The sequence below is a fragment of the Isoptericola cucumis genome, assembly GCF_014635665.1.
GTDB lineage: Bacteria > Actinomycetota > Actinomycetes > Actinomycetales > Cellulomonadaceae > Isoptericola > Isoptericola cucumis.
This window is the reverse complement of sequence record NZ_BMDG01000005.1, coordinates 56,062-112,063: the sequence shown is the minus strand read 5'-3', so window position 1 is coordinate 112,063 and position 56,002 is coordinate 56,062. Positions and strand designations below refer to the sequence as shown.

Sequence of the window (56,002 nt, the reverse complement as noted above, 5' to 3'; positions counted from 1 at the left end):
CGGACCCTGGTGGTGCCGGGGGCCGTCACCACGAAGGAGTCAGCCATGAGCATCACCGACCGCGAACCGGTCCCGGCCGAGCTGCTGGACACGGTCCGCACCAAGCACAGCGCCCTGTGGGCGCTGGGCGACTATCCGGCGGTCGCCGACGAGGTCATCCCGAGCCTCGGCGCCGTCCTCGTGGAGGCCTGCGACGTCGGTCGCGGCGACCACGTGCTCGACGTCGCCGCGGGGTCCGGCAACGCCGCGATCCCGGCGGCGCTCGCCGGGGCCGACGTCGTCGCGTCCGACCTCTCGCCGGTGCTGCTGGCGGCGGGACGGGAACGTGCCGCCGAGCGCGGCGCCGTCCTGCGCTGGGAGGTCGCCGACGCGCACGCGCTGCCCTTCGACGACGGCGCGTTCGACGTCGTCATGTCGTGCGTCGGCGTCATGTTCGCCCCGTTCCACGAGCTCGCCGCCGGCGAGCTGACCCGGGTGGCCCGGCCGGGCGGCACGATCGGCACGATCGCGTGGACGCCGGACGGGTTCATCGGCCAGATGTTCGCGACGATGAAGCCGTTCGCGCCCCCGCCGCCGCCCGGCGCCCAGCCGCCGCCGTGGTGGGGCGACGAGCTGCACGTGCGTTCCCTGCTCGGCGACCGGGTCACCGACCTGCGGGCCGAGGTGCGCGGGCTGGTCGTGGACCGGTTCGCCTCGGGCGTCGAGTTCCGGGACTTCTTCAAGGCGACGTACGGGCCGACGATCGCGACGTACCGGTTCCTCGGCGAAGACTCCGCCCGCGTCGCGGAGCTCGACGCCGCCCTCGCGGACCTGGCCGACGCGCACCTGGCCGACGGCACCATGACCTGGGACTACCTCGTGGTGCGCGCGACCCGCGCGTGAGCGGGCGGCGGCGGACGTACTAGGCTCGACGGCGGATCACGGGCCCGGTTCTGGCCCGTCGGCGTGGCCCGGGCTGTGGGCCGCGGTTCCACCGGTGCGAGATGGCGCGCCCTTCGTCCGTCCGAGCCGCCACCCCGGGAGATCCCGCGTGCCACGCCGCACCCGTTCCGCCACGTCCGCCGCCACCCTGCTCGCCCTGTCCCTCGTCGCGCTCGCCGGCTGCTCGCCGGAGGCTCCCGCCGCCGGGGCGGGCGAGGCGGGGTCGGGCGGCTCGGCGGCCCCCGTCACCCTCGACAACTGCGGGTTCGACGTCAGCGTGCCCGAGCCGCCCGAGCGGGTCGTGACGATCAAGTCGAGCACCACCGAGATGCTGCTCGCGCTCGGCCTCGGCGACCGCATCGTCGGGTCGGCGTTCCTCGACGGCCCCGTGCCGGAGTCGCTGGCCGACGCCGCCGCCGGCGTGCCCGCGGTCGCCGAGCCCATGGCCGACCAGGTGCCCGGCGCGGAGGCGGTCCTGGGGCTGGAGCCCGACCTCGTCTACGCCGGGTGGGAGTCGAACCTCACCGCCGAGGGCGCGGGCGACCGAGACACGCTCGCGCAGCTCGGAGTCGCGACGTACGTCTCGCCGTCGGCCTGCAAGGAGCCGGGCTACCAGCCGGACCCGCTGACCTTCGACGACGTGTTCGCGGAGATCGGCGAGGCCGGCGAGATCTTCGGCGCGACGACGGAGGCGGCGGCCCTCGTCGACGAGCAGCGCGCGACGCTCGCCTCGGTCGCCCCCGACGACCGCGGGCTGAGCGCACTCTGGTACTCCTCCGGCGACGACATCCCGTACGTCGGGGCCGGCATCGGGGCGCCGCAGATGATCATGGACGCCGTCGGGCTCGAGAACGTGGCGGGCGACGTGCAGGACACCTGGACGTCGTTCGCGTGGGAGGAGGCGATCGCCGCCGACCCCGACGTCATCGTCCTGGTCGACGCCGCCTGGAACACCGCCGAGGACAAGATCGCCCGCCTCGAGGGCAACGAGGCGACGGCGCGGATGACGGCCGTGCGCGAGCGCCGCTACCTCACCGTGCCGTTCCCGGCCACGGAGGCCGGCGTGCGCAACGTCGGCGCCGTCGTCGACCTCACGCAGCAGCTCGGGCAGCTGGAGGGGGTCGGCCGGTGACGACGCGCACCGCGGCCCCCGCAGGACCCGTCGCCGGGCCTGCCGCGACGGTCCGGCCGGCGGCCCGCCGGGGCGGCGTCTGGTGGCTGCCGGCGGCGGTCGTGGCGCTGGTGGCGACCGTCCTGGTGGCGGTGACGATCGGCCCCGCCGACCTGTCGGTCGGCGACGTGGCCGCGTCGGTCGCCGGGCACCTCGGGCTGGGCGGGGTGCTGGGCCTCGAGCCCCTCGGGACGCTGCAGGACGGCATGGTCTGGCAGCTGCGGCTGCCGCGCGTGCTCACGGCGGCAGCCGTCGGCGCCGGGCTCGCCGTGTGCGGCGTCGTCATGCAGTCCCTCACCCGCAACCCGCTCGCCGACCCGTACCTGCTGGGGCTGTCGTCGGGGGCCTCCCTGGGCGCGGTCCTCGTCCTCGTGGCGGGGCTGACCGTGCTGCTGCCGGTGGCCGCGTTCGTCGGCGCCGTCGCGGCCCTGGTGGCGGCGCTGACGCTCGCGGGGGCGATCGGCACCATCACCCCCACCCGCACGGTGCTCGCCGGGCTCGCCGTCAGCCAGCTCGCCGCGGCGGCGACCAGCTTCGTCATCTTCTGGTCGGCCACGGGCGACTCCTACCGCGAGATCCTGTCGTGGCTCATGGGGTCGGTGGCCGGGGCGACCTGGACGTCCGTCGCGGTCACGGGGATCGCGGTGCTGGTGCTGGGCACGCTGCTGGCGTCGTCCGGGTCCGTGCTGGACGCGTTCACGTTCGGCGACACGGCGGCGGCCGCCCTCGGCGTGCCCGTCGCGCGCGTGCGGTGGCTGCTGCTGGTCGGCGTCGCGCTGCTCACCGGCGCGCTGGTGTCGCAGTCGGGCTCGATCGGCTTCGTCGGCCTGATCCTGCCGCACGCGGTGCGCATGCTCACCGGCGCGCGCCACCGGCTGCTGCTGCCGCTGTCCGCGCTGTGCGGGGCGTCGTTCCTGGTGTGGGCGGACACGCTGGCCCGCACCGTGTTCGCGCCGCGCGAGGTGCCGGTCGGCATCGTCACCGCCGCCATCGGCGCCCCCGTGTTCGCGCTGCTGCTGTGGAAGGGCAGGAGGATCGCATGACCACCACCGCCACCGGCGCCAGGACGGCTACGACCGGCACGACGCCGGGCCCCCGCGGCCTGGACGCCGAACGCGTGAGCTGGTCGGTCGGGGGCCGGCTCATCCTCGACGGCGTGGACGCCACCGCTCCCGCCGGGGCGGTGAGCGGCCTGCTCGGGCCGAACGGGTCGGGCAAGTCGACGCTGCTGCGGGTGCTCGCGGGCGTGCAGCCGCCGTCGGACGCCGGCGCGCGCGTGGCGTTCGACGACGCCGACCTGCTCGGCCTCGGGCGCCGGAAGCGGGCCCGCGTGCTCGCGCTCGTCGAGCAGGAGGCCTCGACCGACCTCCCGCTCACGGTGCTGGACGCCGTCCTGCTGGGGCGCATCCCCCACCGCTCGCTGCTCGCGGGCGACTCGGACGCCGACCGGGCCGTGGCGCACCGCGCGCTGGCCACCGTCGGCATGACGGCGTTCGCGGAGCGCGAGGTCACGACCCTGTCCGGCGGCGAGCGCCAGCGCGTGCACATGGCCCGCGCCCTGGCGCAGGAGCCGGCGCTGATCCTCTTGGACGAGCCCACCAACCACCTGGACGTCGCGGCGCAGCTCGACGCGCTGCGCACCCTGCGGGCCCTCGCCGAGGACGGCGTCACCGTGCTCGCCGCGCTGCACGACCTCAACCTCGCCGCGCAGACGTGCGACCACGTCGTCTTGCTCTCCGAAGGACGGGTCGTCGCGGCAGGGGACGTGCGGGACGTCCTCGTGCCCGACGTCCTCGACCCCGTCTACGGCGTGCGGACCGAGGTGCTCACGCACCCCCGCACCGGGCGGCCCGTCCTGTCGTTCGAGCTGCCCGGCTGACACGCCGGAGCCGACACGCCGGAACTGACACGCGGAACCGACGCCCGCGGCCCGCGCGGCCCGTCGCGCCTACCGCCGGCCGAGCTCGATCGCCGGGCAGCGGTCCATGACCATGTCCAGCCCGGCGGCGCGCACCCGCGCGGCGGCGTCCTCGTCGACCACGCCGAGCTGGAACCACACCGCCTTCGCGCCGATCGCGACCGCCTGGTCGGCGACGTCGCCGGCGAGGTCCGAGCGCACGAACACGTCGACGACGTCGACGGGGAACGGGATGTCCGCGAGCGTCGCGTACCCCTGCTCGCCGTGCACCGTCTCCGCGTCCGGGTGGACCGGCACGATCCGCTTGCCGTGCTGCCGCAGCACTCGCGCGACGCCGTGCGCAGCCCGCGCCGTGTTGGTGGACAGCCCGACGACGGCCCAGGTGGTCGTGTCGTCCAGCAGGCGGTCGACGGTGGCGACGTCGCCGGCGGTCGTCTCGGTGGTCTCCTCGGTGGTCATGCCCCCTGCAACCACCGCCCTGCCGGGCCTGTTCCGGCGCGGGTCACGGATCCTCACGGGACGAGGACCAGCACGGCGAGCAGGCACGACGCCGCGCAGCAGACGGTGCGCACGTGGTTCCACCGCACCCACGGACGGTCGTAGGCGGCCCAGCCCGCCGCGTCGGGGCTCGCCGCCAGCCGGTCGTTGAGCGGCACGTTGGCGGCCGCGGTCACGACGAGCATGCCGACGAGGGACACCGCGGCGCTCGCGACGAGGAGCCATGCGCCGTCCTGCCCCCCGACGAGGCCCGCGACGGCCGCCGCGGCGGGCACGAGGACCGCCGCACCGAACAGCGTCATGAACGGCGGGCGGACGGCGTCCTCGTTGATCGCGACCATCGCCGCCGCCGCGTCGGCGGGCGCGAGCCTGCGCAGCCCCGGGAGGACGAACGTCGAGAACGCGGCGAAGACGCCGCCCGCGAGGCCCGTGGCGAGCACGGTCGCGACGACGAGGACGGTGAGCAGCGTGGTCATGCCGTCAGTCAACCAGCGGGCGGGTGCGAGGCGTCGCAGGATGGACCGCATGGCGACGCCCCCCGCGGTCACGAAGGCCGTCAAGCGGTTCAACCCCTACGCCCTGAAGATCTCCTCGCGCGTGCCGCCGTGGGCGACGGTGCACCACGTGGGGCGCAGGAGCGGGCGCGAGTACCGCACGCCTGTGGTCGGGTTCGCCGCCCGCGCCCCGATCGACCCCGCGACGGTGTCCCGGCCCGGCGCCCCGGTGGCGATCGCCGAGCACCGCGACGTGCTGGTGCTGCACCCGCTGCCGTGGGGGCCCGACGTCGACTGGTGCCGCAACGTCCGCGCCGCCGGCACGTACACCCTCACCCGCAAGGGCGTCGACTACCGCGTGGACGAGCTGCGGCTCGTCGGCGTCGACGAGGCGCGCGGGATGCTGGGCGGGTTCGTCGGCGCCACCTCGGGCCTCCTCGGGATCGAGCACTTCCTGGCCGGGCGGCTGCGCCGGGCTCCCCGTCCGGACTGACGCGCCGCCGCCGGCGGTCAGCCGGCGGGCTGCGAGCCGCGCGCCACCTGCAGGGCCCAGGCGACGAGGGGCACCTGGAGCGGGAGCCGGCCCCAGGCGACCGCGGGGTTCCTCGCCCACGAGCGGGCGCCGGGGTGGGAGTCGAGCGCCATCTTCACGTTTCCTGGGAACACCGCGACGAACAGCACGGCGGTCGCGACGCCGCCGACCTGCCGCGTCGCGGGCACGGCGACCGCGGTGGCACACGCCAGCTCGGCGACGCCGCTGCCGTAGACCCAGGCGCGCGGCGAGCCCAGCGCGGCCGGGATCAGCCCCTCGAAGACCCGCGGGCGGACGAGGTGCAGGGTTCCTGCGGCAGCGAGGGAGGCCGCGAGTCCGGCGGCGAGGATCTGCGAGCGGCGCGACATCGCTCGACCCTAGCGGGCTTCCGGGGTGCGCGGCTCGGGGCCGCCGAGGAGCCCGGCCAGGACCCGTGGCAGGAGCCGCCCGAGCAGGTCGTCGTCGCCCGGCCCGGGGGGCGACGACCTGACGACCTCCGCGAGGTGCGGGTGCCCTCCCCCGGCGACGACCTCGCGCAGGTACTCGGCCTGCGCCGCCTCCCGCTCGCGGGTCGGGGCGGCGCTCCCGAGCTCGGTGCGGACGACCATCGCGACCATCCCGGTGACCGTCGCGGCGGCCTCGAGCTTGGCCCGGCCGGGGGCGTCGACGTGCTGCATCGCCGCGAGCGCGTACTCCAGGTAGGCCGCGACCCGCGGCGTCATCGGGGGGCGTGCCTGCAGGAGGTCGAGCAGCCAGGGGTGGCGCCGGCAGACGGTGCGCAGCTCGCGGGCGACGGCGAGGAGGTCGGCCCGGGCGTCGCCGGTCAGCGCCGGGAATCGCAGCTCGTCGAGCGCCGCGTCGAGCATGAGCTCGAGCAGCTCGTCGCGACGCTCGACGTAGCGGTACAGCGCGGTGGCACCGGAGCCGATCGCGGCCGCCACCTTGCGCATGGTGACGGCGTCGAGCCCGCCGTCGTCGGCCAGCCCGATCGCGGCCGCGGTGATCCCGGCGCGGTCGTGCACCGGGGCCGGACCGCGGCCCGCCCGCTCCTTGCGCAGCCAGATGCTGCCTGGCCGGCCCGGCCGCTCCTCATCCGTGTACACCGTTCGCAGTCTAGTATCGCGCCTACCGCGAACACCGTTCACAGAGAAATGAGGGTCCGATGACCACGACCCGCTACGCCACCCACGACGACGTCACCCTCGCCTACGAGACGTTCGGCGACCTCGAGACCGGCGAGCCGCTCCTGCTGATCATGGGCCTCGACTTCCAGATGGTGTGGTGGCCCGACGAGCTCTGCGCGCAGCTCGTCGACGCCGGCTTCGCCGTCGTCCGGTTCGACAACCGCGACACCGGGCTCTCCACCCACCTCGAGTCGCCCACGACGCAGAACCCCTGGCGCGCGCTGCTCGGCGGGACCGCGCCGGCGTACACGGGCACGGACGTGCTCGACGACGTCGAGGCGGTGCTGGACGCCGTCGGCTGGGCGTCCGCTCACGTCATGGGGATCTCGCTGGGCGCCGGCGTCGCGCAGGCGACGGCCCTGCTGCGCCCGTCGCGGGTCCGGACCCTGACGAGCTGCAACGGCCTGCCGTGCACGGTGAGCCCGCTGCGCAGGCTGGCGTACCTGCGCTTCGGCGTGTTCCGGGAGCTCGCCCGCCTCGGCGACCCCACGACCCGGGAGGAGGCGATCGACGTCCTGGTGGCGATCTGGCGGGCCTTGTCGTCGCCCGCGCACCCGTTCCCCGAGCAGTGGGCCCGCCAGGCCGCGACGCTCAGCCACGACCGCTCGCCCCGCGACCCGCGCACCACGCAGCGCCAGCTCGCCGCCTGGTCCCGCGTCCGGCTGCCCGCCCTGTCCACCGTGCGCGCCCCGACCCTGGTGATCGCGGGCGAGGACGACCCGCTGATGAAGGTCACGGGCGGGCGCGACACCGCCCGGCAGATCCCGGGTGCGCAGCTCCGCATCCTGTCCGGGATGGGCCACACGCTGCCGGAGCACCGGTGGCCCGAGGTCGTGGCGAGCCTGCGGGAGCTGGCCGGCCACGCGCGCTCGACGACCTCCTGACCGACGCGGGTAGGCATCGCCCGCCCCCGCTTCCGCCGCAGGACTCAGCCCGACGCGATCTCCAGGACCATCCGCGAGTGGGTCCACAGCAGCGCCCCGCCTGCCCCACGGACGATCACCCGGCGCGCCCCCGGGATCCGGGACGCGAGCGTCTCGCCGTGGTCCGGCGAGTGCGTCCGGTCGCCCTCGCCGTAGAACACGTGCACCGGCTCGGCGATCGCCTCCAGGCCGAGCCCCCACGGCGACATGGCCATCATGGTGTCCTGCACGTAGCCGACCCCCGACCCGGCGAACCCCTCCTCCAGGGCGGTCCGGTAGACGGCGAGGAACTCCGGCTCCGTGTACACCTCCCGGTCTTCCTCGGAGGAACCGCCGACGACCATCTGTTCCATCGCCTCGGCAGTGAAGCCCGCGAGGACGTCGCGCGCCCTGTCGGGGTCGTCACGCACGAGGTCGGGAAGGTCGAGCGCCTCGGGCGGGAGCTGGCCGCGGACCGCAGGGTGCGCGACCTCGTCCATCGGGGAGACGAGCACGCACGACCGGGCCCAGCCCTGGACCGCCGCCGCCAGCCCGAACAGGGCGCCCTGGGAGTTCGCCACCACCGGCACGTCGTCCACGGGCTCACCGAGCACCCCGTGCAGGAAGTCGCGATAGTCGCGCGCGGTCGAGGACGGAGAGCGCTCCTGCTCGACGTCCGACCCGCCCATCCCCGGGCGGTCCATCGTGACGAGCCGCACGCGCATCGCGTCCAGCAGGCCACCGCCGAAGCTCATGGACCTCCCTGTACCCGCTCCTGCGACGAAGAGCACCGGACGTCCGTCGAGCGGCCCGAAGCTCTTCCCGGCCAGACGACGGCCGTCAGGGAGCACCACGACATGGTCGGCGACGAGGCTCGGAGGGCGCATGCGCCGATGCTAGGACGATCATCGGTGGGGCGGGGTCGTCGACGGACTCCCGCCTGGCGCGCCGTGCCGACCAGCAGCCGCGGTCCGCAGCGTCCGGCACCCGACTCGGGCAGGATGGGGACATGGCTACCGACCTGTGGATCACCGGCGACGCGGACACGGACCAGCTGCTGACCGACGACCCGTTCGCGCTGCTGATCGGGATGCTCCTGGACCAGCAGTACCCGATGGAGCACGCGTTCGCGGGGCCGCGCAAGATCCGCGACCGGCTCGGCACGCTCGACCCGCACGCGATCGCGGACGCCGACCCGGACGAGTTCGTCACGCTGGCCACCACTCCCCCGGCCATCCACCGCTACGGGCGGTCCATGGCGGGCCGGGTGCAGGCCGTGGCGCGCGTGGTCGTCGACGACTACGACGGTGACGTCGCGAAGATCTGGACGCTCCCCGGTGCCGAGGGGCCGCCCACGGGCGCCGAGGTGCTGGAGCGGCTGCGCGCACTGCCGGGCTTCGGCGAGCAGAAGGCGAAGATCTTCCTCGCGCTGCTGGGCAAGCAGCGCGGCGTGCAGCCGCCCGGGTGGCGGGAGGCCGCCGGCCACTACGGCGACGACGACGCGCGGCGCTCGATCGCCGACGTCACCAGCGCCGAGTCCCTCGGCGAGGTGCGGGCGTTCAAGAAGGCACAGAAGGCGGCGGCCAAGGCGGCGAAGGCCCAGGGTTGACGTCGGTCGCCGGGGCACCGGCCGCGCGGCGTCCCGCCGCCGGGAGGCGGCCCGGCTTGCGGGCACGACCCATCGCGGCAGCATGACCTGCATGGACGGCGCACCCCGACGGGCGCGGCAGGCCGCGGCCGCGCTCGCTCTCGTCGCGGCGGCTGCGGCCTGCGCCGGGCCGGGCGAGGGCGACGCGGCCGACGTCGTGACCCGGTTCTACGCGGCGGTCGCCGCAGGCGACGGGGACGCCGCGTGCGCCCTGCTGCTGCCCGGCGCGGCGCAGGACCTGGCCCACGAGTCCGGCGTCCCGTGCGGCGAGGCACTCGTCGATCCCCAGGAGGCGGGCGGCGTGCTCGCCGAGCGGGCCGGGGCAGCCGTGGATGCCGTGCACCTGGCGGGCGGGCAGGCGCAGGTCGTGACGGCGACGGACACGGTCTTCCTGGCCCGCTCCGGCGGGACCTGGGTCGTGACGGCCGTGGGCTGCGACCCGCGGGGTGAACGGCCCTACGACTGCGAGGTCGAGTCGTGAGACTCCCCCGGGCGATCTTCGTGGCGACGCTCGTGCTGGTCGTTCTCGGGCTGGCGACCGCGTTCGTGCTCGCCGGGATGCACCGGTGAGCGGCCCCGCCCGTGAGCCGGGCGTGCGCAGCGCGCTGCGGACCAGCTCGCTGTCGCTCGTCTTCGGCGCGCTCTTCCTGGCGTCGCTCACCGCGCAGGCGTTCGTCGGCGCCGCCCAGCACGACGCGGACCAGGTGGCGGCCGGCCTGGAGCCGCTCGGTGTGTGGGGCTACGTGACGTCGTCCACCTTCTGGGTCGACGTCACCGAGAACTGGCAGTCCGAGTTCCTGCAGTTCCTGCTGTTCATCACCCTCACGGTGTGGTTCGTGCAGCGCGGCTCCCCCGAGTCGAAGCGGCTCGACGCCGTCGGGCGCGAGACGGACGAGGAGCAGCGGGTCGGCGCGCACGCCCAACCGGACTCCCCCGCCTGGGCACGTGCCGGCGACTGGCGCCTGCGGGTCTACTCGCACTCGCTCGCCCTCGTGATGGGCGCCGTCTTCGTGGGCTCCTGGCTCGCGCAGTCGGTCAGCGGCGTCGTCGCGTACAACGAGGAGCAGCTGCGCGAGCGTCACGACCCGGTCCCGTGGACCGAGTACCTCGCCCAGCCCGACTTCTGGGACCGCACGCTGCAGAACTGGCAGTCGGAGCTGCTCGCCGTGCTCGCGATGGTCGTGTTCTCGATCTACCTGCGAGAGCGCGGGTCGCCGGAGTCGAAGCCGGTCGGCGTCGCGCACACCGCGACCTCGGTCGAGGGATAGGACGACACCGTGCAGACGATCGAGAAGGTCCGCCACCGGTACGCCGTCGTCGACGGCACGGAGGTCTTCTTCCGCGAGGCCGGGCGGCCGGGCCGCCCGACGGTGCTCCTGCTGCACGGGTTCCCCAGCTCCTCGCACACGTTCCGCGAGGTGATGCCCACGCTGGCCGAGGTCGCGCACGTCGTCGCGCCGGACCTTCCGGGCTTCGGCCTGTCCGCCGCCCCGACCGTCGACGAGTACGAGTACACGTTCGAGAACCTCTCGAGGACCGTCGAGGGTCTGCTCGAGCAGCTCCAGGTCCGGGACTTCTTCGTCTACCTGCACGACTTCGGCGCCCCGGTGGGCTACCACCTGGCCACCCGCGCCCCGGACCGCGTCCTGGGGCTCGTGGTCCAGAACGGCAACGCGCACGAGGACGGTCTCGGCCCGCAGTGGGACGACGCACGGGCCTACTGGGCCGACCCCTCCGAGGCCCGGCGCGCCAGGCTCGGTGACTGGCTGAACTTTGCCGGCACCCGCGACCAGTACCTCGCCGGGCTGCCGGAGCGCCTGCGCGAGCTGCACCCGCCCGAGTCGTGGCACCTCGACTGGCAGCGGATGACCAGGCCCGGCAACCTCGACGCCCAGTTCGCGCTGTTCACCGACTACGCCCGGCACGTCGCCCGCTTCGGCGAGCTCGCCGAGTACCACCGGGTCCATCAGCCGCCGGCGCTCGTGCTGTGGGGAAGCCACGACGCCTTCTTCGACGTCGAGGAGGTCCTCGCGTTCCACCGCGCCCTCGAGCGCGTGGACTCGCACCTCTACGACGCGGGGCACTTCCTGCTGGAGACGCACCCGGCCGAGTGCGCCGCGCTCATGCGGGCCTTCGTGCTGGACCACGCCTGAGCGACCCTGCCGCGCCGTCGCAGCGATCCGGCGACAGGGCCGACGACGCGCCTCCTCATCCTTGACACCGCACTCGGGGCACGACCATACTCGGCTCCTGTAATCGATTTCTGGCGCTTGGCTTTGCAACGGAGCGGAGACGGCCCACGATGATCTCGGCGACCCCACCCCCGGCCGCGACCGACGGCGGTGACCAGGACGACGATGCCGCGCCGGTGCTCCGGATGCGCGCCATCGGCAAGTCGTTCCCCGGCGTACGGGCCCTCGACGGCGTCTCCCTCGACGCCTACGCCGGCCGGGTGGTGGCGCTGCTCGGGGAGAACGGGGCGGGCAAGTCGACGCTCATCAACGTGCTCTCCGGGGTGTTCGGCGACTACGACGGCCAGGTCGTGGTCGACGGCGAGCCCGTCGCCCTGCACGCCCCCGCGGACGCGCAGCGCCTCGGCATCGCCACGATCCACCAGGAGCTGAACCTGGTGCCCGACATGTCGGTGGCCGACAACATCTGGCTGGGCCGCGAGCGCGCGACGGGCGGCTGGCTGGACCGTCGCGACCAGGTCCGGCTCGCGGGAGACCTGCTGGCGCGCGTCGGCCTCGACCTGGACCCCCGCAAGCCGGTGCGGCAGTTCCGGGTGGCCGAGCAGCAGCTCATCGAGGTGGCCAAAGCGCTGAGCATCGACACGCGCGTCCTCATCATGGACGAGCCCACCTCGGCCCTGGCCGACGCGGAGGTCCGCCGGCTGTTCGACGTCATCCGCGCCCTCACCGCCGAGGGCGTCGCCGTCATCTACATCTCCCACCGGCTCGAGGAGCTCGAGGAGATCGCCGACCAGGTCACGGTGCTGCGCGACGGCCGCTGGATCGGCACCCGGCCCATGGACGACGTGGACCGCGACGAGCTGATCCGCATGATGGTGGGCCGCGACCTGCACGTGCCGCCGCGCGCGGGGCGCGCCACGACAGAGGCAGCGGACGACGGCACCGTCGCCGCCGGGCCGCGCCTCGTCGTGCAGGACCTGCGCGTGCCGGCCGACCCGCTCGCGGGGCGCGTCGCGCTGCGCGGCGTGGGGTTTGCGGTGCGGCCCGGCGAGGTCGTCGGGCTCGCGGGCCTGATGGGCGCCGGGCGCACCGAGACCCTGGAGGCGATCTTCGGCGTGTACCCCCGCCACGAGGTGTCCGGCACCGTGCAGCTCGACGGGCGGCCGTTGCGCGCGCGCTCGCCGCGCCAGGCCATCGAGCGGGGCGTGGCGCTGGTGGCCGAGGACCGCAAGACGCAGAGCCTCGTCCTGTCCGCAACGGTGCGTTTCAACGCCTCGCTCGCCGCCCTGCGCGCCTTCGCCCGCGCCGGCTGGCTGCGCCGCACGGCGGAGCGGCGCCACGTGCAGGACCAGGTGCGCCGGCTCGGGGTGAAGACGCCCGGGCTGTCCACCGTCGTCGGCCACCTGTCCGGCGGCAACCAGCAGAAGGTGGTCCTCGCCAAGTGGCTCCTCACCGGGCCCCGCGTGATCCTTCTCGACGAGCCGACCCGCGGCATCGACGTGGGCGCCAAGTCCGAGATCTACGAGCTCGTCGCCGCCCTCGCAGCCGAGGACGTGGCCGTCGTCGTGGCCTCCTCCGAGCTGCCCGAGCTGCTGCGCATGAGCGACCGGATCGTCGTCCTGTGCGAGGGGCGGGTCACGGCGGAGCTGGACGCCGCGGCCACCACCCAGGAGGAGATCCTCACCGCCGCGATGGCCCGACGCGCCCTCGTCGCCCCGTGAGCCCCGTGAGCGCCGTGAGCGCCGCCGACCCCGTCGCAGCCCCCGCCTCGCGGGCCCCCAGCGGAAAGGACCGCGCATGACCACCTCCACGGCGACCGCCGCGCCGACCCTGGGCGACCGACTGCGCCGGCTGCTGCCGATGCTGGGCGGGGTGCAGGGCTACATCGGCCTCGTCCTCATCGTCCTCATCGGCATCTGGAGCCAGGGTGACCGGTTCGCCGACCTCGACAACCTCACCAACGCCATCGGCTACTTCGCGCCGCGAGGCATCCTCGCGGTCGGCATGACGCTCGTGATCATCAGCGGCGGGATCGACCTGTCGGTCGGGGCGGTGATGGCCGTCGGCTCCACCGCGTCCGCCATGCTGCTGACCGAGATGAACTGGCCCGTGGCGGCCATCATCCCGGCGTCCATGCTCATCGGCGCGGCGTTCGGCTTCGTCAACGGCGCCGGGACGGCCTGGCTGCGCGTGCAGTCGTTCGTCATGACGCTGGCGATGATGACGGTGGCGCGCGGCATCGTGCGCGAGACGTCGGACAACGTCTCGATCGGCACGGTGGTGCTCGGCCCGGACGGCGAGGTCGCGCCCGGCTCGGCCCAGTTCCAGCTGCTCGGCACCCCCGGAACCACGCTGTTCGGCATCCCGCTGGTCGGCTACTTCCCGGTGCTGGCACTGCTCGTGGTGGTCGTGGTCTTCCAGCTGCTCCTGACCCGCACCACGTTCGGCCGGCACGTGTACGCCGTCGGCGGCAACCGCACGGCCGCCCGCCTGTCCGGGGTGCGCGTCGCGACCGTGACCGTGGTCGTGTTCACCCTCTCGGGCATGCTCGCCGGGCTCGCCGGACCCATCAACGCCGCCTACAACGCGTCCGCCGACCCGCAGGCCGGCCTCGGGTACGAGCTCGACGCCATCGCCGCCGTCGTCATCGGCGGTGCCAGCCTCGCCGGCGGGCGCGGCTCCGTCGTCGGCACCGCCGTCGGCGCGCTCATCCTCACGATGCTCGACAACGTCCTCGGCCTGAACAACTTCAGCGCCAACTGGCAGATGATCATCAAGGGCGCGATCGTCGTCGCCGCCGTGGTCATCCAGCGGCCCGACCTGCTCGCGGGCGCCGTCGCGCGCCTGCGCCGCCGCGACGAGCCCCCGCCGACCGACCCCGGCCCCTCCGGGCCCGCGTCGCCCCCGACCCCGGCCGCGCCCCGTGGCGCCGCCGGTGACGTCACCCGCGAAGTCACCACGAAGGAGCTCTGATGAAGCACAGCAGACTCGCCGGCATCACGACGGCGTGCGTCGCAGGGCTGTTCACGCTCGGCGCGTGCAGCACCAACACCGACGCGGCACAGCCCTCCGAGGAGCCGGACCAGGAGTCGTCGGCCCCGGCCGACGACGGGCGCCTGGTGGAAGAGAAGGACTCGTACGTCATCGGTTACTCGCAGTCCAACAACGCCGAGCCCTACCGGGCCCAGCTCAACACCCAGCTCGAGTACTACGTCTCCCAGCACGACAACCTCGAGCTGCTCCCGATCGCCGACGCCCAGCAGGACTCGTCCCGCCAGGTGAGCCAGGTGCAGCAGTTCGTCCAGCAGGGCGTCGACGTCCTCGTCGTCTCGCCGAACGAGTCCGACCCGCTCACCCCGCCCGTCGAGCAGGCGTGCGCCGCCGGCATCCCCGTGATCGTGCTCGACCGCACGGTCAAGACCGACTGCATCGCGGCCTTCATCGGCGGCGACAACGTCGCGATCGGCAAGGCGGCCGGGGAGCTGGCGGTGGAGCTGCTGCCCGACGGCGGCAACGTCGTCGAGCTGCGCGGCATCCTGTCGAACCAGCCGCAGATCGACCGCGACGAGGGCTTCCGCGAGGCGATCGCCGCCAACCCGGACATCAAGATCGTCAAGGACCAGGACGCCAAGTGGCTCAAGGAGGAGGGCACGAAGGTCATGCAGCAGTGGCTGCAGTCCGGCGACGACATCGACCTGGTCTACGCGCACAACGACCCGATGGCGCTCGGCGCCTACCTCGCCGCAGCCGGGGCCGGGAAGACCGAGGACATCGACTTCATCGGCATCGACGGGCTCGCCATCCCCGACGGCGGCATCCGCGCCGTCCAGGAGGGGCAGCTCGCCGGCACGTTCGTCTACCCGACCGGGGCGAAGGAGGCCGTCGACACGATCACCAAGATCGTCGACGGCGAGGAGTTCGAGGCCGAGCAGATCCTGCCGACCACCGCGGTCACGTCCGACAACGCCGAGGAGATCTACACCGAGTACGACTTCAGCGCCAAGGACTGAGCGCACGACGCGCGCCGCCCGGTCGCCGATCACCCGCCGTCCACTTAGCGTGGGCAGCAACCGGTGAGAGGTGGTCCTGTGTCTCCGCACGAGAACGTCCCCGTCGATCCGCAGCTCGCAGAGCTGTACAAGGACCTGCACCGGCATCCCGAGCTCGGGTTCGCCGAGCATCGCACGGCGGGGATCGTCGCGGAGCGGCTCCGGGCGGCGGGGTTCGACGTCACCACGGGCGTCGGGCGGACCGGCGTCGTCGGCGTCCTGCGCAACGACGAGGGCCCGACCGCGCTGCTGCGCGCCGACATGGACGCCCTGCCCGTCGAGGAGGACACCGGCCTGGACTACGCGAGTACCGCGACGGCGACCGACGACAGCGGCACGACCGTCCCGGTCGACCACGCGTGCGGCCACGACATGCACACGACGTGCCTCCTCGGCGCCGCCGACGTCCTGGCGCGCGACCAGGCGAGCTGGGCGGGCACCCTGCTCGTGGTGTTCCAGCCCGCGGAGGAGCTCGGCGAGGGCGCGCAGGCGATGGTCGACGACGGCCTCTACGACCGCTTCCCGGTGCCCGACGTCGTCCTCGGCCAGCACGTGGCGCCGCTGCCGGCCGGCAAGATCGCCGGCCACGCCGGCGCGTCGTACGCGGGCTCGGACTCGCTGCGGGTCCGGCTCGTGGGCCGGGGCGCGCACGGCTCCATGCCGCAGGCGTCGATCGACCCGATCGTCATGGCGGCCGGGACGGTGCTGCGCCTGCAGACCGTGATCTCCCGGGAGATCCCGAGCACGGCGACGGCCGTCCTCACGGTCGGCGCGGTCCACGCCGGCGACGCCGCGAACGTCATCCCCGGCGAGGCCGAGCTGCGACTCAACATCCGCAGCTACGACGAGGCGGTGCGCCGGCGGATCCTCGAGAGCGTCGACCGCATCGTGCGCGGCGAGGCCGCGACGGCGGGCGCTCCCGACGAGCCCACGATCACCGAGATCGAGAGGTTCCCCGTCGTCGTCAACGACCAGGCCGCGCTCGCCCGGACGCTCGACACGTTCGCCGCCTGGCTGGGCCCCGAGAACGTCCTCGACCCCGGCGCCGGTGCGGGCAGCGAGGACGTGGGGATCCTCGCCACGGCCGCAGGCGCGCCCCTGTCGTACTGGCTGCTCGGTGGGACCGACCCCGCCCTGTTCACGACCGGCGACATGAACGACCCCGCGCTGCTCACCGTGCCGTCCAACCATTCGCCCCACTACGCCCCGGTCCTCGACCCGACCCTCGCGAACGGTGTCACCGCGCTCGTCGCCGCGACCCGCACCTGGCTGCCCGCGGCCTAGGGGCCGAGACGAGGGGCCGAGACGAGGGGCCGAGATCGCCTATCGGAGGCGGGCGCCCAGCTCGTCGTCGCCCCCGAACGGGCTGGCGCCGAGGCGCCACGTGCCCAGGTCGTACGTCCCCGGGGCGAGGGCGCGGCCGCCCGGCTGCCAGTGCGGCTGCCACACGACGGCACCCTGCCCGGCGTAGAACCGGTTGTCGGTGCCCCACGACGACCCGGGGGCGAACCGCGCGGCGACGGTGGCGCCTCCGCCCGAGCTCTGCGTCCAGGCGGGGAAGCCCGCGACGTCCCCGCCCGGACGGTCCGGGTCGGCGTCGTCGCCCGTGCGCTCCCCCGTGCCGTCGAACGTCATCGACGCCTCCCACACGGGCGCCGCGGGCGGCTCGGCGAGGTCCGCGGTCACGGACGTGGTCAGCGCGTTCGTGCCGAGCTCGAACGTCCAGTCGGCCGTCGCGGCCTCGTTCCCGAACGGGACGCCCTCCAGCCGCAGCGACGAGCCGTCGACCTCCACCTGCTGGGCCGGTCCCGTCACGTCGGTCGCGCCGAACTGGCCCACCCCCAGGTACGGCGACGTGCCGCGGAAGTCGTCGTCGAGCACCTGCCGCCACCCGCCGGTGCCGTCGGCGACCTCCATCGAGCGGATCTGCGCCCGCGGCGAGGTCTGCACGTCGAGCCGGTACCCGGGCGCGGTGATCTTCTTGCCCGCCGTCACCTCGGTCCCCGAGAAGTCGAGCGGGCGCAACCAGACGCCGCCCGCGCCCCAGCCGGCGCCGCTGACGTACCAGGTGCCGTCGTCGTCGCGCACCACCTCGGCCGCGTGCTCGGCGATGCGTCCCGCCAGGTCGGCGTGCTCGAAGTGCAGCGGGTCCTTGCTCTTGTAGACGCGGGTGTCGTCGTACCCGGCGTCGCAGCAGGTGAACAGGTAGTACCACCCGCCGTTCTCGACGACGAACGGCGACTCGGTCGGCCCGCCGAAGGTGCCCGTGCGCGGGTGGGTGAACGCCACCTGCTTGTCGCCCCAGTGGACCAGGTCCGTGCTGGTGCGGTACGCCACCTGGTGGTTGCCTCCCGCGGGCGTGGAGTTGGCCGTGTAGTACATGACCCACTCGTCGTCGACGCGCATGATCATCGGGTCGCGGGCGTCGTAGCCGTCGGTGAACAGCGGCTCGGGCCGCTTGGTCCACGTCTCGAGGTCGGTGCTGGTGGCCAGCCGCAGCTGGTACTCCTCGTGGTTGTCGTCGAGACCGGCCGAGTAGTACATGTAGTAGGTGCCGTCGTGCTCCAGCACGTACGGCGCCCACACGTGCTTCTCCCCCAGCTCGGGGTCGGCGTGGATCACCGGCTCCTGCTTCTCGTACGGCGCCTGCGTGAGCGACGGGCTCGTCGCGTGCGCGAAGAAGCTCTCGTCGAGGGGCGCTGCCGGCTCGGCGTGCGTGATGCCGAACAGGTGCCAGGTCCCGTCCGGCCCCTGCACGAAGGTGTGGTCGTTGACGTACCACGGCTCGTCCTCGCCGACCGACGGGTCGTAGATGTTCGTGCGTTCTCCGGCCTGCACCACGTCCTCCTCGTGCGCGTAGGCGCCGACCTCGACGTCGGCCCCGCCCTGCAGGGTCAGGTCCAGGGTGTCGAGGCCGGCCAGGTGGCCGGTGGCGGCCTCGTTCTTCCCGGTGACGGTCAGGGTGAGCGTGTGCTCGCCGGCCGTCAGGTCGACGCTGCCGAGCTCGTGCGTCCCGATCGCGACGCCCTCGGACCGGTAGCCGTCGATCTCCGCGCCCAGCGGCTCGCCGTCGAGCGAGACCTGCACGACGCCGTAGTCGGGGGCGGACGTGAGGACGCCGGCGACGTCGTAGGTGCCGTCCTGCGGCACGTCGAGGCGCAGGGTCACGGCGTCGCCCGGCTGCCCGGCCCGGAACCACAGCTGCCGGTTGCCGGACCACTGCACCCCGCAGCAGCTGCCCTGCGCCTCGACGGGCGCGTCGGCCTCGACGGGCGGCAGCAGGTCCTCGGCCTCGACCCGCAGGGTGGTGCCGCTCGTGGCCTGCACCCGGTCGGACAGCCTCCCTGCGTTCCCCGAGCCGTCGACGGCGCGCACCCGGTAGTGCCAGGTCTCGCCGAGCCCCAGCCCGGTGTGCTCGAAGGCGGGCAGCGGGCTGGTGCCCACGCGGGTGCGCTCGCCCGCCCGGAACCGCGGGTCCGTCGACGCGTACACCTCGTAGTGGTCGACGGCGACGTCGTCGACGGTGGCCTCCCACCCCAGGCGGACCTGGTTGCCGTCCCCGCCCGCGGCCCGCAGGCCGGTGACCCCGGCCGGGTCGCGCCGGTCGGGCGCCGGCGCGGACCGCGAGAGCGCCTCGTAGGAGGCCGCCGTCCACGCGGGCGCACCCTCGTGCGGGGCCAGCGTGACCGTCAGCCGCGTCTTGCCCGCCGTGAGGTCCGGCGGGAGCCCGAACACGTCCTCACCCCAGCGCTGCGTGGCGTTGCCCGCCGGCTGGGTCCAGGTGCCCGCGGCCTCGCCGTCGACCGTGACGTCCACGGCCTGGCCCGCCTCGGCCTGGTCGGCCAGCCGCCGCAGCGTGACGCCGCTGTTCCGCGGGTCGACCGCCACGCGGAACGAGACCTGCTCGGTCGCCGACGCGAGGTCCTCGGTGACGGGCACGTCGTCGTGGTCGCCCTCGAACCGGGCGGTGATCTCGGCCGCCGCTCCGGAGCCGGAGTACCCGTGCCGCGCCTCGCTGCGCTCGTCCCCGACGTCGATCGTGTCGGTGACGCGGGTCGCGGGCACGTCGGAGCCGTACCAGTACGCCGTCGAGGAGTACTCGGCCGGCTCGTTCGCCACCGGCCCGGGCTCGATGCCGAAGGTGAGGCCGGAGCCGAACGGGACGGCGTCGGCGATCATCAGCCGGTACGGCGAGTCGCACTGGTAATCGCAGCCGTTGTGACCGGCGGGCATCGCCGACAGCCCGTTCATCGGGTTGGAGAACGTCTGCCGGTTGAAGTACCAGCCACCCTCGTAGAAGTCCTCCGAGCCGGTGCCGTACAGCGCGGGGCTGCGGCCGCCGTCGACGTACACGCGCTCGTCGCCCTCGAGGTAGTTGCGGGTGTTGCCCGTGGTGATGTGGCCGCGCATCGTGTGGCTCACGCCGACGAACCGGCCGTGCCCGGCCGTGTCGAGGAACGCCCAGTCCTCGCCCGCCACGGTCTCGTCGCGATGGTGCGTGGCGTTGAAGTAGCCGACGGTGCCGCGTGCCAGGTCGCGGGCGACCTGCCGGTCGCGGTGCGACGTGACGCGCGCCGTGCCGGACTCGACGGTCCGGTCCGACCTGTTCACCAGCTCCACCGTGGCGCGCTGCGCGAACGGCATCGGCCACCAGCTCGAGTACCAGCCGTCGTCGCCGGCGTCCATGGCGTGGAACAGGGCCTGCACCGGGGCCTCGGTCAGCCCCGAGCCGAACAGCTCGCCCAGCGGCGCGGACACCGTCCTGCGCCCGTCGAAGCTCACCCGCACGAACACGTCGCGCAGCAGCTCGTTGGAGGCGAGCACCGCCGGGTCGTCCGCGGGCGGCGGATCGGACTGGTTCGCCCGGCCCGTCCAGTTCTGGGCCGTGATCGCGTAGTCGTGCGCCTGCTCGCTGGCGAGCGCCTCCTGGGAGGTCCCGACGTCGAGCTCGTCCGTGCGCACCGCCTCGCCGCCGACGACGGAGTCCGCCCAGTAGCGGAACTCGTTCCAGTCGATGGTCGCCGAGACGAACGTGTTGGCCACGGTGATGCTCGACTTGCCCGCGGTCAGCTCCGCCGGCAGCTCGATGCTCTGGTAGCTCCACGTGCCCGCCGTGTCGTCGGTGGCCTCCCAGCGGCCGGCGGGCTCGCCGTCGACCGTGACGTCCGCGACCTGCTGCGCGCTCGTGGCGTCGAACCGGCGCTTCAGCGTGACCCCCTCGTTCTCGGGATCGACCTGCAGCGTGAACGTGCTGGTGCGCTTGTGGGCGCGGCCGTCGTCGCTGATGGCGGGCTGTGGCTCGACCCCGACGACCTGCGGCACCTGCAGCGCCAGCTCGGAGATCTCCCCCGGCCCCCGCACGTCGGCGACCCGGGTGGACTCCCCCGGGGCCAGCCGGAAGTCCTCGGTCGTGGTCCGCGACCCCTCGGCCGCCGGCTTCGGGTCGCTGCTGCCCCACTGCCGGGCGGCGTCGATCACGTCCTGCGCGGGGTCGGACGGGTCGAAGGTCTGCACGCCCTCGGCGTCCGCGAAGCTGCGGTAGGTGACGTGGTGGAACAGCGGGTTCTCGCTGGTGGTGACCCGCATCGACTCGCGGTACGGCATGGGCACCTTGAGGTAGACCCCGCCGGAGCTCTGGTCGGCGTTGGCGACGAACGGGTACACGAACGGGGCTCCGAGCTTGCCGTCGACCACGTCCTGGACCGGCGCGTCGAGCACCACCTCGCCGTCGAGCTCGACCGTGATGGAGCCGGTCGCCGACACGTCGCCGCCGTCGCGGGTGAACCAGATCGAGCCGATCTCGCCCGCTCCGGTGCGCTCGGCGATCACGCAGCCCGCGTCGGTGGTGCGCAGGCAGCTGTGCGTGCCGACGAAGCCGTCGTCGTTGCCGCCCGTGCGGTCGTAGCTCGAGAACTGGCCGGTCGAGACGCCGGTCGTGAGCTCGTCGATGCGGTCCAGCCGGCGGTACGTGTCCCAGCCGACGGCGCCCTTGCCGTTCGTGGGGTCGGTCTCCACGCCGCCCGGCGCCGCGGCGGCCCGCGCGCTCTCGACGTCCGCGGCCGCGACGTCCGCGGCGGGGGCCGCCGGCGCAGCGGCGGCGCCGGCGGGCAGCGTCGTGCCCACGAGGGCGGCGGCCGCGGCGACCGCGACGGCGACCCGGCTCCTCGGACGCGCTGGGGACCCTGCTCGTGATCGTGCTCCTGCACCTGCGCGCGAATGCGTCACTGCACTCACCTTCTCCGGCCGCGTCGTCGCGGCCCGTCGTCGGTCAGGGGGCTCCGCCGCCCGGACGGAGTAATCGATTACAGCGATCGTTCGTTGCTATGCAACCACGAACGTCGGGAGCCCACAAGAGGTGGGTCGCCGGGCGGCGCCCGCGCCATCGCCCCGCGCCGGCGGACGTCCGGGCAGGTCAGGGACGCGCGAGGGCCCCCGCGGCGCGCAGCCGGTCGAGGGCGGGCCCCAGCGGGACGGCGTGCCGCGTCCCCCGGTGCCCGGCCGTCGTCGTGGCCGTCAGCACCGAGGCCAGCAGCGCCTCCTCGACGGCGTCCGCCGTCGCGCCGAACACCGGGTCCAGCGCGGCGTCCGGGACCAGGGCGAGGGACGGGTCGGCCGTGCTGAACACGAGCGCGTAGTCCCCGCTGCCGCCGGCGAAGTCCGAGCCGACGCGGCCCATCGCGAACACCGCGCGCCGGGCCACGCGCTCCAGTCGCCGCGCGTCCAGCGGGGCGTCCGTGGCGACGACGATCATGCACGAGTTGCCGTCGTCCACGACCGTCGGTCCCGGCCGGTCCAGCAGCTCGTCCGCAGGCAGCGGGACGCCCCGCACGGTGAGGGTGCCGGAGAAGTTCGACTGCACGAGGACGCCCACCGTCCGGGCAGCGCCGGCGACCTCCACCACGCGCGACGACGTCCCGATCCCGCCCTTGTAGCCGAGCGCCGAGGTCCCGGCCCCCGCCCCCACGCACCCCTGCGGAACAGGACCGCCCGTCGCCCCGGCGAGCGCCGCCAGCACGTGCGCCTCGGTGACCGGCCGGGCCCGGATGTCCGACAGGAACCCGTCGTTCGTCTCCCCCACGACCGGGTTGAGCGTGCGCACCTCCTCGTAGCCCGGCAGCCCGAGCACGTGCGTGACCAGCGCGTCGGCCGCACGGAACGCCGAGAGGGTCGCGGTGAGCACGACCGGCGTCTCGATCGCGCCGAGCTCGGCGAGCTGGGTCGCCCCGACCAGCTTGCCGAAGCCGTTGCCGACGAACATCCCGCACGGCAGCGAGCGCCGTTGCGCCGGCCCCGCGCCGAGCTGGTCGGGCACGACGGCCGTCACGCCGGTGTGCAGCCGCTCGCCCTCGTGCAGGGTGCTGTGCCCGACGCGCACGCCGGGCACGTCGGTGATCGCGTTCGCCGGGCCCGTGGGGTGGTCGCCGACGACGACGCCCAGCTCACGGGGCGTCATCCGGGCACTCACGCGCGCGCCTGCGCGGGCACGGTGCGGACGGGGTGCACGTCGCTCCACGACCGGGTGCCGTCGACGAGGTCGGCCACGTGCTCGCGGAACCTCGGGCAGGTGGCGATGTCGTGCGAGCGGCACGACAGGGCGTGCTCGGTCATGTGCCGGGAGCGGTCGATCTCCTCCTGGCGGCGGTCGAGCTCGGCCAGGTGCGCCTCGAGCACCCGGTGCCGCTCCGGGGCGCCCGCCCCGTCGGGCCCGGCGTCCAGGAGCACCTGGATCTGCTCCAGGCTCATGCCCGCCACCTTGGAGCTGAGGATCGTCGCCACCCGCACGACGTCGTCGGGACCGTACCGACGACGCCCGGCGCCGTCGCGCGCGGGCGCCAGGAGGCCGACCTCCTCCCAGTAGCGCAGCACGTGCGTCTCGAGGCCGAACCGCTCGGCCAGCTCCCCGACGCCGAAGGTCGTCGGCCCACCGCTTGACTTCATGTTGACATGAAGTCACATGCTGGTTCGCGACGCAACCCCCCGTGAGGAGAATCCCATGCACGACGTGATCATCATCGGCGGCGGCCCGGCCGGGCTGCAGGCCGCGCTCACCCTCGGCCGCACCCACCGCGACGTCGTCCTGCTCGACTCCGGCGTGTACCGCAACGACCCCACCGACGCGATGCACAACGTGCTCGGCTTCGACGGCACCCCGCCCGCCGGGTTCCGCGACGCCGCGCACCGCACGCTCGCCGCGTACGGGACGGTCGAGCTGCGCCGCACGGCGGCGCACGAGGTCGCGCCCATCGACCCCGCCGCGCCGGCGGGCGGGTTCGTCGTGCGCACCGACGCCGGCGACGTCACCGCCCGCCGGCTGCTGCTCGCCACGGGTCTCCGGGACGAGCTGCCTGCCACCCCCGGCGTCGCCGAGCTCTTCGGCACCGTGGCCGCGCACTGCCCGTACTGCCACGGCCACGAGTTCACCGGCACGCCCGTGGGGATCCTCGGCTCGGGGCCGCACGTCGCGCGCGTCGCCGGGCTCATGGAGCGCATCGCGAGCCGGCTCGTGGTGCTGGCGGACGGCGGCGACCTGGACCCGCAGGTCCGCGCGTCGCTCGACGCGCGGGGCGCGGAGGTGCGCGCCGCCAAGGTGGAGCGCCTGGAGCCCGTGACCCTGCCGGGCTCCCACCCCGGGGCCCGGGCCGTCCTCGCCGACGGCACGGCCGTCGAGCTCGGCGGGGTCATGGTCGCGCCGACGCTGCGCCAGTCGGCCCCGTTCGCGGCCCAGCTCGGTCTGGACCTGCGCGAGTCGGGCTGCGTGGCCGTCGACGCGATGGGTCGCACCAGCGTCCCTGGTGTCTTCGCCGCGGGCGACCTGGCCCACACCGCGGACTTCCCCATGCCGCTGAGCTCCGTGACCGCGGCCATGGCGGCGGGCCAGATGGCGGCCGTGGCGGCCGACGGCGACCTGCTGGGGGCCTGAGCAGATGCAGGACGAGCAGCGGCCCGCCGTGCGGCCGGAGAACACGACCCCCGCCTCCTGGGACGAGCGGTACCGCGGCGGGCGGCGCTTCAGCCAGCACCCCAACGGGGTGCTCCTCGCCGAGGTCGCCGACCTGCCCGCCGGCAGGGCGCTCGACGTCGGTGCCGGCGAGGGCGCCGACGCGCGCTGGCTCGCACGCCGCGGCTGGGAGGTCACGGCGGTCGACTTCTCGGGCGTCGCGCTGGCGCGAGCGGCGGCGGACGCCGAGGAGCTCGAGGGCGCCGACGTCGCCGGTCGGGTGCGCTGGGTGCGGCAGGACCTCACCGTCTCGCCGCCGCCGGCCGGCGTGTTCGACCTGGTGTCCGCCCAGTACTTCCCGCTGCACCGCTCGTCCGGCCCCGGGCCGTCGCCCGCGCTGCGCGGGCTGCTGGACGCGGTCGCGCCCGGCGGCACCCTGCTCGTCGTGGGGCACGAGCTCACCGAGCTCGTCAGCCGGCTGCACGACGTCGACCCGGAGGACTACGACCAGCCGGCCGACGTCGCACGCATGCTCGACGACGGCTGGGAGGTCCTGGTGGACGAGACCCTGCCGCGCACCGCGCCCGCCCCGCCCGGCTCGCACCACACCCACGACACGGTGCTGCGGGCGCGTCGGCGCTGACCGGCGCCGGCCCTGCGCGCCGGCGCCCAAGGCCCCGGCGCGCAGGGCCGGGCTCGCGGGCGGGGCTCGCAGGGCCGGGCTCGCCGGGCCGGGCTCGCCGGGCGGCTAGGCTCGCGCCCATGACTTCCCCGCTCCTGCCGCTCGGCCCTGCCCCGCGCCCCGCCACGGGCGACGACCTCGCCGCCCGGATCCGTGTCTTGGGCGCCCGCGCGGCCGGTCCCGGCGTCGTCGGGCTGGAGCGCGCACGCGTGACGACGGAGCTGGACGGCGCGGACGTCGCGTCCGCCGTGCTGGACCTCACCGGGGTGGCGTTCGGCGTCTCGCAGCACCGGCCGGACGTGACCTGGTCGCCGGCCGCCGTGACCTCGCGCGTGCCGGGGACGGTGCGCCGCCTCCGCGTCGACGCGCACCCGCTGACGGCCGTCGACCTGCCCGTGGACGTCACGGCGGAGGCCGAGGGGCTGCGGTTCGTGTGGGTCGAGGGGTCGGACGGGCAGGTCGGCTTCGAGCCGCTCGACCCCGACGACGCGCACCCCGTGGCCGGGCACGCGCGCGTCGCCGTGCCGCGCGCCGGCCTGGTCGCGACCGTGCACGGGTTGCTCGCCGTCTCGCTGCAGTCGCAGGGGATCCAGCTCAGCGACCTCGACGTGCAGCTCGACTCGCGCGGCCCCCGCGCGGCCGGGCTACGCATCGACGCGAAGATCCGCAAGGGCTTCCTGTCCGCGGCCGTCACCGCGACCGCGTCCGCCTCCGTCGACGACGCCATGGTGCTCGCCGTCGGCGACGTGCAGATCTCCAGCGGCAACCCCCTGGTGGCCGCGATGCTCGGCGCCGTGCGCGGCCGCGTCGAGGCCGCGGGGAACCGCAAGATCGACCTCGCCGCCGCGCTCCCGCAGGGCGTGCGCCTGTCCGACGTGCGCCTCGACGTCGGCGAGGAGCTCGTGATCACCGCACGGCTCGGCTGAGACGAAGGTGCAGCGGAGGGTGAGGGCCGAGGAACGAGGCACTCGCCCGCAGCGGAACCGCAGGCTCAGCCGACAGACAGCTGAGGGCTGAGACTCAGCGGACCGTGGGCTGGTCGACGGCCCAGAGCCACGTGCCGTCCGCCTGCCGCCGCGCGATCTCCGCCGTCGCCCCGCCGTCGGTGAGCCGGGTGGACGTCAGCGCCAGGTCTCCGTGCGCCAGGGCGGGCGCCTGCACGCCCGGCTCCAGCCGCGGGCGGGCGGCCAGCAGCTCGGAGTACACCCGGCGGATCTGCTCGTGCCCGACGACGACGGTGCCGGGCGGGAACTCCAGCACGGCGTCCGGCTCGTACAGCGCGACCAGTCCGTCGAGATCGCCGGCGTTGACACGTTCGAGGAAGAACCTGCCCAGGTCGTTGGGCTCGCGCGCGGGCTGTCGTGGGTCGGCGCTCGTCATCGTGCACCTCGTCTCTTCGAGAGGAATGCTCGGCACCCCTCGACCGTCGCGGTCCCGGCAGGTCGCCGCGGCCCGCACGACGGGCGCTCGACGCGAGCGTGGCAGGTGCCACTGACATGCCCGCCCCTGCCGGGCCGCTGACGCCGGCGACACGCGGTGGCAGGCTGGGTGCCATGGCCGACCGCCTGCGCGCCGCGACGTCCCCGTACCTGCTCCAGCATGCCGACAACCCGGTGGACTGGTGGCCCTGGGGCACCGAGGCCTTCGCCGAGGCGCGGCGGCGTGACGTGCCCGTGCTGCTCTCGGTCGGGTACGCGGCGTGCCACTGGTGCCACGTCATGGCGCACGAGTCGTTCGAGGACGACGGGGTCGCGGCGGTGATCAACGCCGGCTTCGTGCCGGTGAAGGTGGACCGGGAGGAACGCCCGGACGTCGACGCCGTCTACATGGCCGCCACCACGGCGATGACCGGGCAGGGCGGGTGGCCGATGACGGCGTTCCTCACGCCCGACGGGACGCCGTTCCACTGCGGCACGTACTTCCCGCGCGCGCAGCTGCTCGCGGTGCTCGACGCGGTGCGCGACGCCTGGGTCGAGCGGCGCGAGGCCGTCGTGCGGCAGGGTGCCGCGCTGACCGACGCGGTGGCCCGTGCGGCCGGCGCCCTGCCGGGTGCCGCGCTCGACGACGCGACGCTGGACGACGCCGTGGCGGCGCTGCGGCGCGACTTCGCGCAGACCCAGGGCGGGTTCGGCGGGGCGCCGAAGTTCCCGCCGTCGATGACGCTGGAGCACCTGCTGCGCCGGCACGCGCGCACCGGCGACCCGTCGGCGCTCGCCATGGTGGAGCGCACCTGCGAGGCGATGGCGCGCGGCGGCGTCTACGACCAGCTCGCGGGCGGGTTCGCGCGCTACTCCGTGGACGCCGCGTGGGTGGTGCCGCACTTCGAGAAGATGCTCTACGACAACGCCCAGCTCCTGCGTGTCTACGCGCACCTGTGGCGCGCGACCCGCTCCCTGCTGGCGGAGCGCGTCGCCCGGGAGACCGCGTCGTTCCTGCTGCGCGACCTGCGGACGCCGGCGGGCGCCTTCGCCTCCGCGCTCGACGCGGACACCGACGTCGACGGGCGCGGCGTCGAGGGGCTCACCTACGTCTGGACGCCGCAGCAGCTGCGCGACGTGCTCGGGGACGACGACGGCGACCGGGCCGCCGCGGCGCTGGTGGTCACCGCCGAGGGCACGTTCGAGGGCGGGGCGTCCACGCTGCAGCGCCCGGACGACCTGGACCCCGACTGGTGGGAGCCGGTCCGCGCCCGGCTGCTGGCGGCGCGGGCCCTGCGCCCGCAGCCCGCGCGCGACGACAAGGTCGTCACCGCCTGGAACGGCCTCGCCGTCGCCGCCCTGGCCGACGCGGGCGCCCTGCTCGACGAACCGTCCTGGATCGACGCGGCCCGCGGGTGCGCGGACCTGCTGCTCGGGCGGCACGTCGTCGACGGGCGGCTGCGGCGCGCGTCGCGCGACGGCGTCGTCGGCGCCGCACGGGGGGTCGCGGCCGACCACGGCGACCTCGCCGAGGGCCTGCTCGCCCTGCACCAGGCGACGGGCGAGGCGCGCTGGCTCACGGACGCCGGGCGGGTCCTCGACGTCGCACTGGCACACTTCGCGGACGGGGACGGCGGGTTCTTCGACACGGCCGACGACGCCGAGCGCCTCGTCGTGCGCCCGCGCGACCCCACCGACGGGCCGGAGCCGTCGGGACTGTCCGCGCTCGCCGCCGCGCTCGTCACCTACGCGGCGCTGACCGGGTCCGCCCGGCACCGCACCGCGGCCGAGTCCGCCGTCCGGGCGGCCGGCGCCGTCGCTCGGCAGGCCCCCCGGTTCGCCGGCTGGACCCTCGCCGCGGCCGAGGCGCTGGCCGCCGGCCCCCTGCAGGTCGCCGTGGTCGGCGACGGCCCCGCCGCGGCCGACCTGCTCCGGGCCGCGCGCCGCGCGCCCGCCGCTGGCGCCGTCGTCGTCCCCGGGGCCCCGGACGCCGCCGGTGTGCCCCTGCTCGCGGGTCGCCCGCTCGTGGACGGCCGACCGGCCGCGTACGTGTGCCGCGGGTTCGTGTGCGACCTGCCGGTCACGAGCACCCCCGCGCTCCTGGGACAGCTCGGGGCCACCACCGGGCAGGCGAACACCGGGCAGGCGAACACCGGGCAGCCGAACACCGGGGACGCCCCGTAGTCCGGCAGCCGGCGCGGACGGGGGCGGGCTCCGGGCGCGCCCTGTCGGCGGGTCATGGCACCCTCGACGCCATGCCCGATCGACCGGACGTGCCCGACGAGTACCTGGCGCGGTTGCGCCCACTGCTGGCGTTTCCCGAGTGCGCCGAGGAGTCGGCGTGGACCGGCGTCCGCTGGCGCGTGCGGCACGCGACGGTGGCGCACGTCTTCGGCGGCGAGGACCAGCGGTTCCGCATCATGTTCCGCGCCGAGCCGCAGGAGGTGGCGGCCTTCGAGCACCTCGGCGCGCCGTACTTCAAGGCGAGCTGGGGCGAGGACGTGGTCGGCCTGCTGCTCGACGACGGCACCGACTGGGACGAGCTGGCCGAGCTGCTGACCGACTCCTACTGCGTCCAGGCGCCGCAGCAGCTCGCGGCCCGGATCGACCGGCCCGCATGAGCGCCGCGCCGACGCCCGTCCCCCTGTCCACCGGCGACCTCGTCGAGCGCGCGCGACGCCTGGCGACCGACCCCGGCGCGGGCGGGCGGGCGGTGCTCGGTATCGTCGGCGCCCCCGGGGCGGGCAAGTCCACGCTCGCCGAGGCGATCGTGGCCGCCCTCGGCCCGCAGCGGGCGGTGCTCGTCGGCATGGACGGCTTCCACCTCGAGGACTCGCTGCTGCGGCGGCTCGGCCTCCGTGACCGCAAGGGGGCGATCGACACGTTCGACGACGCCGGCTACGCGGCCCTCGTCGAGCGGCTCGCCCACCCGGGCGGCGAGACCGTGTACGCGCCCTGGTTCGACCGCGAGAACGAGAACGCGCTCGCCGGCGCCGTCCCCGTGCCGCCGGAGGTGCCCCTCGTCGTCACCGAGGGCAACTACCTGCTGGCCGACCAGGGAGCCTGGCCCCGCGCCCGGGCGCGGATGCGCGAGGTGTGGTTCCTGGCGCCGGACGAGCCGGTGCGCCAGGAGCGGCTCGTCGCCCGGCACCGCGCGCACGGCAAGTCGGAGGCCGACGCCGTCGCCTGGTCGTTGGGCACCGACCAGCGCAACGCCGAGCTCGTCGCTGCCACCGCGGCGCGCGCCGACCTCGTCGTCCGCCTGGTCTCGGCCGGGCACGGCTAGCGGCGCTCCAAGGTCACAGCGTGACGGTCGTGCCCACCAGCACCAGCTCGGAGGTGTGGGACCCCGCGACGCCGACGCCGGCCGGCCGCGGCTCGAAGCCCGGCAGGTCCTCGAGGCCGCCGCCGGCGGCGACGAGCCGCAGCTCGAGCTCGTCGTCGGCGGGCAGCGTCACGACGACCTCGAAACCGTCGGCGTCCGGCGCGTAGTACCGGGTGTCCAGGGTCGCGCCGTCCACGGGCACCTCGCGCCCGGCGACCGTCGCGGACGTCACCGCGTCGGCGTTGAGCTGCACGTACCGCAGCGCACCGGCGGTCCCGACGGGCGCGCCCTCGCCCGGCGTCACCGACAGGGTCACGGTGCGCTCGTCGCCCGCCGTCTCGTCGCGGGTGACCTCGGCCCGCGGCGCCGGCAGCTCCGCCTCCTCCGCCTCCCCCGACCAGACCGGGTCGTCGAACATGGGGAACGCGGCCGCCAGGTCGGTCTCGGTGTCCGCGTAGCGGGCCGTCCAGTCGGCGGGGGTCGCCTCGTCGGAGACCCAGCGCGCCTCGCCCGTGTCGGCGTCGAGCACGTACGCGAGCCGGGTCGGCTCCGGGTGCTCGGCGTCGAAGCGGTCGACGACGAACCCGGTGACCAGTGCGACGACGGTGAGGGCGCCGCACCCGCCGAGCAGGATCCGCCCTGCCAGGCGCCGGCGCGGCAGCAGCACCGCGACGACGGGCGTCAGGGCCAGCACGAGGAGCACCGCGACCAGCGCGGGCGCGGCCCCCATGGCCAGGCCGAGCGCGGGGAAGAACAGCACCACGACGGGCGCCAGCACGACCACGGCCACCGCCGCGCCGAGGGTCGCGACCACGCGCCGGGCGGACAGCCCGCCGGTACGCCCCCGCGTCCGCACGACCACGACCAGGCCCGCGACGGCGACGGCGAGGGCGGGCAGCGCCGCGAGGTACGACCCGCCCGGTGCGAACGCCGCGAGCGCGACCCCGAGCACGGCGAGCCAGGCCAGCGCCCCGTACGACAGCGCCACCGGGCCGAGGCTGCGGCGCAGACCGACGAACCACCCGGCACCCACGGTCGCCACCAGGCCCAGGAGCGCGACGCGGAACCCCCAGGGCCGCCACGGGTCCAGCATCTCGTCGTAGCCGGGGCGGACGGCGACCATGAGCCACCACAGGGCCATCGACGCGAGGACCGCGCCCGCGAGCGGGACGAGCCCGGACACGAACCCGAGCACGAGGCGGCCCGCCGTCGTCGGTACGCCGCGGATCTCGCGCCGCCGCGCGAGCAGCACGCCCAGCGCCCCGACGACCGCGAGCGCCCCGAGGGCCAGCGGCCAGACCAGCCAGCCCGGGTAGCGGGCGAGGAGCCCGCCGGGCAGCGTGAAGTACGTGGCATCCGACGGCGACGGCTCGGCGAGCACGGAGACGTCCCCGGCGCCGAGCTCGCGCACCAGGGCGAGGGCGTTGGAGCCGTGGTGCTGCAGGCTCGCGAGCGACATCCGGTCGGGGGTGTCCAGCGGCGAGTGGTAGGTGGCGGACCCGTCGATGTACGCCGAGTTGAGGCCGGTGAAGCGTTCGGCGGGGTCGTCGAGGAAGGGCGAGAAGTCGGTGTCGTTGGGCAGGATCCGGTAGACCTCGACCCCGAGCGAGCTGCCCACGGGCTTCGGCACCTGCGCGTAGGCGTCGACGAGGGCGGCGTTGCCGTCGGACGTCTCGAACATGATCGCCGGCCCCGCGGAGCCGCGCGCCTCGACGTTGACCACCACGCCGCCGTCGGCGGCCCGCGGGTCCGCGTGCGCGAACGCCTCCGCGCCGCACAGGCACGCCTCCTCCGCATCCGTGAACACGAGGACGACGTCGTTGCGCAGCTGCTCCCCCTCGCCGAGGGCACGGGCCGTCTCCAGCAGCGTCGCGACCCCGGCGCCGTCGTCGTTCCCGCCGTACGACACCTCGGCGGAGTCGTAGTGCGCCATGAGGAAGACCGGGCCCGTGGAGTCGCTGCCGGGGATCGTCGCGACGACGTTGGTCGTCGCCGCGACCCGGCTCTGGTCGCCGAGGCGGCCGGACATGCCGACCCCGTCGACCTCCTCGGGCTCGAGGCCGAGCCGCTCCAGCTCGCCGGTGATCCACGCGCGCACGTCGTCGTTGGCCGCCGTGCCGTGGGGGTGCACCTCGCCCCCCACGGCCTCGACGGTCGCGAACGCCCGCTCTGCGCTGAACTCGCCGGCGGGCGCGTCGGCGTCCTGCGGGGACGGCGGCTGCACCGCCTGCACCGACAGGGCGGTGAGGAGGAGCAGGAAGAGGATGCACGCGAGCGACGTCGCCCGCGACCGAGTGAGGGTCACGCGCGCACGCTAGTCGCGGCGGCCGCCCGTGGCCCAATCGAGACCGCGTGTGGCATGCTCCGCCGCTCAGCCGGCCGCCGGCCGCGCCACGGTCAGTCGCCGCGTGTGCGGCCCCGTCCACTCCAGCCGCACGACGCCGGGCACGGCGGCGTCGGCCACCCGCGACGGGTCGGCCCAGTAGCCGTGCGCCGGGTTGCGGAAGAACGTCGCCCACGCCTGTCCCCGCTCGTCGACGAACATGTTGTTGTGCCCGGCGCCCACGCCCGCGGTGTACCGCTCGGAGTACGGCCCCTCGAACCGGTCGGCGACGGCGACGACCGCGTCGTACTGCTCCTGGACGCGGCCTGGCCCCGCCGGGTCGTAGGCGTACCGCGGGCTGCCGTCGGTGCCGGTCGACGACCGGGCCCACACCGCGTGCATGAGGTAGTAGCGGCCGCGGTACTTCTGCACGTAGGCGCCCTCGAGGTACGGCTCGGGCGCGTACGGCGTCTGGGCGAACTCGGGCAGGTGCGTCGGCGTGGCGATGTCCTCCATGTCCGGGGTGAACCTCGCGTACAGGTCGTTGTGCAGCACCAGCCAGGCGTCGTCGCCCTCGGTGAAGATGCTCCCGTCGATGTGGTGGTACGCGCCAGGCGCGATGAAGGCCGGGCCCCCGACGAACGGTTCGCCGAACGGCTTGTCGACGTTGCCCTCGGCGAGCCGGTACGGGCCCTCGATCCCACCCTCGCTGACCAGTAGGAACGACCCGACCTTGATCGAGTGGTCGCCCATGCAGGCGACGATGTACCAGGTGTCGCGGAACCGGTGCACCTCCGGTGCCCAGACGTTGCCGCGCTTGCCGAACCGGCCGTCGTCGGTCCAGTGCTCCTGCCAGGGTGCGACGACCGTGCGACCGGGGGCGTTCTCCCCCACGAACTCCGGCGACCAGACCTTGCCCTTCGGCTGCCCGGGTCGCAGCCCGGTGGTGTCGGCGAGCGTCCACGGCCCCTCGAGGGCGGGCGCCGTCCAGACGTACAGCCCGTCGTTCCACGGCCCGGCGTTGACCTGCCCGGCGGCGCGGGTCGTGCCCGTCGCGACGTACAGCGTCCGGCCGTCCACCTCGAACTGGTTCACGTAGGTGTCCCGCATCCACACGCGGCCGAGCGGGGCGTCGTGGGGCCGCAGCTCGAGGTCGAGGATCATCGAGTTGTCGTCGCGCGGCATCAGCTCGGGGCGGGCGTCGGCCGCCCCGTACGGCTCCGGGTCGGGCCACGCGGGCGGGAACGGCCCGCCGGTCGGCGCCGCGGTCGGCGCCGCGGCCGGGGCCGCGCCCGTCGTCGTGGTCGCGCCCGCCGCGGAGGCGGCCGACCCGCCGACCACCACCGCCGAGACGGCGCCGGCCGCCGCGCCCATGAACTGTCGTCGCTTCATGCTCTCGCTCCAGTCTCGTTCGTCGTGTGGTGCTCGGTCGTGAGGTGCTCGGTCGTGAGATGCTCGGTCGTGAGGTGCTCGGTCGTCGTGAGGTGCAGGCCCGGTGCCCCGCCGCCGGGCGCCGCGTGGTCGGGCGCGACGCCCGCCGGCACCGGCTGGCTCGGGTGCGGCACGTCGCCGACGGCGGACTGCGCGTGCCACAGGTCGGCCTCGAGCCGCGCCCGGACGTCCGCGTAGGCGGGGTCGTCGGCGACGTTGCGCAGCTCGTCCGGGTCGCGCTCGGTGTCGAAGAGCTCCCACTCCCCCGGGTACGTCTGCGGCCCGGTGCCGGGCAGGCCGAGCCCGTCGTTGTAGTAGTAGACGAGCTTGTAGCGCCGGTCGCGGTACCCGTAGTGCGCGGGCGCCTTGTGGTGCGCGTCGTCGTGCTCCCAGTACCGGTAGTAGAAGCCCTGCGGGGCCGGCTCCCGGCCCTCGCCGTCCGCTGCCACGCCCCTTGCCACGCCCCCGGCCACGTCGCGCCAGAACGACCGGCCCTGCATCCGCGGGTGCGCCTCGACGCCGGCTGCGTCGAGGATCGTGCGCGCCAGGTCGACGTTGGTCACGATGTCGTCGTGCACGCCGCCTGCGGGCAGCGCCCGCGGGTAGGACAGCAGGAACGGCATGCGGATCGACTCCTCGTACATGAAGCGCTTGTCGAACCAGCCGTGCTCGCCCAGGAAGAACCCCTGGTCCGAGGAGTACATCAGCAGCGTGTCGTCGAGCTCGCCGCGCTCGCGCAGCCAGTCCGTCACCCGGCCCACGTTCTCGTCCACCGACGCCACGCAGCGCAGGTAGTCCTCCATGTACCGCTGGTACTTCCACAGCGCCAGCTCGTCGTAGGACAGCCCCTCGGGCGGGTCCACCTTGAGGTCGGTGGCCGTGAGGTGATCGGCGATCCGCATCGCCGCCCGTCGCGAGGACGACGAGCGCGTCGCGTAGTCGTCGGTGAACGACTCCGGCACGGGGATCGGGTCGGAGTACAGGCCGGCGTGCCGCGGGTGCGGCTCCCACGACCGGTGCGGCGCCTTGTGCCAGATCAGCACGCACCACGGGTCGTCGCCAGCCAGCGACTCCAGCCAGCCCAGCGCGAGGTCGGTGATGACGTCCGTCGCGTACCCGGGCTCCGTGCGCAGCCCGCCCGCCGACCGGAACGTCGGGTCGAAGTACTCGCCCTGGTCGATCAGCACGTCCCAGTAGTCGAACCCCTGCGGGTCGTGGTCGCCGCCGTGGCCCATGTGCCACTTGCCCACCACCGCGGTGCGGTAGCCCGCGGCCCGCAGCTGCGAGACGAACGTCGGCTGGCCGGCGTCGATCGGTGTCGAGAGCGTCGTCACGCCGTTGACGTGGGAGTACGTGCCCGTGAGGATCGACGCGCGCGACGGGGTGCACAACGAGTTCGTCGCGTAGCACCGCTCCAGGCGCACCCCGTGCTCGCCGATCTCGTCGATCCGCGGCGTCGCGTTGACCACCGACCCGTACGCCCCGATCGCGTGCGCCGCGTGGTCGTCGGTCAGCACGAGGACGATGTTCGGGCGCCGGGTCATGACGCGACCTCGCCGGAGTACGTGGTCTCGTCGAGACCCGACTGGGTGGGGTCGTGGTCGACCTCGCCGACGTCGTACATGGTGGTCATCCAGTGGTAGAAGTTGTCGCCGCGCTCCCGGAGCACCTGGTACAGGCGCCGCATCATCCGACGGCGGACCTCCGCGCTCTCCGGGAGGTCGTAGACGTTGAGCAGCTCGTCGGGGTCGAGCTCGAGGTCGTACAGCTCGTTGGTCGAGTCGGGGTTGACGACGAGCTTGTACCGGTCGGTGCGCAGCATGCGCTGCGGGTACGGGAAGTGGTGCCCGTGGAACTCGCAGACGATGTCGTCGTCCCACGGCACGTCCGCGCCGCGCGCGAGCGGCAGCAGGCTGCGGGAGTCCACCGCCGGTGCGGGGTCGAGGCCCGCGAGCTCGAGGATCGTGGCGGTGCAGTCGAGCAGGCTGACGAACTCGGTGCGCACCTGCCCCGCCGGCCCGCCCGGCACGCGCAGCAGCCCCGCCGTGCGGTAGATGTCCTCGTACATCGCCGGGCCCTTGTCGTGCAGGCGGTGGGAGCCGGTGAACTCGCCGTGGTCGCTCGTGAAGAACACGGCCGTGTCGCCGGTCAGGCCCAGGCGCTCCAGCGCGTCCATCACGCGCCCGATCTCGTGGTCGATCATCGCGACGTAGCCCCAGTAGACGGCGATGAGCTTGCGCGTCGTCTCCAGCGGCATGGTGTCGAACGTCCAGTGCGCGCTGTAGTTCGCCTGCACCGGCGGCTTGCCGGCGAACGTCTCCGCGATCGACCTTGGCAGCTCCACGTCCGCCGGGTCGACCAGGTCGAAGTACTCGTCCGGCACCACGTAGGGCAGGTGCGGGCCGAAGAAGCTCAGCTCGAGGAAGAACGGCCTGGCGCCGCTGCGGAAGTCGTCGGCGTACCGCTCGAGCAGCTCGATCGTGCGGGTCGCGAGGTAGTGCTCGAACGTCGCCTCGAGCGGCTGGTGCAGGCGCGCCGCGAGCAGGTTGCCCGGCCCCCCGTTGGGCAGCGTGCCGCGCACGCGGTCGCTGATCTCGTACGGCGGGAGGCCCTTGTCGGCGAGGTACTTCAGGTAGTCGGGGTGCTCCACGGGGTTGTGCCAGCCGGGCAGGTCGGGGCCGTCGAACCCGAAGGCACCGGCGTCCTTCTCGGTGCCGGCGTGCCACTTGCCCACCAACCCCGTGTTGTAGCCCCGGGAGCGCAGCGCCTCGACGAACGTGAACGTGCCCTCGGCGACGTCCTCCAGGTACCCGACGTTGCGCTCGTGGTTCGCGAGCACGCGGTGGCGGAACGGCGCCTGACCCGTCAGCAGGCTGGCGCGGGCGGGCGTGCAGATGGCGGTCGGCGTGTACCAGCGGTCGAAGCGCGTGCCGGAGCGGGCGAGGTCGTCCAGCACCGGCGTCGCGGCCCGCGGGTTGCCGTAGGCGCCGAGGGTGTCCGCCCGGTGCTGATCGGTCATGAGGAACAGGACGTTGGTCGGCCCGTGGGTCGGCCGCGTCCGTTCCCCGGTCCGCGGCGCGCCCGGCGCGTCCGTCACGGGCGTCACTTCCCCGCCTCGAGGAACTGGTCGCCGGTGTAGAACTCGGCCGGGTCGACGGCCTCGGGCAGCTGGCCGGCCGCGACGAAGTAGTCCTCCATCCCCGACAGCCAGGTGTCGAACGTGCCGTCCTTGGTGTAGCCGTCGATCTCCTCCAGGCTCAGCACCTGCACGTTCTCGGCGTCCGCCTTCACGTCGGCCACCGGGAGGTCGTTGAACTCGGCGGTCAGCTCGATCGCCTCGTCCATGTGCTCGGCGCGGTAGTCGATCGCGTCGCGCAGCACGGCGAGCACCCGGTCGAGCTTCTCCGGGTCGTTCTCGACCACCTCGTTGCCCGCCACGAAGGCCGTGGGGAACGCCACGGTCTCCTCGAAGTCGGTGTTGTCCGCGATCTCCACGAGGTCCGGGACCTGCTTCTGCACGGTCGCCAGGGCCGGGTACCAGAACCCGGCGCCGTCGACCTTCCCGGACGACAGCGCCGCGACGATCGCCGACGGCTCCATCGGCACGATCTCCACGTCGTCCTTGGTCATCCCCGCCTCCTCGAGGGCCAGGGTGAGGATCATGTCGCCCGAGGTGCCCTCCGGGACGGCGACCTTCTTGCCGCGCAGGTCCTCGATCGACTCGATGCCCGGCTGCCCGACGACGCGGTCGGCCTGGCCGAGCGTGTTCATCGCGACGATCTTGGCCTGGCCCGACGCCGGCAGCCAGAACGCCCCCGGCCCGATGTACCCGAAGTCCAGGTCGCCCGTGCCGAGCGCCTGGATCTGCAGCGGGCCGTTGGTGAACGACGGCGTGGTCGCCTCCACGCCGTGCTTGGCCCACAGGCCCTGGTCCTCGGCGATCGCGAGCAGGCTGGTGCCGTTGAAGTCCGGGATGTAGCCGAAGCTCACCTCCACGGTCTCGGCGTCGGGGGAGCTGCCCGCCGTGTCCGAACCGGAGCAGGCGGCGGTGGCGGTGAGCGTGGCAGCCAGCAGCGCCGACAGGGCGACGGCGCGGCGGGCGGTTCGGTCAGGTCGCATGGGAGTGTCCTTCGTGGGTCAGGGCGTGGCTCAGGAGTGGGTCAGGGACGGGTGGCGGCGGGGGTCTGGTGGTACACGGAGCGCCACACGCGGTTGCGCAGCGCGGCGAACTCCGGGCTGAGACGCACCTCCTCGGTGCGGGGGTACGGCAGGTCGACGTCCACGACGTCGTAGATGCGCCCTGGGCGCGCGGCCATGACCACCACGCGGTTCGCGAGGAACACGGCCTCGTCGACGTCGTGGGTGATGAACATGACGGTGCGCTGCTCACGGCTCCAGGTGTCCAGGAGCTGCTCCTGCAGCGTCACCCGGGTGAGCGCGTCGAGCGCACCGAACGGCTCGTCCATGAGCAGGATCGACGGGTCGACGGCGTAGGCCCGCGCGATGGCGCACCGCTGCTTCATGCCGCCCGACAGCATCTTCGGCAGGGCGTCGGCGAACTGTCCGAGCCCGACGAGGTCGATGAAGTGCTCGGCCTTCTCGCGGCGCTCGGCCTTGCCCAGCCCGGCGACCTTGAGCCCGAACTCGATGTTCTTGCGCACGGTCAGCCACGGGAACAGCGCGTACTGCTGGAAGATCACGCCGCGCTCGGGCCCCGGGCCCGTGACGTCCGCGCCGTCCACGCGCGCGTGTCCCGACGTCGGGGTCTCCAGGCCGGCGAGAACGTTCATCAGCGTGGACTTGCCGCAGCCCGACGGGCCCACGACGGTCACGAACTCGTTGTCGGCGATGTCGAGGGAGACGTCGTCGAGCGCGACGAACTCCTCGTTCTTCAGCGCGAACGTCTTGCGCACGTGCTGCACGGAGATCTTCGCGGTGCCGCCCACGCCCTGCGTCGCGGCCGGTGTGGTCCGAGTCTGTGTGGTCCGGGTCATCAGCGTCGCTCCTGCCATCCGGTGAGCTTGGACTCCGCGAGCAGCAGCAGCCGATCCATGACCAGGCCGAGGATCCCGATGACGACGATGCCCACGAAGATCGTCGCGAGGTCGTAGTAGAGCTGCGCCTGCTGCATGCGGTAGCCGAGGCCGGCCTGGGCGGCCAGCAGCTCGGCGGCCACGAGGGTGGCCCACGACGAGCCGAGGCCGACGCGCATCCCGACGAGGATGAACGGCGTCGACGCCGGCACGACGACCCTCGCGAAGATCGTCCCGTCCTTGGCCCCGAGGACGGTCGCCGCGTTGATGAGCGTCCTGTCGACGCTCACCACGCCCTGGTACGTCGAGATGACGCATGCCAGGAAAGCCGCGAGGAAGATCACGAAGACCTTGGGCAGCTCGCCGATGCCCAGGAGCACCAGCACCAGCGGCAGCAGCGCCAGGGGCGGGATGGTGCGGAAGAACTGGATCCACGGCTCCAGGAGCCCGCGCGCCACCGAGTACCAGCCCATGAGGAAGCCCACGGGGATCGCGAGCGCCGAGCCGAGCAGGAATCCGGTCAGCACCCGCCCGAGGCTCGCGAGCACGTCCTGCGTGAGGGTGCCCGCCTGCCACAGCTCGACGGCCTTGCTCACCACCTCGGGCGGTGTGGGGAACTGGAACCCCGCGAGGGCGAGGACCCACCAGATCGCGATGCCGCCGACGATCGAGACGACGTTGAGCACGCGGACGGTGGTGCGGCGGGAGGCCCGCCGGCGCGGCCCGCCTGCTGCGCGCGGCGTCGGGGGGTCGCCGGTCCCGGGCACGGCGCCCGCGGCCCGCGGCCGGTCGGGGGACGGTCGGACGGTCGAAGCGGTCATCGTGCGCTCCTTCTCGACTGGTGGCCGGCGACGGCCTCGGGGGCGGCGTAGCCGGCGAGCAGGGGTGACTCGTGGAAGAGGGCGGCGAGCGCGCCGAGGGCGCCGCCGTGGTCGCCCAGCCGGCTCGCCCGCACGACGCGCGGGGTGTCCGTGGGCACGGAGTGCAGCTCGTAGCGCAGCGTGGCGGCGGCCTGCTCCACGAGCACGGGGGCCACGTGGGCGACCTCGCCGCCCACGACGACGTCCACGGGGTCGAGGACCATCGCCGCGGCGCCCAGCACCCGGCCGAGGGTCGTGCCCACCTCCCGCAGGACGGCCTCGACGACGGGGTCCGCCCGGTCGACGGCGACGGCGAGGTCACGCAGGTCGGTCAGCTCGACGCCGCGGTCGCGGCAGGTCGCGAGGATCGCCGGGACGGACGCGATCGTCTCCAGGCAGCCCCGCTTGCCGCACCGGCAGGTGACCCCGCCGGGGTCGGCGGTGACGTGGCCGAGCTCGCCGGAGAAGCCGCGCGCACCGCGGACCAGGCTGCCCGCGACGACGAGGCCGCCCCCGACGCCGTCGGACAGCCGCACGTAGATCAGGTCCGTGGGGCCGTCGGGCCGGGAGACGGCCTCGGCCAGGGCCGCGAGCCGCGTGTTGTTGTCGACGAACACGGGGGTGCCGAACCGGTCGGCGAAGGCGTCGTGCAGGCCGCCCGGTGTCGCGTGCCGGTGCCACGCCACCGGCGACCCGCCGGAGCTGTCGCCCGCGTAGGGCCCGGGCACGCCGATCCCCACCGCCTGGAGGGCGCCGAAGTGCAGGCCCTCCCGCGCGACGAGCCGGTCCACCAGCCCGAGCGCGAGCCCGATGCGGGTGGTCCACGACTCGTCGTCGTACGGCGCCGCGCCGGACGCGATGATCTCGTGCGACGCGTCGGCGACGGCCACGTGCACGCGCCGGTGGCCGAAGTCGACTCCGAGGAACTGCCCCGCCGCGGGGTCGAGCGCCAGCCGCTCCGCGGGGCGGCCGCTGCCGCTGCGGGTGGCGGCGTCGGTGTCGACGACCACGACGGCGCCCCGGCGCAGCAGGCTCGCGGCGATCTCGGACAGGGTGGTGCGGGACAGGCCGACCCGCCGGGCCAGCTCGGAGCGGCTCAGGGCCCCGCCGGCACGCAGCGCGGCGAGCACCCGCTCCTCGTGGGTGCGCCGCACCATCGCGTGCACCCCAGTCGTCATCGACATGCCGGCGACGCTACGAAGGCGCCATTTTTCCGTCAATGGACCGACAGAATCAGTTCTGCTCCCGTCCCGACCATTGGCAGAATCGCCTCCGGCCTCGCCCGACCGACGCACCGTCCTCGACATGGGCGCGACGCTAGGGCCGCCGGGATTCTTCCGGCCAGACCTCGGACGAATTCCCTATGAATTTCATCGGATATATACGAGATATCCACGGGCGAGATCCACCCACGAGCGAGCGACGACCGTGGTTGGATCCCGGTGTGCGTGCGATGACCTTCGACGAGTTCGGCGGCCCGGTGACGGTCCGCGACCTGCCCGACCCGGCCGCCCCACCGGGAGGCGTGGTCGTGACGGTGCACGCCAGCGGCCTGTGCCTGAGCGACTGGCACGCCTGGGCGGGGCACGACGACGACATCACCTCGCTCCCCCACGTGCCGGGGCACGAGCTGGCGGGCGTCGTCGCGGCGGTCGGGTCCGGCGTCGAGCGCTGGCAGGTCGGCGACCGCGTCACGTCGCCGTTCGTGTGCGGGTGCGGGCGGTGCGGGTGGTGCCGCTCGGGCCAGTCGCAGGTCTGCCCGGACCAGACGCAGCCCGGGTTCTCGCACGCGGGCTCCTTCGCCGAGCAGGTGGTGCTGCACGCCGCGGACACCAACCTCGTGGCGATCCCCGACGACGTCGACGACGCGACCGCGGCCAGCCTCGGGTGCCGGTTCGCGACCGCCTACCGCGCCGTCGCCGGCCGGGCGCGGGTGCGGGCGGGCGAGCAGGTCGTCGTCGTGGGCGCCGGCGGCGTCGGGCTCAGCGCGGTGATGGTCGCCGCCGCCCTCGGCGCGCACGTCGTCGCCGTCGACCGGTACGACGGCGCGCTCGAGGCCGCGCGCCGGGCGGGGGCCGAGCAGACCGTGCTCGCCCGCGACGGGCTCGACCTGCCGGCCGTCGTGCACGAGGTCACCGGCGGCGGCGCCCACGTCAGCGTCGACGCCGTGGGCAGCGAGCGCACCTGCGCGGACGCGGTGCTCAGCCTCCGGCGCCGGGGCCGGCACGTCCAGGTCGGGCTGCTCCCGCCGGTCGGCGGGCACCCCCGCGTGCCGATGGCCCGCGTCATCGGCTGGGAGCTGGACGTGCTCGGCAGCCACGGCATGGCCGCCGCCGACTACCCGGACCTGCTCGCGCTCGTCGGGGCGGGCACGCTGCGCCTCCGGGACCTCCTCGACCGGGTCGTCGGGCTCGCCGAGGGCGCCCGTCTGCTGCCCGGTCTGCACGACACGCCGCGCGCCGGGATGGTCGTCGTCGACCCGCGGCGCTGAGGCCGCTCCGGCGCTGCTCGTGTCCGGGCGCCGGCCACGCCGGGGTGGCGCACCCCACGCCCGGCGGCCCGGCCGGGTGCGCGCCGAGCGGCTAGAGTGGCCTTCGGCCAGTGTTCCCGGGCCCGTGGCCCGGGCCAGCGCGAGCGATCACGAGAGACGGGGAGGTGCACGCACATGACACGTAGCGAGCCTCCCAGTAGTCCCGTCCGCGACTGACGGCCGCTCGCCCTTTCCCGGCGAGCCCGCGCACCCGGGACAGCTCACGCGCCGTCCCCGCGCCCCTTTCTCCGCGCCGCACGACGGCGCGCCCCGCCGCAGTCGCGGGACCGACGCGCGCAGCCCACCCGTCCTGCAGCCCTGCATGCCCGCATGCACCGGAGGTCCCCATGGCCGTCACGACCACGTCCCGCACCCTGCGCAACCGCCCCCTGCTCGGCGCGCTGCGCACCCGCCGCACCGGCTCCCCCGGTTCGGAGAACCCGGCGTCGCACGCCGACGTCGCCCGACCCGAGGCCCCGGCCCGCCGCACGTCCGTCGTCGAGTCCGCTCTCTACGACGCGGACGGCCGGCGCGTCGCGAGCCACACCCGCCTGGCCGACACCTTCCGCGAGCTGCGCTCCCGACCTGGGGGCATGGCCTGGATCGGGCTCGAGCGACCCGACGAGACCGAGCTCGCGACGCTCGCGCGCGAGTTCGACCTGCACCCGCTCGTCGTCGAGGACGCGATCGTCGCCCACCAGCGCCCGAAGATCGAGCGGTACGGCGACACCCTCTTCGTCGTCCTGCACGCCGCCCGCTACGTGGACGCCACCGAGCAGGTCGAGTTCTCCGAGCTGCACGTCTTCGTCGGCCCCGACTTCGTCGTGACCGTCCGCCACGGCGCCTGCCCGGACCTCGCGGCCGTGCGCACCCACCTCGAGGCGCACCCCGCGCTCCTGGCCCGCGGGCCGGAGTCCGTGCTGTACGCGATCATGGACCGCGTCGTCGACGACTACCTGCCGGTCGTGACCGGCCTCGACGCCGACGTCGACGAGATCGAGTCCGAGGTCTTCGGCGGCGACGCCCGCGTGTCCCGGCGCATCTACGAGCTGTCCCGCGAGGTCGTGGAGTTCCAGCGCGCCGTGCGCCCGCTGCAGCGGGTGTGCGGGTCGCTGGCCAAGGGCGCCGAGAAGTACGGCGTCACCGAGGACCTGCAGACCTACCTGCGCGACGTCGCCGACCATCTCACCGAGGTCGCCGACCGGGTCGAGTCGTTCCGGGCCGCGCTGCGCGACATCCTCACCGTCAACGCGACCCTGGTCGCGCAGCGGCAGAACGAGGAGATGAAGCACCTCACCGAGGTGAGCATCCGCCAGGGCGAGGAGGTCAAGAAGATCTCGGGCTGGGCCGCCATCCTGTTCGCCCCCACGCTGGTGGGCACGATCTACGGGATGAACTTCGACGTCATGCCCGAGACCCACTGGTCGTGGGGATACCCGGCGGCCCTGGTGGGCATGCTCGCGGTGAGCGTCGCGCTGTTCGCCGTCTTCCGCGCCAAGCGCTGGATCTGACCGGCCCGGGGCATTTGACCGGGCGGGGCGGCGGGCTGCGCCAGTAAGGTCTCCGGGTGACCTCAGCACCGGCGTCCGCGCCCCCCGCCTCGCCCGGCTCGACGCCCGCGATCCGCACGCTGCTCGCGCTCGCCGCCGCCGTGGTCGTGCTCGCGGGCGTCCACCTGATGGCCGACGTGCTGGCGCCCGTGTTCCTGGCGGCCGTGATCGTCATCATCTGCCACCCCGTGCGCCGTCCGCTCGAGGAGCGCGGCTGGCCGCGCTGGGTGGCGACGACCGCCGTCGTCGTCGTCGCGTACCTCATCCTCGCGGCGCTGCTCGCCATGCTCGTCTTCGCGGGCTTCCAGTTCGCGGGCCTCGTGCAGAACTACTTCTCCCAGCTGGAGCGCTCGGTCAACGAGATCGCCCAGCAGCTGTCCGCGCTCGGGCTCGACGCCCAGATCACCGAGGCCGCGACATCGGCGCTCGAGCCCTCCCGGCTGCTCTCCGTCGCGGGCAGCGTCAGCGGCATGGTGCTGGGGATCGCCACCGCGTTCTTCTTCGTCCTCGCGTACGCCATCTTCATGGCCGCCGACGCCGCCCGGTACGCGACCGCGTCGCGCTACTTCGGCAGCACCCACGCGGGCCAGATCGACCGCGCGACGCGGTTCAGCACCGGCGTGCGGCGCTACTTCGTCGTGAACGCGTCGTTCGGCGCGGTCGTCGCCGTCGTCGACGGCGTCGCCCTCGGCCTGCTGGGCGTGCCCGCGCCCGTGGTGTGGGCCATCCTCGCGTTCGTCACGAACTTCGTGCCCAACATCGGCTTCATCCTGGGCCTGGTCCCGCCCGCGATCATGGCGTTCGTCGTGGGCGGCTGGCCGCTCGCGCTCGCCGTCGTGGCGGTCTACTGCGTCGTGAACGTCGTGCTGCAGGTGCTCGTGCAGCCGAAGTTCGTCTCCGACGCCGTGAGCCTCAGCCTCACCCTGAGCTTCATGTCGGTCGTGTTCTGGACGTTCGTCATCGGGCCGCTCGGTGCGATCCTCGCGATCCCGCTGACCCTGCTCGTCCGCGCCCTCGTGCTCGAGGGCGACCCGCGCACCGCCTGGCTGCGCTGGCTGTCCGGCGACGTCGTCGACCCCGACGACGAGCCGGGCCCCGCGCCCGCCCGGGGCTCCGCGGCGCGGTCCGTCGCCGTCCAGGATCCTGACGAGGCGGACACGACGGCGGACACGACGGCGAGCACCGACACGGGCACCGCCGCAGACGCGGACGAGCCCGCGGTCCCCGCCGGCGGCGACGACCGCACCCCCACGACATAGCGACCACAGCCGGCGAGACGCGGCCGTCAGCGCGTGAGCCGCCCGCGGACCTCTCCCCCGCGGCTCTCTGGCTACCCTCGGTGCATGACCGCCTCCCCTTCCTCGCACCCGGCCGTCCGGAGGGTGCGCGCCGCCCTGGACGCCCACGGGGCCACCGGCGAGATCCGGTGGCTCGACGACGCCGTGACGACGGCCGCGCTGGCCGCCGAGTCGCTCGGCGTGCCGGTCGGCGCGATCGCGAACTCGCTGGTCTTCACGCTGGGCGACGAACCCGTGCTGGTGCTGACCAGCGGCGCGCACCGCGTCGACACGGACTTCCTGGGCGCGCGGCTCGGCGGCACCCTGGGGCGCGCGAGCAAGGAGACCGTGCGCGACGCCACCGGTCAGGTGATCGGCGGCGTCGCGCCCGTGGGTCATCCGGCGCCGGTGCGGACGTACGTGGACACCGCGCTCGCGGACCACGCCGTCGTGTGGGCGGCCGCGGGCCACGCGAGGACGGTCTTCCCGACGACGTTCGACGAGCTGACGCGCCTCACGGGCGGCACGCCCGTCGCGGTCGAGCCGCCCGCCGCCCGACCCGGCGGCTGACCCGGCTGCTGACCCGGCTGCCGGCCCCGCGGCTCAGTAGCCGAGCGTGTCGAGCGCGGCGTCGGCCATCGCGGCCTCGCCGCGCGCGTTCGGGTGCACCGGCACGACGTTGGTGCCGAAGAGCAGCGGCTCGACCCACCGCTCGGCCGCGGGCGCGCACGCGTCCCGGCCCTCGCTCCGCTGCGCCAGGTCGACGAACGTCGCACCGGTGTCGTGGGCCGCGCGCTCGATCACCCCGTTGAGGGTGGCCTGCAGGTGGCGCAGGTAGGGGATGTCGCCGCGCGCGATCGGCAGCTTCGCGAAGCACCCGTCCTGCGCCGGGACGATCCACGGGTAGCCGAGGATCGCGACCCGGGCGCCGGGCGCGCGGTCCCGGACGTCCTGCAGGGCCTGCCTGACGGCGGGATACGTGCTCTCGGTGACCTGCCTGGTGAAGTGGTCGCCGTACGTCCGCTCGCACGGGTTCCCGCGGCCGGCCGTGAGCGCGCCCGCCGAGCCGCAGGCGAGGATCGCCCCGATGAACGTGCTGTTGTCGTTGCCCCCGATGGTGAGGGTCACCAGGTCCGTCTCGGCGCTCAGCGCGTCCAGCTGGGCGGGGACCCGCGGGTACTGCGCCTCGGTGAGGTGCGAGGTCTGCGCCGCCCCGCACGTGACGTCGGTGAGGTCGGCGCCGAGGTCGTCGGCCACGATCTTCGGGTAGTTCACCGTGGTGCGGAGACAGGCGACCCGGGCGTCCGGGTCGAGCGGCAGGATGCCGGAACCCGCCGAGTACGAGTCGCCGAGGGCGACATAGTCGATCGGCGGAGGCGCCGCCTGGGCCGCCGGGGCGAGCCCCGCGGTCATGGCGAGCCCTGCGGCGAGCGACATGGCGGCGGTGGTCAAGGCCCGACGGTGTCGACGTGCTGCGTGCATGAGACAACTCCCTCGTTGCTTCTTGCGTGCAAGGTGACTGGCGTACTGCGATGGACGCCGAGACCGAGTATCACCGCGTGCGACGCAGTCCACCACCGGGCACGCCGGCGCAGCCGGTATCACGAGCCCCCCGGCGCGCGGGCGGGCCGCCCGCCGCCTAGCGTGGGAGCGACCCTCCACCGGAGACCACGGGAGCGTGCCATGGCACACGGAGACATCACGCACATCGACATCCCGGTCGCCGACCTCGAGGCGGCACGGTCCTTCTACGCGGGGGTGTTCGGCTGGGAGATCGCCGCGCCGCCCGGGTTCGAGGACTACCCGATGTGGCGGGCACCGAACCAGGTCAGCGGTGGCGGCCTCGCGCCCCGCTCCGACGGCTTCACCAGTCCGCGCAGCTACGTCGAGGTCGACTCGATCGACGACACGCTCGCCAAGGTGACCGAGCTCGGCGGGACCGTCGCGCGGCCCAGGTCGGAGATCAGCCCGACCAGCTGGTGGGCCGTCTTCCGGGACGCGGACGGCAACGAGATCGGCCTCTACGAAGGGGTCACCGACGCCGGGTGACGGCGGTGACCACGGCGCCGGACCGTGATCAGCCGGCGAGCACGACCCAGCCGTCGGGGTCGCCGTCCCGGCGCGGACGGAGGCCGTCGGGTGCGGGCCACGGCAGCTCGAAGCGCTCCACCGGCGCGTCGATGGCGCCGAAGTCGTCGGTCTGCACCACCACCCGGTCGGGCGTGACCTCCACGAGCCGGACCCGCAGCGGCTCGTCGTCGTCGCGCTCGAGCATCCACGCGTCCGCCATCCAGGACAGCCCGGTCTCCTCGAGCGCCTCCTCCGCGACGGCCCAGTCGACGGGTCCCGTGAGCGCGCGCCCGAGCAGCGACACGGCGACCCAGTCGTCGCCGTCGGGGCGGATCCACCCCACGGGCTCGCGGTCGTCGGGCCGTCGGTGCTCGATCCAGTCGGCGGGAAGCATGGTCGCACCGTAGGCGAGCCCCGCCGGGACAGCGAGCCCATTCCGGTACCGGCACGGACCCGGAGCTACCTGGGCGTGCCGGCCGCCCGGCCGTCGGCGAACCCGCGGGCGTAGGCCTCGGCGCTGCCCTCCCGGAAGAGGTCGTCGGCGCTGGGGCGGACCAGGGCACGCGCGCCCTCGGCGTCCGGGCCGTCGCCCGCCGGCACGTACCGGCCCACGCCGCGCACCACGGCGACCGGCCGCCCGGCCGTCTTGCCGCGCACCAGCTCCGACGCCGCGGCGATCTCGTCCGCGAGGGCCGTCACCGTGACGGAGATCGGCCGGCCGTGGGCGTCGACACCTCCGCGCAGGTCGTCGACGACGGCGACGCCGGCGGCGCCGATCGCGATGTCGGTCAGTCCGTCCCGCCACGGCCGGCCGGCCGTGTCGGTGACCAGCACGCCGAGGCGGTCGAGACCGAACCGCGCCCGGAGCGCGGCCCGCAGGCCGCGCGCCGACGCGTCCGGGTCCACCGGCAGCAGCAGCACCGTGCCGTCGGGGGTGTTCGACTCGTCGACGCCGGCGGCCGCCATCACCAGGCCGAGCCGGTTCTCCACGATCCGCAGGGGCGAGAGCCCGTCGGGGCGCTCCCGCGTCGCGACGACCCGCACCGTCTCGTCCGTGATCGCCTGCTCCCGGTCGGCCGCCTGGACGACGCGCCCCTCTGCCTTGGACACGACCTTGGACGTGACGACGACGACGTCGCCGTCGCGCAGGGGGTCGCCCGACGCCCGGGCGTCCGCCGCGAGCAGGTCGCCGACGAGGGCCGCGAGGTCGTCCCCGGGGCGCACCTCCGGGAACCCGTCGGGCGCCCACACCGCGAGCCGGTCACCGGGGGCGGCGTCCGCGAGGCTCCCGCTCACCGGACCAGCTTCGGCAGCACCTCGCGACCGAAGACCTCGATCCACTCCTTCTGGTTGCGCCCCACGTTGTGCAGGTAGATACGGTCGAAGCCCAGGTCGACGTACCGCTGGATGGCCTCGCGGTGCGCGTCCGGGTCGGCGGAGATCACCATCCGCCCCTCGAAGTCCTCGGGGCGCACCAGCTTGGCCATCTGGGCGAAGTCGTGCGGCGAGCGGATGTCGGCCTTGGGGAACTTCATGCCGCCATTGGGCCACTCGGTCATCGCGTTCGCGAGCGCCTCGGAGTCGGTGGGCGCCCACGACATGTGCACCTGCAGCACCTTCGGCATGCCCTGCGGGTCACGACCCGACTCGCGCACACCGTCGTCGAACTTGCCGAAGAGCATCTCGATCTTCTCGAGCGGCGCGCCGACCGTGATGAGACCGTCGGCGTGCTTGCCGGCACGCTTCGCGGTGATCGGCCCGGCCGTCGCGACGAGGATCTCCGGCGCGACCTGGGGCATCGTCCACAGCCGCGTGGACTCCATCTTGTAGTACTGGCCGGAGTGCTTGACGTCCTTGCCGTCGATGCCCGACGCGAACAGCTTCTTGATGATGTCGATGGCCTCGAACATGCGGTTGATCCGCTCCGGCGCCTCGGGCCAGTAGCCCGCGACGACGTGCTCGTTCAGCGCCTCGCCCGAGCCGAGGCCCAGCCAGTGCCGCCCGGGGTACATCGCGGCCAGGGTCGCCGAGGCCTGCGCCACCATCGCCGGGTGCCACCGGAAGGTGGGCGCGGTGACGCCCGGGCCGAGGTCGCCCCGGGTGCGCTCGCCGAGCGCGGACAGGACGTTCCAGACGAACGCGGCCTCGCCCTGCTGCGGTACCCAGGGCTGGAAGTGGTCGGCCGCCATCACGCCCGAGAAGCCGTGCTCCTCGGCGTACGCGGAGAGGTCGACGACCTCGGACGGGTGGAACTGCTCGAGCATCGCGGCATAGCCGATGGTGAGACCGGAAGGCATGCTCCGACCCTATCCCCGGCCTGCGGCGTGATACCTGCTACCGGCCGACATCGCTCGCGCCGGCGAGGCGCTTGGCGAAGAAGTGCTCCGCGTAGGGGTTGTCGTTGTACCGCCCCACGTGCCGGTACCCCGCCCGCTCGTACATCGCGAGCGCCTCGGTGAGGCTGCCGTTCGTGTCGAGCCGGACGACGTCGTGTCCCAGGTCGCGGCAGACGCCCTCGATGTGGCGCAGCAGCCGGGACCCCAGGCCGGCGCCGCGCCAGGCGGGGTGCACCCACATCCGCTTGATCTCGCCGGCGCCGTCGTCGAGCGCCTGCACTCCCCCGCACGCCACGGGTGCGCCGTCGCACGTGGCGACGACGAACGCCCCGGACGGCGGTCGCAGCCGGTCGGCGCCCGCGGCGAGGTCGCCGGCGTCGAGCCGCCGCAGCAGCCTGCTGAGGTACCCGGAGTCCAGCCCCAGGCGCTCCCGCAGGTCGCGGGCGGTGCCCGCCGCGTGCCGATATCGAACAGCGACCGCGCCGTGCCCAGCGGCATCCCGGTGCCGAGGAAGGAGTCGTCGAGCGCGCCCACGCGCTGCGTGTCGCTGCGGTTGAACCGCCGGACGACGGCGACGTGCCCCTCGCCCGGCCCTTCGTCCGCCCGCTCGTCCCCGCTCGGGTCCCACCAGGTCGCGCGCGGACCGACCGCTTCGACCGGCGGCGCGAATCTGGGAGAATGGCCGACCATGAGCGACTTCCCGACCCACGAGGCGCCGACCGCGCCCGCGCAGCCCGCCGCAGCGACCCCTCCGACCGGCAGCAGCGTTGCTCAGGTAGCCGGCGACGTCGTACGCGCGGTGGTCCGGGAGGTCCCCGACAAGGTGAGCACCGACGGGCTCGAGGAGCGGTTCGACGAGCGCTGGTCCGCCGAGGGCACGTACGCCTTCGACCGCTCCGCCACCCGCGAGCAGGTGTACTCGATCGACACCCCGCCGCCGACGGTCTCCGGCTCCCTGCACGTGGGCCACGTCTTCAGCTACACCCACACGGACACGGTCGCCCGCTTCTGGCGCATGCGCGGCAAGGAGGTCTTCTACCCCATGGGGTGGGACGACAACGGCCTGCCCACCGAGCGCCGCGTGCAGAACTACTTCGGCGTGCGCTGCGACCCGTCGCTCCCTTACGTCGAGGGCTTCGAGCCGCCGCACCAGGGCACCGACGGCAAGAACGTGAAGCCCGCCGACCAGGTGCCGGTGAGCCGGCGCAACTTCATCGAGCTGTGCGAGCGGCTCACCACGGACGACGAGCGCCAGTTCGAGGCGCTGTGGCGCCGGCTCGGGCTGTCCGTCGACTGGGCGCAGAACTACCAGACCATCGACGCCACCTCCCGTGCCGCGTCGCAGCGCGCCTTCCTGCGCAACCTCGCCCGCGGCGAGGCCTACCAGGCCGAGGCTCCCGGGCTGTGGGACGTCACGTTCCAGACCGCCGTGGCCCAGGCCGAGCTCGAGGCCCGCGAGTACCCGGGCTTCTACCACCGGGTGGCGTTCCACCGGCCCGACGGCAGCCCTCTGCACATCGAGACCACGCGGCCGGAGCTCATCCCCGCGGTGGTCGCCCTCATCGCCCACCCCGACGACGAGCGGTACCAGGACCTCTTCGGCACCACGGTCACCTCCCCCCTGTTCGGCGTGGAGGTCCCGGTGCTCGCGCACCCCGCCGCCGCGATGGACAAGGGCGCCGGCATCGCGATGTGCTGCACGTTCGGCGACCTCACCGACGTCCAGTGGTGGCGCGAGCTGCAGCTCGCCACCCGCTCCGTCATCCAGCGCGACGGCCGCCTGAGCCGCGAGACCCCCGCGTGGATCGCGGACGGCCCCGGTGAGGACCTGTACACGCAGGAGCTGGCGGGCAAGACGGCGTTCTCCGCCCGCACGGCCGTCGTCGACGCGCTGCGCGCCTCCGGCGACCTGGACGGCGAGCCCGTCAAGACCCAGCGCATGACGAACTTCTACGAGAAGGGCGACAAGCCCCTCGAGATCGTCACCTCCCGCCAGTGGTACATCCGCAACGGCGGCCGGGACTGGTCGGAGCGCAACCTCAAGGCCGAGCTGCTCGCCCGCGGCAAGGAGCTCGACTTCCACCCGGACTTCATGCGGGTGCGCTACGAGAACTGGGTGAACGGCCTCAACGGCGACTGGCTCATCTCGCGCCAGCGGTTCTTCGGCGTGGCCGTGCCCCTGTGGTACCCCCTGGACGACGCGGGCGAGGTCGACCACGACCACCCGATCGTGCCGTCGGAGGCCGAGCTGCCGATCGACCCGACCTCGCAGGCGCCCGCCGGCTACGACGAGGCGCAGCGCGGGCAGCCGGGCGGCTTCGTCGGCGACGCGGACGTCATGGACACCTGGGCGACGTCGTCCCTGTCGCCGCTCATCGTGTCCGGCTGGGAGCGCGACCCGGACCTCTTCGACCGCGTCTACCCGATGGACCTCCGCCCGCAGGGCCAGGACATCATCCGCACCTGGCTGTTCTCCACCGTCGTGCGCTCGCACCTGGAGAAGGACGTCCTGCCGTGGAAGCACGCGGCCATCAGCGGCTGGATCCTCGACCCCGACCGCAAGAAGATGTCGAAGTCCAAGGGCAACGTCGTCACGCCGATGGACCTGCTCGTCGAGCACGGGGCGGACGCCGTGCGCTACTGGGCGGCGGCGGCCCGCCTCGGCACGGACGCGGCCTTCGAGGTCGGCCAGATGAAGATCGGCCGGCGCCTGGCGATCAAGGTCCTCAACGCGTCCAAGTTCGCGCTGACCTTCGGCGTCGACCCGGAGACGGGCACGGGCGAGATCGTCCTCGACCCGGCGCGGGTGACCGTCGACCTCGACCGCGCGATGCTCGCCGGCCTCGCCACGGTCGTCGAGCAGGCCACCGAGGCGTTCGAGGCCTACGACCACACCCGGGCCCTCGAGGTCACCGAGACGTACTTCTGGACGTTCTGCGACGACTACCTCGAGCTGGTCAAGGACCGGGCGTACGCCGGGGCGGCGGGCGCCGAGCTGGCGGACGAGACCGTGAGCGCGCGCACCGCGCTCGCGCTCGCCCTCGACGTGATGCTCCGGCTGCTGGCGCCGTTCCTCCCGTTCGCGACCGAGGAGGTCTGGTCGTGGTGGCGCACCGGCTCGGTGCACCGCGCCGCGTGGCCGTCGGCCGAGCCGCTGCGCTCCGCCGCAGGCGACGCCGACCCCGCCCAGCTCGCCGGGGCCGGGCACGCGCTCGCCGCGCTGCGCAAGATCAAGTCCGAGGCGAAGGTGTCCATGCGCACCCCGGTCCTCGAGGCCACGATGGCGGTCCCCGCCACGCTGCTGGCCGGCGTGCGCGGCGCCCTCGACGACGTCAAGGGCGCCGGGCGCGTGACCGGGCCGCTCGAGCTGGTCGAGGCCACGGAGGGTCAGGGCAACACGGACGTGCAGGGCGGCATCGTCGTCACCGCGTCCGAGCTCGGCGAGCCCCCGGCCCGCAAGCCGAAGGCCTGACGACCAGCCTGACGACCAGCCTGACGACCAGGACGCAGCGCCCTCCCACGGCCGGCCGTGGGAGGGCGCTGCGTCTCGGCGGCGAGCCGTGCTATCGCGGGGTCGTGAAGCGCTCGCTGTCGCCGCTCATCGTGGCGGCGACCTCGCGCGGCGTCGCGCCGTCGTGCCAGCGCAACGTCGCACCCACGCCGTCGACGAGGTCGACGGACCCCTCCGGGGCGAAGGTCAGTCCGGCGTCCTGCGCGATCGCCGCGCGCAGCAGCGCCGACGACGCGGGCAGCTCCTCGAGGCCGGCCGTCACCCCGAGCGACTCCAGGTCCGTCCGGGTGCTGGCGACGTGCATCGGGTCGGGCCCGATCCACAGCCGCCGCCCGCCGAGCAGACCGTCGAGACGGCTGGTGTCGCCGTTGCCCGCGCCCGCGGCCACGAGCGCCGCCCCGGCGTCCGTCGCGAGCTGCTCGGCCAGCACCAGCTCCTTGACCTGCCCGCGGGACAGGACCGCGACGACGTCGTCCACGGAGCTCACGGCCCCTTCCTCGCGCCCCTGGTCCTGGCGGTACTCGGAGAGCGTCACCTCGCGGCGGCGCTCGCGGAACGAGTCGAGCGTGTCCTCGACGGCCGCGGCGAACGCGGCGGCGTGCACCCCCGCGCCACGGCCGCCGCCGGGCACCTCGACCGTCCTGCGCGAGGTCTCCTGACCCAGCGCGGCACGGACGGCCTTCACCGCCCGCACGTCGCCCGTGAGCAGCACGACCTCCGGCCGCGCCTCGCCGACGCGACGGTCGGTCTCCGCGGCCACGGCGGCCGCGTTGCGCTCCCACGTGTCCTCGGCCCGCGACTCGATGGTCGCGCGCTTCGTCCCGGGGCTCGACGCCTTGCTGACCTCGTCGTGCGGCGCGGTGTAGGTCTCGCGACCGCCGGTGGCGCGGCCACCGGCGTCACAGCACCAGTAGTCGGCGCCGGCCCGGTCCACGGCCACGCAGAGGGCGTCGACCGCCTCGTCCGCCGCGAGCGCCGCCTGCAGCAGCGCCGGGACCGGGAACCAGACGGCGGTGGCGGCGGCGGGCGGGTTGCGCAGCACCCGGTCGACGAGGACGCCGTCGGCGTCGGCGATGAGCACCCTGCCCCGGACGCCGGCCTCCCAGGTGGGCCGGAGCACGGCCTCCTCGAGGTCGTCGAGCACGCGACCCGGCGCCCCCTGTCGATCGAGCGTCCGCCGGGCGGCCCGCCAGCGGTTCGCGACGTCCTTGTCGCCGGCCGTGGCCGAGGGCGTCGCGTCCAGGTACACCGTCGCGAACGGGCCGGGTCGTCCGACGAGGGGCTTGAGCCAGTCGATCTTCATGCGGTGGTCCCCCTTGGGATCGGCGTCGGCTGTGCCCTCCAGCCTGCGACGGATCCCCCGCGGGCGCCACCCTGGGCGGCCCCTCAGACCTCACCCCTTCAAGAGTAGGTGTCCAGGGGCGGCAGCTCGCCCTTGCGCCGCCCGGCGGCGTGCTCGGCGGCGATGCGCTCGTGGTGCCGGATGACCTCGGAGACGATGAAGTTGCGGAACTGCTCGGCGAACTCAGGGTCCAGCCCGGCGCCCTGCGCGACGGCCTTCAGCCGGTCGATCTGCTGGCGGTCGCGGGTGGGGTCGGCCGGCGGGAGGCCGCCGACCGCCTTCAGCTCGCCGACGCGCTGCGTCATCTTGAACCGCTCGGCGAGCAGGTGGACGAGCGCGGAGTCGATGTTGTCGATGCTGGCCCGCAGGCCGAGGATCTCGGACGGCATCGGCCGTGCGGCAGCCTCGGCAGGGCGCGCGGCGTCGGCGGGGTTCTCGGGCATGCCTCCGATCCTACGAGCCCGCAGGTGCCGTCCGCGCACGAGGTGCGTGTAAGGTCCCTCTTCGGCCTCGTCAGGAGGCCCCGGAGGCGCCCCGTCGGGTGACCGCCCCGGACGAGCAAGCAGCACGGAGAAGAGCGGATGAGCCTCGCCACGACGCCGAGCCTCGTGGACGTCCCCGAGGACGTGAGCATCAACACCCTCCTGGCGGACCGCGTCACGCGCGCCGGCGACGCGACGCTGATCGAGCGGCGGGTGCGGGCGGACGGCCCCTGGGAGCCGGTCACGGCGGGTGAGTTCGACCACGACGTGCTCACCGTGGCGCGGGGACTCGTCGCGCGCGGCGTGGCGGTGGGCGACCGGGTCGCCATCATGTCGCGCACCCGCTACGAGTGGACCCTGCTGGACTTCGCCCTGTGGGCGGTCGGCGCCGTGCCCGTGCCCGTCTACGAGACGTCGTCACCCGAGCAGGTGCGCTGGATCCTGTCCGACGGCGGGGTGCGCCTCGCGATCGTCGAGACGCACGCCCACGCCGACGCCGTGCGCCAGGTCCGCGACGAGCTGCCCGACCTCGAGGAGGTGCTGGTCATCACGGCCGGCGCCGTCACCGACCTGCGGGCCGCCGCGGGACCGGTCGCGACCCGCGACGTGCTCGCCCGTCGCGACGCCGTGCGCCGCGACGACCTGGCGACGATCGTCTACACCTCCGGCTCGACGGGCCGCCCCAAGGGCGCCGAGCTCACCCACGGCAACTTCGCGCACCTGGCCCTCAACGCCCGGCTCGCGCTGCCCGAGCTGCTCGAGGACGGCAGCCCCCGCACGGTGCTCTTCCTCCCGCTGGCGCACGTCTTCGCCCGGCTCATCCAGGTGGCGGTCGTGGGCAGCAGCGCCGTGCTCGGGCACCTGCCCGACGTCAAGACCCTCGTGGCGGACCTCGGCACGTTCCGGCCCACGTTCCTCCTCGCGGTGCCGCGGGTGTTCGAGAAGGTCTACAACTCCGCCGAGCAGCGGGCGGGCACCGGCCTGCGACGGCGCGTGTTCGGCTGGGCGGCGCAGGTGGCGGGCGCGTACTCCCGCGCCCTGGACGACGGCCGGGTGCCGGCCGGGCTGCGGGCGCGGCGCGCCGTCGCCGACCGCCTCGTGCTGCGCACCCTCCGCGCCGCGATGGGCGGCCGCCTGCGGTACGCGATCTCCGGCGGCGCGCCGCTCGGCGAGCGGCTCGGGCACTTCTTCCGCGGCGCCGGGCTCGTCGTCCTGGAGGGGTACGGCCTCACCGAGACGACCGCGCCCACGGCGGTCAACCTGCCGTCCGACCTGCAGGTCGGCACCGTCGGCCCGCCGTTCCCCGGCACGCAGGTCAGGGTGGACGACGACGGCGAGGTGTTCGTCTCCGGGCCGCACGTGTTCCGTGGGTACCGCGGCCGGCC

General features: G+C 74.4%; 51 protein-coding genes (1 of these 51 cut by a window edge). 27 read left to right on the top strand and 24 right to left on the bottom strand.

The window, feature by feature from the left end:
• The first annotated feature begins 45 nt into the window (after window positions 1–45).
• The 4 genes from IEW03_RS08720 to IEW03_RS08705 all read left to right on the top strand — a co-directional run bounded on the left by IEW03_RS08720 (window position 46) and on the right by IEW03_RS08705 (window position 3,971).
• Complete coding sequence (locus IEW03_RS08720) at window positions 46–882, top strand: class I SAM-dependent methyltransferase (RefSeq protein WP_188523280.1); 837 nt, start codon at window positions 46–48, stop codon at window positions 880–882.
• A gap of 148 nt (window positions 883–1,030) precedes the next feature.
• Window positions 1,031–2,053, top strand: coding sequence for a putative F420-0 ABC transporter substrate-binding protein (locus tag IEW03_RS08715; protein ID WP_188523279.1), 1,023 nt, complete (start codon window positions 1,031–1,033; stop codon window positions 2,051–2,053).
• Window positions 2,050–3,135 (top strand): putative F420-0 ABC transporter permease subunit, encoded by a 1,086-nt coding sequence (locus IEW03_RS08710; RefSeq protein WP_188523278.1) that lies wholly within the window; start codon window positions 2,050–2,052, stop codon window positions 3,133–3,135. Before IEW03_RS08715 ends, IEW03_RS08710 begins: the two co-directional genes overlap by 4 nt.
• On the top strand, window positions 3,132–3,971 hold the full coding sequence (locus IEW03_RS08705) for a putative F420-0 ABC transporter ATP-binding protein (protein ID WP_188523277.1): 840 nt from the start codon (window positions 3,132–3,134) through the stop codon (window positions 3,969–3,971). Before IEW03_RS08710 ends, IEW03_RS08705 begins: the two co-directional genes overlap by 4 nt.
• Before the next feature lie 69 nt (window positions 3,972–4,040).
• On the opposite strand, the gene IEW03_RS08700 is transcribed toward IEW03_RS08705, so the two are convergent.
• The gene (locus tag IEW03_RS08700; protein WP_188523276.1) at window positions 4,041–4,469 is read right to left on the bottom strand and encodes a CoA-binding protein; all 429 of its coding nucleotides are present in this window, start codon (window positions 4,467–4,469) and stop codon (window positions 4,041–4,043) included.
• A gap of 53 nt (window positions 4,470–4,522) precedes the next feature.
• Complete coding sequence (locus IEW03_RS08695) at window positions 4,523–4,984, bottom strand: anthrone oxygenase family protein (RefSeq protein ID WP_188523275.1); 462 nt, start codon at window positions 4,982–4,984, stop codon at window positions 4,523–4,525.
• Window positions 4,985–5,033: 49 nt separating this feature from the next.
• Here IEW03_RS08695 and IEW03_RS08690 point away from each other — a divergent pair, with 49 nt between their 5' ends.
• Complete coding sequence (locus tag IEW03_RS08690) at window positions 5,034–5,495, top strand: hypothetical protein (RefSeq protein ID WP_188523274.1); 462 nt, start codon at window positions 5,034–5,036, stop codon at window positions 5,493–5,495.
• A 17-nt stretch (window positions 5,496–5,512) separates the two neighbouring features.
• Here the strand turns inward: IEW03_RS08690 and IEW03_RS08685 are convergent, their stop codons facing one another.
• Window positions 5,513–5,902, bottom strand: coding sequence for a DoxX family protein (locus tag IEW03_RS08685; protein ID WP_188523273.1), 390 nt, complete (start codon window positions 5,900–5,902; stop codon window positions 5,513–5,515).
• Between the two features lie 9 nt (window positions 5,903–5,911).
• The gene (locus IEW03_RS08680; protein WP_188523272.1) at window positions 5,912–6,637 is read right to left on the bottom strand and encodes a TetR/AcrR family transcriptional regulator; all 726 of its coding nucleotides are present in this window, start codon (window positions 6,635–6,637) and stop codon (window positions 5,912–5,914) included.
• Window positions 6,638–6,696: 59 nt separating this feature from the next.
• On the opposite strand from IEW03_RS08680, the gene IEW03_RS08675 reads away from it, so the two are divergent.
• Complete coding sequence (locus IEW03_RS08675) at window positions 6,697–7,602, top strand: alpha/beta fold hydrolase (protein WP_188523271.1); 906 nt, start codon at window positions 6,697–6,699, stop codon at window positions 7,600–7,602.
• A 44-nt stretch (window positions 7,603–7,646) separates the two neighbouring features.
• Here the strand turns inward: IEW03_RS08675 and IEW03_RS08670 are convergent, their stop codons facing one another.
• Window positions 7,647–8,507, bottom strand: coding sequence for an alpha/beta fold hydrolase (locus IEW03_RS08670; RefSeq protein WP_188523270.1), 861 nt, complete (start codon window positions 8,505–8,507; stop codon window positions 7,647–7,649).
• A gap of 122 nt (window positions 8,508–8,629) precedes the next feature.
• Here IEW03_RS08670 and IEW03_RS08665 point away from each other — a divergent pair, with 122 nt between their 5' ends.
• From IEW03_RS08665 to IEW03_RS08630, 8 genes are all read left to right on the top strand, one after another.
• Entirely contained in the window at window positions 8,630–9,229 is a 600-nt protein-coding gene (locus IEW03_RS08665) for an HhH-GPD-type base excision DNA repair protein (protein WP_188523269.1), read from the top strand.
• Between the two features lie 91 nt (window positions 9,230–9,320).
• Window positions 9,321–9,749 (top strand): hypothetical protein, encoded by a 429-nt coding sequence (locus IEW03_RS08660; RefSeq protein ID WP_188523268.1) that lies wholly within the window; start codon window positions 9,321–9,323, stop codon window positions 9,747–9,749.
• A gap of 85 nt (window positions 9,750–9,834) precedes the next feature.
• Complete coding sequence (locus IEW03_RS08655) at window positions 9,835–10,536, top strand: DUF6766 family protein (protein ID WP_229737851.1); 702 nt, start codon at window positions 9,835–9,837, stop codon at window positions 10,534–10,536.
• A 9-nt stretch (window positions 10,537–10,545) separates the two neighbouring features.
• On the top strand, window positions 10,546–11,421 hold the full coding sequence (locus IEW03_RS08650; RefSeq protein WP_188523267.1) for an alpha/beta fold hydrolase: 876 nt from the start codon (window positions 10,546–10,548) through the stop codon (window positions 11,419–11,421).
• Between the two features lie 149 nt (window positions 11,422–11,570).
• Window positions 11,571–13,181 carry a sugar ABC transporter ATP-binding protein gene (locus IEW03_RS08645; protein ID WP_188523266.1) on the top strand — a complete coding sequence of 537 codons (1,611 nt, stop codon included), beginning with the start codon at window positions 11,571–11,573 and terminating at the stop codon, window positions 13,179–13,181.
• A gap of 76 nt (window positions 13,182–13,257) precedes the next feature.
• Window positions 13,258–14,433 (top strand): ABC transporter permease, encoded by a 1,176-nt coding sequence (locus IEW03_RS08640; protein WP_188523265.1) that lies wholly within the window; start codon window positions 13,258–13,260, stop codon window positions 14,431–14,433.
• On the top strand, window positions 14,433–15,470 hold the full coding sequence (locus tag IEW03_RS08635; protein WP_188523264.1) for a substrate-binding domain-containing protein: 1,038 nt from the start codon (window positions 14,433–14,435) through the stop codon (window positions 15,468–15,470). The genes IEW03_RS08640 and IEW03_RS08635 overlap by 1 nt, the downstream gene beginning before the upstream one ends.
• A 78-nt stretch (window positions 15,471–15,548) precedes the next feature.
• Window positions 15,549–16,793: an amidohydrolase gene (locus tag IEW03_RS08630; protein WP_188523263.1), complete on the top strand. Its 1,245-nt coding sequence runs from the start codon at window positions 15,549–15,551 to the stop codon at window positions 16,791–16,793.
• Window positions 16,794–16,832: 39 nt separating this feature from the next.
• On the opposite strand, the gene IEW03_RS20375 is transcribed toward IEW03_RS08630, so the two are convergent.
• The 3 genes from IEW03_RS20375 to IEW03_RS08610 all read right to left on the bottom strand — a co-directional run bounded on the left by IEW03_RS20375 (window position 16,833) and on the right by IEW03_RS08610 (window position 23,447).
• On the bottom strand, window positions 16,833–21,632 hold the full coding sequence (locus IEW03_RS20375) for a DUF2961 domain-containing protein (protein WP_229737850.1): 4,800 nt from the start codon (window positions 21,630–21,632) through the stop codon (window positions 16,833–16,835).
• A 289-nt stretch (window positions 21,633–21,921) separates the two neighbouring features.
• Entirely contained in the window at window positions 21,922–22,974 is a 1,053-nt protein-coding gene (locus tag IEW03_RS08615) for a P1 family peptidase (protein ID WP_229737849.1), read from the bottom strand.
• Window positions 22,971–23,447, bottom strand: a complete 477-nt coding sequence (locus tag IEW03_RS08610; RefSeq protein ID WP_188523262.1) for a MerR family transcriptional regulator — start codon at window positions 23,445–23,447, stop codon at window positions 22,971–22,973. Before IEW03_RS08610 ends, IEW03_RS08615 begins: the two co-directional genes overlap by 4 nt.
• A 55-nt stretch (window positions 23,448–23,502) precedes the next feature.
• Here IEW03_RS08610 and IEW03_RS08605 point away from each other — a divergent pair, with 55 nt between their 5' ends.
• From IEW03_RS08605 to IEW03_RS08595, 3 genes are all read left to right on the top strand, one after another.
• On the top strand, window positions 23,503–24,429 hold the full coding sequence (locus IEW03_RS08605) for an NAD(P)/FAD-dependent oxidoreductase (RefSeq protein WP_188523261.1): 927 nt from the start codon (window positions 23,503–23,505) through the stop codon (window positions 24,427–24,429).
• Between the two features lie 4 nt (window positions 24,430–24,433).
• On the top strand, window positions 24,434–25,090 hold the full coding sequence (locus IEW03_RS08600) for a class I SAM-dependent methyltransferase (protein WP_188523260.1): 657 nt from the start codon (window positions 24,434–24,436) through the stop codon (window positions 25,088–25,090).
• Window positions 25,091–25,209: 119 nt separating this feature from the next.
• Complete coding sequence (locus IEW03_RS08595) at window positions 25,210–26,055, top strand: hypothetical protein (RefSeq protein WP_188523259.1); 846 nt, start codon at window positions 25,210–25,212, stop codon at window positions 26,053–26,055.
• A gap of 94 nt (window positions 26,056–26,149) precedes the next feature.
• Here IEW03_RS08595 and IEW03_RS08590 read toward each other — a convergent pair whose 3' ends face one another.
• A complete protein-coding gene (locus IEW03_RS08590) occupies window positions 26,150–26,509 on the bottom strand; it encodes a YybH family protein (RefSeq protein ID WP_188523258.1) in 360 nt (119 codons plus the stop codon).
• A gap of 173 nt (window positions 26,510–26,682) precedes the next feature.
• Between IEW03_RS08590 and IEW03_RS08585 the strand changes: the two genes are divergently transcribed.
• From IEW03_RS08585 to IEW03_RS08575, 3 genes are all read left to right on the top strand, one after another.
• The gene (locus tag IEW03_RS08585) at window positions 26,683–28,731 is read left to right on the top strand and encodes a thioredoxin domain-containing protein (RefSeq protein WP_188523257.1); all 2,049 of its coding nucleotides are present in this window, start codon (window positions 26,683–26,685) and stop codon (window positions 28,729–28,731) included.
• Window positions 28,732–28,802: 71 nt separating this feature from the next.
• A complete protein-coding gene (locus IEW03_RS08580; RefSeq protein WP_188523256.1) occupies window positions 28,803–29,168 on the top strand; it encodes an MmcQ/YjbR family DNA-binding protein in 366 nt (121 codons plus the stop codon).
• Window positions 29,165–29,833 (top strand): nucleoside/nucleotide kinase family protein, encoded by a 669-nt coding sequence (locus IEW03_RS08575; RefSeq protein ID WP_188523255.1) that lies wholly within the window; start codon window positions 29,165–29,167, stop codon window positions 29,831–29,833. Before IEW03_RS08580 ends, IEW03_RS08575 begins: the two co-directional genes overlap by 4 nt.
• 13 nt (window positions 29,834–29,846) lie before the next feature.
• Here the strand turns inward: IEW03_RS08575 and IEW03_RS08570 are convergent, their stop codons facing one another.
• The 8 genes from IEW03_RS08570 to IEW03_RS08535 form a co-directional block, all read right to left on the bottom strand.
• Window positions 29,847–32,177: a M28 family peptidase gene (locus IEW03_RS08570; RefSeq protein WP_188523254.1), complete on the bottom strand. Its 2,331-nt coding sequence runs from the start codon at window positions 32,175–32,177 to the stop codon at window positions 29,847–29,849.
• 66 nt (window positions 32,178–32,243) lie between these two features.
• Entirely contained in the window at window positions 32,244–33,587 is a 1,344-nt protein-coding gene (locus tag IEW03_RS08565; protein ID WP_229737848.1) for a family 43 glycosylhydrolase, read from the bottom strand.
• Window positions 33,584–35,170, bottom strand: coding sequence for a sulfatase family protein (locus IEW03_RS08560; RefSeq protein WP_188523253.1), 1,587 nt, complete (start codon window positions 35,168–35,170; stop codon window positions 33,584–33,586). The genes IEW03_RS08565 and IEW03_RS08560 overlap by 4 nt, the downstream gene beginning before the upstream one ends.
• Window positions 35,167–36,723: a sulfatase family protein gene (locus IEW03_RS08555; RefSeq protein WP_268236089.1), complete on the bottom strand. Its 1,557-nt coding sequence runs from the start codon at window positions 36,721–36,723 to the stop codon at window positions 35,167–35,169. Before IEW03_RS08555 ends, IEW03_RS08560 begins: the two co-directional genes overlap by 4 nt.
• Before the next feature lie 5 nt (window positions 36,724–36,728).
• A complete protein-coding gene (locus tag IEW03_RS08550) occupies window positions 36,729–37,745 on the bottom strand; it encodes an aliphatic sulfonate ABC transporter substrate-binding protein (RefSeq protein WP_188523251.1) in 1,017 nt (338 codons plus the stop codon).
• Window positions 37,746–37,786: 41 nt separating this feature from the next.
• Entirely contained in the window at window positions 37,787–38,620 is an 834-nt protein-coding gene (locus IEW03_RS08545; RefSeq protein WP_188523250.1) for an ABC transporter ATP-binding protein, read from the bottom strand.
• Window positions 38,620–39,480: an ABC transporter permease gene (locus tag IEW03_RS08540; protein ID WP_188523249.1), complete on the bottom strand. Its 861-nt coding sequence runs from the start codon at window positions 39,478–39,480 to the stop codon at window positions 38,620–38,622. The genes IEW03_RS08545 and IEW03_RS08540 overlap by 1 nt, the downstream gene beginning before the upstream one ends.
• On the bottom strand, window positions 39,477–40,703 hold the full coding sequence (locus IEW03_RS08535) for an ROK family transcriptional regulator (protein ID WP_188523248.1): 1,227 nt from the start codon (window positions 40,701–40,703) through the stop codon (window positions 39,477–39,479). The genes IEW03_RS08540 and IEW03_RS08535 overlap by 4 nt, the downstream gene beginning before the upstream one ends.
• A 260-nt stretch (window positions 40,704–40,963) precedes the next feature.
• On the opposite strand from IEW03_RS08535, the gene IEW03_RS08530 reads away from it, so the two are divergent.
• The 4 genes from IEW03_RS08530 (at window position 40,964) to IEW03_RS08515 (ending at window position 45,446) form a co-directional block, all read left to right on the top strand.
• Window positions 40,964–42,010, top strand: coding sequence for an alcohol dehydrogenase catalytic domain-containing protein (locus tag IEW03_RS08530; protein ID WP_229737847.1), 1,047 nt, complete (start codon window positions 40,964–40,966; stop codon window positions 42,008–42,010).
• Window positions 42,011–42,396: 386 nt separating this feature from the next.
• Entirely contained in the window at window positions 42,397–43,560 is a 1,164-nt protein-coding gene (gene corA / locus IEW03_RS08525; RefSeq protein WP_188523247.1) for a magnesium/cobalt transporter CorA, read from the top strand.
• Window positions 43,561–43,616: 56 nt separating this feature from the next.
• Window positions 43,617–44,858, top strand: coding sequence for an AI-2E family transporter (locus IEW03_RS08520; RefSeq protein WP_188523246.1), 1,242 nt, complete (start codon window positions 43,617–43,619; stop codon window positions 44,856–44,858).
• Window positions 44,859–44,942: 84 nt separating this feature from the next.
• On the top strand, window positions 44,943–45,446 hold the full coding sequence (locus IEW03_RS08515; protein WP_188523245.1) for a YbaK/EbsC family protein: 504 nt from the start codon (window positions 44,943–44,945) through the stop codon (window positions 45,444–45,446).
• A 33-nt stretch (window positions 45,447–45,479) separates the two neighbouring features.
• Here IEW03_RS08515 and IEW03_RS08510 read toward each other — a convergent pair whose 3' ends face one another.
• Entirely contained in the window at window positions 45,480–46,328 is an 849-nt protein-coding gene (locus tag IEW03_RS08510; RefSeq protein ID WP_229737846.1) for an SGNH/GDSL hydrolase family protein, read from the bottom strand.
• A gap of 231 nt (window positions 46,329–46,559) precedes the next feature.
• Between IEW03_RS08510 and IEW03_RS08505 the strand changes: the two genes are divergently transcribed.
• Window positions 46,560–46,925 carry a VOC family protein gene (locus IEW03_RS08505; protein ID WP_188523243.1) on the top strand — a complete coding sequence of 122 codons (366 nt, stop codon included), beginning with the start codon at window positions 46,560–46,562 and terminating at the stop codon, window positions 46,923–46,925.
• 28 nt (window positions 46,926–46,953) lie between these two features.
• Here IEW03_RS08505 and IEW03_RS08500 read toward each other — a convergent pair whose 3' ends face one another.
• The 4 genes from IEW03_RS08500 to IEW03_RS20565 all read right to left on the bottom strand — a co-directional run bounded on the left by IEW03_RS08500 (window position 46,954) and on the right by IEW03_RS20565 (window position 49,910).
• Window positions 46,954–47,340: a hypothetical protein gene (locus IEW03_RS08500; RefSeq protein ID WP_188523242.1), complete on the bottom strand. Its 387-nt coding sequence runs from the start codon at window positions 47,338–47,340 to the stop codon at window positions 46,954–46,956.
• A 65-nt stretch (window positions 47,341–47,405) separates the two neighbouring features.
• A complete protein-coding gene (gene cofE / locus IEW03_RS08495) occupies window positions 47,406–48,242 on the bottom strand; it encodes a coenzyme F420-0:L-glutamate ligase (RefSeq protein ID WP_188523241.1) in 837 nt (278 codons plus the stop codon).
• Window positions 48,239–49,243 carry a TIGR03557 family F420-dependent LLM class oxidoreductase gene (locus IEW03_RS08490; protein WP_188523240.1) on the bottom strand — a complete coding sequence of 335 codons (1,005 nt, stop codon included), beginning with the start codon at window positions 49,241–49,243 and terminating at the stop codon, window positions 48,239–48,241. The genes cofE and IEW03_RS08490 overlap by 4 nt, the downstream gene beginning before the upstream one ends.
• Window positions 49,244–49,280: 37 nt before the next feature.
• Window positions 49,281–49,910 (bottom strand): GNAT family N-acetyltransferase, encoded by a 630-nt coding sequence (locus IEW03_RS20565; RefSeq protein ID WP_268236087.1) that lies wholly within the window; start codon window positions 49,908–49,910, stop codon window positions 49,281–49,283.
• A 60-nt stretch (window positions 49,911–49,970) separates the two neighbouring features.
• On the opposite strand from IEW03_RS20565, the gene valS reads away from it, so the two are divergent.
• Entirely contained in the window at window positions 49,971–52,754 is a 2,784-nt protein-coding gene (gene valS / locus IEW03_RS08480) for a valine--tRNA ligase (RefSeq protein ID WP_188523239.1), read from the top strand.
• 91 nt (window positions 52,755–52,845) lie between these two features.
• Here valS and IEW03_RS08475 read toward each other — a convergent pair whose 3' ends face one another.
• Together IEW03_RS08475 and IEW03_RS08470 are read right to left on the bottom strand one after the other, a co-directional pair.
• A complete protein-coding gene (locus IEW03_RS08475; protein WP_188523238.1) occupies window positions 52,846–54,096 on the bottom strand; it encodes a baeRF2 domain-containing protein in 1,251 nt (416 codons plus the stop codon).
• 98 nt (window positions 54,097–54,194) lie between these two features.
• A complete protein-coding gene (locus IEW03_RS08470; protein ID WP_188523237.1) occupies window positions 54,195–54,578 on the bottom strand; it encodes a chorismate mutase in 384 nt (127 codons plus the stop codon).
• A 138-nt stretch (window positions 54,579–54,716) separates the two neighbouring features.
• Between IEW03_RS08470 and IEW03_RS08465 the strand changes: the two genes are divergently transcribed.
• A protein-coding gene (locus IEW03_RS08465) for an AMP-dependent synthetase/ligase (protein ID WP_188523236.1) crosses the window boundary here: on the top strand, window positions 54,717–56,002 show its 5' portion. The gene runs 508 nt beyond the window's last position; only the first 1,286 of its 1,794 coding nucleotides appear in the window; the start codon lies at window positions 54,717–54,719; the stop codon falls past the right edge of the window.

Excerpts from the sequence above, each read along its gene's own strand:
- IEW03_RS08635 (WP_188523264.1), top strand. The coding sequence starts at position 14,433 with ATGAAGCACAGCAGACTCGCCGGCATCACGACGGCGTGCGTCGCAGGG.
- IEW03_RS08705 (WP_188523277.1), top strand. The coding sequence starts at position 3,132 with ATGACCACCACCGCCACCGGCGCCAGGACGGCTACGACCGGCACGACG.
- IEW03_RS08610 (WP_188523262.1), bottom strand. The coding sequence starts at position 23,447 with ATGAAGTCAAGCGGTGGGCCGACGACCTTCGGCGTCGGGGAGCTGGCC.
- IEW03_RS08540 (WP_188523249.1), bottom strand. The coding sequence starts at position 39,480 with ATGACCGCTTCGACCGTCCGACCGTCCCCCGACCGGCCGCGGGCCGCG.
- IEW03_RS08580 (WP_188523256.1), top strand. The coding sequence starts at position 28,803 with ATGCCCGATCGACCGGACGTGCCCGACGAGTACCTGGCGCGGTTGCGC.
- IEW03_RS08600 (WP_188523260.1), top strand. The coding sequence starts at position 24,434 with ATGCAGGACGAGCAGCGGCCCGCCGTGCGGCCGGAGAACACGACCCCC.
- corA (WP_188523247.1), top strand. The coding sequence starts at position 42,397 with ATGGCCGTCACGACCACGTCCCGCACCCTGCGCAACCGCCCCCTGCTC.
- IEW03_RS08585 (WP_188523257.1), top strand. The coding sequence starts at position 26,683 with ATGGCCGACCGCCTGCGCGCCGCGACGTCCCCGTACCTGCTCCAGCAT.
- IEW03_RS08660 (WP_188523268.1), top strand. The coding sequence starts at position 9,321 with ATGGACGGCGCACCCCGACGGGCGCGGCAGGCCGCGGCCGCGCTCGCT.
- IEW03_RS08535 (WP_188523248.1), bottom strand. The coding sequence starts at position 40,703 with ATGTCGATGACGACTGGGGTGCACGCGATGGTGCGGCGCACCCACGAG.
- IEW03_RS08640 (WP_188523265.1), top strand. The coding sequence starts at position 13,258 with ATGACCACCTCCACGGCGACCGCCGCGCCGACCCTGGGCGACCGACTG.
- IEW03_RS08695 (WP_188523275.1), bottom strand. The coding sequence starts at position 4,984 with ATGACCACGCTGCTCACCGTCCTCGTCGTCGCGACCGTGCTCGCCACG.
- IEW03_RS08645 (WP_188523266.1), top strand. The coding sequence starts at position 11,571 with ATGATCTCGGCGACCCCACCCCCGGCCGCGACCGACGGCGGTGACCAG.
- IEW03_RS08665 (WP_188523269.1), top strand. The coding sequence starts at position 8,630 with ATGGCTACCGACCTGTGGATCACCGGCGACGCGGACACGGACCAGCTG.
- IEW03_RS08675 (WP_188523271.1), top strand. The coding sequence starts at position 6,697 with ATGACCACGACCCGCTACGCCACCCACGACGACGTCACCCTCGCCTAC.
- IEW03_RS08575 (WP_188523255.1), top strand. The coding sequence starts at position 29,165 with ATGAGCGCCGCGCCGACGCCCGTCCCCCTGTCCACCGGCGACCTCGTC.
- IEW03_RS08545 (WP_188523250.1), bottom strand. The coding sequence starts at position 38,620 with ATGACCCGGACCACACAGACTCGGACCACACCGGCCGCGACGCAGGGC.
- IEW03_RS08565 (WP_229737848.1), bottom strand. The coding sequence starts at position 33,587 with ATGAAGCGACGACAGTTCATGGGCGCGGCGGCCGGCGCCGTCTCGGCG.
- IEW03_RS08490 (WP_188523240.1), bottom strand. The coding sequence starts at position 49,243 with ATGCCTTCCGGTCTCACCATCGGCTATGCCGCGATGCTCGAGCAGTTC.
- IEW03_RS08560 (WP_188523253.1), bottom strand. The coding sequence starts at position 35,170 with ATGACCCGGCGCCCGAACATCGTCCTCGTGCTGACCGACGACCACGCG.
- IEW03_RS08595 (WP_188523259.1), top strand. The coding sequence starts at position 25,210 with ATGACTTCCCCGCTCCTGCCGCTCGGCCCTGCCCCGCGCCCCGCCACG.
- IEW03_RS08505 (WP_188523243.1), top strand. The coding sequence starts at position 46,560 with ATGGCACACGGAGACATCACGCACATCGACATCCCGGTCGCCGACCTC.
- IEW03_RS08515 (WP_188523245.1), top strand. The coding sequence starts at position 44,943 with ATGACCGCCTCCCCTTCCTCGCACCCGGCCGTCCGGAGGGTGCGCGCC.
- IEW03_RS08700 (WP_188523276.1), bottom strand. The coding sequence starts at position 4,469 with ATGACCACCGAGGAGACCACCGAGACGACCGCCGGCGACGTCGCCACC.
- valS (WP_188523239.1), top strand. The coding sequence starts at position 49,971 with ATGAGCGACTTCCCGACCCACGAGGCGCCGACCGCGCCCGCGCAGCCC.
- IEW03_RS08475 (WP_188523238.1), bottom strand. The coding sequence starts at position 54,096 with ATGAAGATCGACTGGCTCAAGCCCCTCGTCGGACGACCCGGCCCGTTC.
- IEW03_RS08720 (WP_188523280.1), top strand. The coding sequence starts at position 46 with ATGAGCATCACCGACCGCGAACCGGTCCCGGCCGAGCTGCTGGACACG.
- IEW03_RS08670 (WP_188523270.1), bottom strand. The coding sequence starts at position 8,507 with ATGCGCCCTCCGAGCCTCGTCGCCGACCATGTCGTGGTGCTCCCTGAC.
- IEW03_RS08690 (WP_188523274.1), top strand. The coding sequence starts at position 5,034 with ATGGCGACGCCCCCCGCGGTCACGAAGGCCGTCAAGCGGTTCAACCCC.
- IEW03_RS08605 (WP_188523261.1), top strand. The coding sequence starts at position 23,503 with ATGCACGACGTGATCATCATCGGCGGCGGCCCGGCCGGGCTGCAGGCC.
- IEW03_RS08470 (WP_188523237.1), bottom strand. The coding sequence starts at position 54,578 with ATGCCCGAGAACCCCGCCGACGCCGCGCGCCCTGCCGAGGCTGCCGCA.
- IEW03_RS08500 (WP_188523242.1), bottom strand. The coding sequence starts at position 47,340 with ATGCTTCCCGCCGACTGGATCGAGCACCGACGGCCCGACGACCGCGAG.
- IEW03_RS08550 (WP_188523251.1), bottom strand. The coding sequence starts at position 37,745 with ATGCGACCTGACCGAACCGCCCGCCGCGCCGTCGCCCTGTCGGCGCTG.
- IEW03_RS08590 (WP_188523258.1), bottom strand. The coding sequence starts at position 26,509 with ATGACGAGCGCCGACCCACGACAGCCCGCGCGCGAGCCCAACGACCTG.
- IEW03_RS08685 (WP_188523273.1), bottom strand. The coding sequence starts at position 5,902 with ATGTCGCGCCGCTCGCAGATCCTCGCCGCCGGACTCGCGGCCTCCCTC.